At 72.5% G+C, this 54,665-nt stretch carries 55 protein-coding genes, 1 tRNA gene and 1 pseudogene (1 of these 57 only partly in view); 25 read left to right on the top strand and 32 right to left on the bottom strand.

Going from position 1 to position 54,665, the window contains the following annotated elements; translation table 11 throughout:
- From mmsA to ACGF3H_RS02995, 5 genes are all read right to left on the bottom strand, one after another.
- Window positions 1–463, bottom strand: partial view of a multiple monosaccharide ABC transporter ATP-binding protein gene (mmsA, locus tag ACGF3H_RS03015; protein ID WP_362488538.1) — the 5' portion only. It extends 1,088 nt beyond the left edge of the window; the window shows 463 of its 1,551 coding nt (coding positions 1–463); its start codon is at window positions 461–463; its stop codon lies beyond the left edge, outside the window.
- Window positions 464–495: 32 nt separating this feature from the next.
- Window positions 496–1,602, bottom strand: coding sequence for a multiple monosaccharide ABC transporter substrate-binding protein (gene chvE, locus ACGF3H_RS03010; RefSeq protein ID WP_362488536.1), 1,107 nt, complete (start codon window positions 1,600–1,602; stop codon window positions 496–498).
- Window positions 1,603–1,733: 131 nt separating this feature from the next.
- Complete coding sequence (locus ACGF3H_RS03005; protein WP_362488534.1) at window positions 1,734–2,705, bottom strand: hypothetical protein; 972 nt, start codon at window positions 2,703–2,705, stop codon at window positions 1,734–1,736.
- Between the two features lie 148 nt (window positions 2,706–2,853).
- Window positions 2,854–3,858 carry an alcohol dehydrogenase catalytic domain-containing protein gene (locus ACGF3H_RS03000; RefSeq protein ID WP_362488532.1) on the bottom strand — a complete coding sequence of 335 codons (1,005 nt, stop codon included), beginning with the start codon at window positions 3,856–3,858 and terminating at the stop codon, window positions 2,854–2,856.
- On the bottom strand, window positions 3,855–5,021 hold the full coding sequence (locus ACGF3H_RS02995; protein ID WP_362488530.1) for a mandelate racemase/muconate lactonizing enzyme family protein: 1,167 nt from the start codon (window positions 5,019–5,021) through the stop codon (window positions 3,855–3,857). Before ACGF3H_RS02995 ends, ACGF3H_RS03000 begins: the two co-directional genes overlap by 4 nt.
- A 215-nt stretch (window positions 5,022–5,236) precedes the next feature.
- On the opposite strand from ACGF3H_RS02995, the gene ACGF3H_RS02990 reads away from it, so the two are divergent.
- A complete protein-coding gene (locus ACGF3H_RS02990) occupies window positions 5,237–5,941 on the top strand; it encodes a hypothetical protein (RefSeq protein ID WP_362488528.1) in 705 nt (234 codons plus the stop codon).
- 278 nt (window positions 5,942–6,219) lie between these two features.
- On the opposite strand, the gene ACGF3H_RS02985 is transcribed toward ACGF3H_RS02990, so the two are convergent.
- Window positions 6,220–6,660, bottom strand: a complete 441-nt coding sequence (locus ACGF3H_RS02985) for a MarR family transcriptional regulator (RefSeq protein ID WP_362488526.1) — start codon at window positions 6,658–6,660, stop codon at window positions 6,220–6,222.
- Window positions 6,661–6,762: 102 nt separating this feature from the next.
- Between ACGF3H_RS02985 and ACGF3H_RS02980 the strand changes: the two genes are divergently transcribed.
- From ACGF3H_RS02980 to ACGF3H_RS02970, 3 genes are all read left to right on the top strand, one after another.
- Window positions 6,763–7,785, top strand: a complete 1,023-nt coding sequence (locus ACGF3H_RS02980; RefSeq protein ID WP_362488524.1) for an NADP-dependent oxidoreductase — start codon at window positions 6,763–6,765, stop codon at window positions 7,783–7,785.
- A 107-nt stretch (window positions 7,786–7,892) separates the two neighbouring features.
- Window positions 7,893–8,312, top strand: coding sequence for an organic hydroperoxide resistance protein (locus tag ACGF3H_RS02975; protein ID WP_189227980.1), 420 nt, complete (start codon window positions 7,893–7,895; stop codon window positions 8,310–8,312).
- A 79-nt stretch (window positions 8,313–8,391) separates the two neighbouring features.
- Entirely contained in the window at window positions 8,392–9,237 is an 846-nt protein-coding gene (locus tag ACGF3H_RS02970; RefSeq protein ID WP_362488522.1) for an EI24 domain-containing protein, read from the top strand.
- Window positions 9,238–9,431: 194 nt separating this feature from the next.
- Here the strand turns inward: ACGF3H_RS02970 and ACGF3H_RS02965 are convergent, their stop codons facing one another.
- Window positions 9,432–10,403, bottom strand: coding sequence for an aldose epimerase family protein (locus ACGF3H_RS02965; RefSeq protein ID WP_362488520.1), 972 nt, complete (start codon window positions 10,401–10,403; stop codon window positions 9,432–9,434).
- A gap of 58 nt (window positions 10,404–10,461) precedes the next feature.
- Window positions 10,462–11,376, bottom strand: coding sequence for an SGNH/GDSL hydrolase family protein (locus ACGF3H_RS02960; protein ID WP_362488518.1), 915 nt, complete (start codon window positions 11,374–11,376; stop codon window positions 10,462–10,464).
- A 256-nt stretch (window positions 11,377–11,632) separates the two neighbouring features.
- On the opposite strand from ACGF3H_RS02960, the gene ACGF3H_RS02955 reads away from it, so the two are divergent.
- Window positions 11,633–12,127, top strand: a complete 495-nt coding sequence (locus tag ACGF3H_RS02955; RefSeq protein WP_225638308.1) for a DUF3145 domain-containing protein — start codon at window positions 11,633–11,635, stop codon at window positions 12,125–12,127.
- Window positions 12,128–12,286: 159 nt separating this feature from the next.
- Here ACGF3H_RS02955 and ACGF3H_RS02950 read toward each other — a convergent pair whose 3' ends face one another.
- The 5 genes from ACGF3H_RS02950 to fasR all read right to left on the bottom strand — a co-directional run bounded on the left by ACGF3H_RS02950 (window position 12,287) and on the right by fasR (window position 17,252).
- Entirely contained in the window at window positions 12,287–13,558 is a 1,272-nt protein-coding gene (locus ACGF3H_RS02950) for a beta-ketoacyl-[acyl-carrier-protein] synthase II (protein WP_362488516.1), read from the bottom strand.
- Window positions 13,559–13,645: 87 nt separating this feature from the next.
- A complete protein-coding gene (locus tag ACGF3H_RS02945; protein ID WP_077795951.1) occupies window positions 13,646–13,894 on the bottom strand; it encodes an acyl carrier protein in 249 nt (82 codons plus the stop codon).
- A 79-nt stretch (window positions 13,895–13,973) separates the two neighbouring features.
- On the bottom strand, window positions 13,974–15,005 hold the full coding sequence (locus tag ACGF3H_RS02940; RefSeq protein ID WP_362488514.1) for a ketoacyl-ACP synthase III: 1,032 nt from the start codon (window positions 15,003–15,005) through the stop codon (window positions 13,974–13,976).
- Between the two features lie 16 nt (window positions 15,006–15,021).
- The gene (locus ACGF3H_RS02935) at window positions 15,022–15,957 is read right to left on the bottom strand and encodes an ACP S-malonyltransferase (RefSeq protein WP_362488512.1); all 936 of its coding nucleotides are present in this window, start codon (window positions 15,955–15,957) and stop codon (window positions 15,022–15,024) included.
- A gap of 89 nt (window positions 15,958–16,046) precedes the next feature.
- Window positions 16,047–17,252, bottom strand: coding sequence for a fatty acid biosynthesis transcriptional regulator FasR (gene fasR, locus ACGF3H_RS02930; RefSeq protein ID WP_362488510.1), 1,206 nt, complete (start codon window positions 17,250–17,252; stop codon window positions 16,047–16,049).
- 62 nt (window positions 17,253–17,314) lie between these two features.
- Between fasR and ACGF3H_RS02925 the strand changes: the two genes are divergently transcribed.
- The gene (locus ACGF3H_RS02925; protein WP_362488878.1) at window positions 17,315–17,965 is read left to right on the top strand and encodes a pirin family protein; all 651 of its coding nucleotides are present in this window, start codon (window positions 17,315–17,317) and stop codon (window positions 17,963–17,965) included.
- Here the strand turns inward: ACGF3H_RS02925 and ACGF3H_RS02920 are convergent.
- The gene (locus ACGF3H_RS02920; RefSeq protein ID WP_362488508.1) at window positions 17,962–18,777 is read right to left on the bottom strand and encodes a serine hydrolase domain-containing protein; all 816 of its coding nucleotides are present in this window, start codon (window positions 18,775–18,777) and stop codon (window positions 17,962–17,964) included. The two genes, ACGF3H_RS02925 and ACGF3H_RS02920, sit on opposite strands and share 4 nt — an antisense overlap.
- A 19-nt stretch (window positions 18,778–18,796) precedes the next feature.
- Window positions 18,797–19,267: a GNAT family N-acetyltransferase gene (locus tag ACGF3H_RS02915; protein ID WP_362488507.1), complete on the bottom strand. Its 471-nt coding sequence runs from the start codon at window positions 19,265–19,267 to the stop codon at window positions 18,797–18,799.
- A gap of 97 nt (window positions 19,268–19,364) precedes the next feature.
- Here ACGF3H_RS02915 and ACGF3H_RS02910 point away from each other — a divergent pair, with 97 nt between their 5' ends.
- Window positions 19,365–19,844 carry a MerR family transcriptional regulator gene (locus ACGF3H_RS02910; protein ID WP_362488505.1) on the top strand — a complete coding sequence of 160 codons (480 nt, stop codon included), beginning with the start codon at window positions 19,365–19,367 and terminating at the stop codon, window positions 19,842–19,844.
- Window positions 19,845–19,927: 83 nt separating this feature from the next.
- Here the strand turns inward: ACGF3H_RS02910 and ACGF3H_RS02905 are convergent, their stop codons facing one another.
- Both ACGF3H_RS02905 and ACGF3H_RS02900 read right to left on the bottom strand, forming a co-directional pair.
- Entirely contained in the window at window positions 19,928–20,776 is an 849-nt protein-coding gene (locus ACGF3H_RS02905) for a DUF4429 domain-containing protein (RefSeq protein WP_362488503.1), read from the bottom strand.
- Between the two features lie 66 nt (window positions 20,777–20,842).
- Window positions 20,843–22,060: an alpha/beta hydrolase gene (locus tag ACGF3H_RS02900; RefSeq protein ID WP_362488501.1), complete on the bottom strand. Its 1,218-nt coding sequence runs from the start codon at window positions 22,058–22,060 to the stop codon at window positions 20,843–20,845.
- Window positions 22,061–22,454: 394 nt separating this feature from the next.
- Between ACGF3H_RS02900 and ACGF3H_RS02895 the strand changes: the two genes are divergently transcribed.
- Complete coding sequence (locus tag ACGF3H_RS02895) at window positions 22,455–22,763, top strand: small hydrophobic protein (protein ID WP_362488499.1); 309 nt, start codon at window positions 22,455–22,457, stop codon at window positions 22,761–22,763.
- A gap of 275 nt (window positions 22,764–23,038) precedes the next feature.
- On the opposite strand, the gene aceE is transcribed toward ACGF3H_RS02895, so the two are convergent.
- Window positions 23,039–25,786, bottom strand: a complete 2,748-nt coding sequence (aceE, locus tag ACGF3H_RS02890) for a pyruvate dehydrogenase (acetyl-transferring), homodimeric type (RefSeq protein WP_362499916.1) — start codon at window positions 25,784–25,786, stop codon at window positions 23,039–23,041.
- Window positions 25,787–26,163: 377 nt separating this feature from the next.
- Between aceE and ACGF3H_RS02885 the strand changes: the two genes are divergently transcribed.
- The 6 genes from ACGF3H_RS02885 (at window position 26,164) to ACGF3H_RS02860 (ending at window position 30,662) form a co-directional block, all read left to right on the top strand.
- The gene (locus tag ACGF3H_RS02885) at window positions 26,164–26,601 is read left to right on the top strand and encodes a DUF3052 domain-containing protein (protein ID WP_161165332.1); all 438 of its coding nucleotides are present in this window, start codon (window positions 26,164–26,166) and stop codon (window positions 26,599–26,601) included.
- A gap of 119 nt (window positions 26,602–26,720) precedes the next feature.
- Window positions 26,721–27,179: a peroxiredoxin gene (locus tag ACGF3H_RS02880; protein ID WP_362499917.1), complete on the top strand. Its 459-nt coding sequence runs from the start codon at window positions 26,721–26,723 to the stop codon at window positions 27,177–27,179.
- A 141-nt stretch (window positions 27,180–27,320) separates the two neighbouring features.
- Window positions 27,321–27,896, top strand: a complete 576-nt coding sequence (locus ACGF3H_RS02875; protein ID WP_362499918.1) for a calcium homeostasis/redox stress adaptation protein — start codon at window positions 27,321–27,323, stop codon at window positions 27,894–27,896.
- Between the two features lie 112 nt (window positions 27,897–28,008).
- Window positions 28,009–28,584: a TerD family protein gene (locus ACGF3H_RS02870; RefSeq protein ID WP_318218394.1), complete on the top strand. Its 576-nt coding sequence runs from the start codon at window positions 28,009–28,011 to the stop codon at window positions 28,582–28,584.
- A gap of 49 nt (window positions 28,585–28,633) precedes the next feature.
- Window positions 28,634–29,773 carry a DUF475 domain-containing protein gene (locus tag ACGF3H_RS02865; RefSeq protein WP_362499919.1) on the top strand — a complete coding sequence of 380 codons (1,140 nt, stop codon included), beginning with the start codon at window positions 28,634–28,636 and terminating at the stop codon, window positions 29,771–29,773.
- Between the two features lie 151 nt (window positions 29,774–29,924).
- Complete coding sequence (locus ACGF3H_RS02860; RefSeq protein WP_362499920.1) at window positions 29,925–30,662, top strand: Tellurium resistance; 738 nt, start codon at window positions 29,925–29,927, stop codon at window positions 30,660–30,662.
- A gap of 7 nt (window positions 30,663–30,669) precedes the next feature.
- On the opposite strand, the gene ACGF3H_RS02855 is transcribed toward ACGF3H_RS02860, so the two are convergent.
- On the bottom strand, window positions 30,670–31,605 hold the full coding sequence (locus tag ACGF3H_RS02855; RefSeq protein ID WP_362499921.1) for a TerD family protein: 936 nt from the start codon (window positions 31,603–31,605) through the stop codon (window positions 30,670–30,672).
- Between the two features lie 207 nt (window positions 31,606–31,812).
- Here ACGF3H_RS02855 and ACGF3H_RS02850 point away from each other — a divergent pair, with 207 nt between their 5' ends.
- The 3 genes from ACGF3H_RS02850 (at window position 31,813) to ACGF3H_RS02840 (ending at window position 36,448) form a co-directional block, all read left to right on the top strand.
- Window positions 31,813–32,979, top strand: coding sequence for an HpcH/HpaI aldolase/citrate lyase family protein (locus ACGF3H_RS02850; protein ID WP_362499922.1), 1,167 nt, complete (start codon window positions 31,813–31,815; stop codon window positions 32,977–32,979).
- A gap of 77 nt (window positions 32,980–33,056) precedes the next feature.
- Window positions 33,057–35,639 (top strand): phosphoribosyltransferase, encoded by a 2,583-nt coding sequence (locus ACGF3H_RS02845; RefSeq protein WP_362499964.1) that lies wholly within the window; start codon window positions 33,057–33,059, stop codon window positions 35,637–35,639.
- Entirely contained in the window at window positions 35,639–36,448 is an 810-nt protein-coding gene (locus ACGF3H_RS02840) for an HAD family hydrolase (protein ID WP_362499923.1), read from the top strand. Before ACGF3H_RS02845 ends, ACGF3H_RS02840 begins: the two co-directional genes overlap by 1 nt.
- Window positions 36,449–36,472: 24 nt before the next feature.
- Here the strand turns inward: ACGF3H_RS02840 and ACGF3H_RS02835 are convergent.
- The 4 genes and pseudogenes from ACGF3H_RS02835 to ACGF3H_RS02820 form a co-directional block, all read right to left on the bottom strand.
- Window positions 36,473–37,123, bottom strand: a pseudogene (locus tag ACGF3H_RS02835) (DedA family protein); the annotation flags it as partial.
- 76 nt (window positions 37,124–37,199) lie between these two features.
- Entirely contained in the window at window positions 37,200–37,418 is a 219-nt protein-coding gene (locus tag ACGF3H_RS02830; protein WP_161163936.1) for a zinc ribbon domain-containing protein, read from the bottom strand.
- A 55-nt stretch (window positions 37,419–37,473) separates the two neighbouring features.
- Window positions 37,474–38,880 (bottom strand): hypothetical protein, encoded by a 1,407-nt coding sequence (locus tag ACGF3H_RS02825; protein ID WP_362499925.1) that lies wholly within the window; start codon window positions 38,878–38,880, stop codon window positions 37,474–37,476.
- 71 nt (window positions 38,881–38,951) lie between these two features.
- Complete coding sequence (locus tag ACGF3H_RS02820) at window positions 38,952–39,722, bottom strand: DUF4097 family beta strand repeat-containing protein (RefSeq protein WP_362499926.1); 771 nt, start codon at window positions 39,720–39,722, stop codon at window positions 38,952–38,954.
- Window positions 39,723–39,939: 217 nt separating this feature from the next.
- On the opposite strand from ACGF3H_RS02820, the gene ACGF3H_RS02815 reads away from it, so the two are divergent.
- Window positions 39,940–40,014 (top strand) — tRNA-Val (locus ACGF3H_RS02815).
- Between the two features lie 69 nt (window positions 40,015–40,083).
- On the opposite strand, the gene ACGF3H_RS02810 is transcribed toward ACGF3H_RS02815, so the two are convergent.
- Window positions 40,084–40,428 carry a hypothetical protein gene (locus ACGF3H_RS02810; RefSeq protein WP_362499927.1) on the bottom strand — a complete coding sequence of 115 codons (345 nt, stop codon included), beginning with the start codon at window positions 40,426–40,428 and terminating at the stop codon, window positions 40,084–40,086.
- A 115-nt stretch (window positions 40,429–40,543) separates the two neighbouring features.
- Between ACGF3H_RS02810 and ACGF3H_RS02805 the strand changes: the two genes are divergently transcribed.
- Entirely contained in the window at window positions 40,544–40,777 is a 234-nt protein-coding gene (locus tag ACGF3H_RS02805) for a DUF2277 domain-containing protein (RefSeq protein ID WP_239768340.1), read from the top strand.
- Between the two features lie 33 nt (window positions 40,778–40,810).
- Here ACGF3H_RS02805 and ACGF3H_RS02800 read toward each other — a convergent pair whose 3' ends face one another.
- From ACGF3H_RS02800 to ACGF3H_RS02785, 4 genes are all read right to left on the bottom strand, one after another.
- The gene (locus tag ACGF3H_RS02800; protein ID WP_393816447.1) at window positions 40,811–41,437 is read right to left on the bottom strand and encodes a DedA family protein; all 627 of its coding nucleotides are present in this window, start codon (window positions 41,435–41,437) and stop codon (window positions 40,811–40,813) included.
- A gap of 231 nt (window positions 41,438–41,668) precedes the next feature.
- Entirely contained in the window at window positions 41,669–42,121 is a 453-nt protein-coding gene (locus tag ACGF3H_RS02795) for a DoxX family protein (protein ID WP_362499929.1), read from the bottom strand.
- A 233-nt stretch (window positions 42,122–42,354) separates the two neighbouring features.
- Window positions 42,355–44,004 carry an alkaline phosphatase D family protein gene (locus tag ACGF3H_RS02790; protein WP_362499930.1) on the bottom strand — a complete coding sequence of 550 codons (1,650 nt, stop codon included), beginning with the start codon at window positions 44,002–44,004 and terminating at the stop codon, window positions 42,355–42,357.
- An 82-nt stretch (window positions 44,005–44,086) separates the two neighbouring features.
- Window positions 44,087–44,731 carry an HNH endonuclease family protein gene (locus ACGF3H_RS02785; RefSeq protein ID WP_362499931.1) on the bottom strand — a complete coding sequence of 215 codons (645 nt, stop codon included), beginning with the start codon at window positions 44,729–44,731 and terminating at the stop codon, window positions 44,087–44,089.
- 395 nt (window positions 44,732–45,126) lie between these two features.
- Between ACGF3H_RS02785 and ACGF3H_RS02780 the strand changes: the two genes are divergently transcribed.
- Together ACGF3H_RS02780 and ACGF3H_RS02775 are read left to right on the top strand one after the other, a co-directional pair.
- Complete coding sequence (locus ACGF3H_RS02780; RefSeq protein ID WP_362499932.1) at window positions 45,127–45,708, top strand: TMEM165/GDT1 family protein; 582 nt, start codon at window positions 45,127–45,129, stop codon at window positions 45,706–45,708.
- Between the two features lie 274 nt (window positions 45,709–45,982).
- Entirely contained in the window at window positions 45,983–46,645 is a 663-nt protein-coding gene (locus ACGF3H_RS02775; RefSeq protein WP_362499933.1) for an HAD-IA family hydrolase, read from the top strand.
- Between the two features lie 532 nt (window positions 46,646–47,177).
- Here ACGF3H_RS02775 and ACGF3H_RS02770 read toward each other — a convergent pair.
- Window positions 47,178–48,236: a peptidoglycan-binding domain-containing protein gene (locus ACGF3H_RS02770; RefSeq protein ID WP_362499934.1), complete on the bottom strand. Its 1,059-nt coding sequence runs from the start codon at window positions 48,234–48,236 to the stop codon at window positions 47,178–47,180.
- Window positions 48,237–48,418: 182 nt separating this feature from the next.
- Between ACGF3H_RS02770 and ACGF3H_RS02765 the strand changes: the two genes are divergently transcribed.
- Complete coding sequence (locus tag ACGF3H_RS02765; protein WP_362499935.1) at window positions 48,419–50,467, top strand: MFS transporter; 2,049 nt, start codon at window positions 48,419–48,421, stop codon at window positions 50,465–50,467.
- Window positions 50,468–50,470: 3 nt separating this feature from the next.
- Here the strand turns inward: ACGF3H_RS02765 and ACGF3H_RS02760 are convergent, their stop codons facing one another.
- Window positions 50,471–50,974, bottom strand: a complete 504-nt coding sequence (locus ACGF3H_RS02760) for a GNAT family N-acetyltransferase (protein WP_362499936.1) — start codon at window positions 50,972–50,974, stop codon at window positions 50,471–50,473.
- Between the two features lie 162 nt (window positions 50,975–51,136).
- Here ACGF3H_RS02760 and ACGF3H_RS02755 point away from each other — a divergent pair, with 162 nt between their 5' ends.
- Together ACGF3H_RS02755 and ACGF3H_RS02750 are read left to right on the top strand one after the other, a co-directional pair.
- Window positions 51,137–51,799, top strand: coding sequence for a hypothetical protein (locus tag ACGF3H_RS02755; protein ID WP_362499937.1), 663 nt, complete (start codon window positions 51,137–51,139; stop codon window positions 51,797–51,799).
- Window positions 51,800–51,803: 4 nt separating this feature from the next.
- A complete protein-coding gene (locus ACGF3H_RS02750) occupies window positions 51,804–52,505 on the top strand; it encodes a hypothetical protein (protein WP_362499938.1) in 702 nt (233 codons plus the stop codon).
- A 10-nt stretch (window positions 52,506–52,515) separates the two neighbouring features.
- Here the strand turns inward: ACGF3H_RS02750 and ACGF3H_RS02745 are convergent, their stop codons facing one another.
- Entirely contained in the window at window positions 52,516–52,923 is a 408-nt protein-coding gene (locus ACGF3H_RS02745) for a DUF1992 domain-containing protein (protein ID WP_362499939.1), read from the bottom strand.
- 91 nt (window positions 52,924–53,014) lie between these two features.
- On the opposite strand from ACGF3H_RS02745, the gene ACGF3H_RS02740 reads away from it, so the two are divergent.
- Entirely contained in the window at window positions 53,015–53,407 is a 393-nt protein-coding gene (locus ACGF3H_RS02740; RefSeq protein WP_362499940.1) for a hypothetical protein, read from the top strand.
- Between the two features lie 18 nt (window positions 53,408–53,425).
- Here the strand turns inward: ACGF3H_RS02740 and ACGF3H_RS02735 are convergent, their stop codons facing one another.
- Window positions 53,426–54,097: an O-methyltransferase gene (locus ACGF3H_RS02735; RefSeq protein ID WP_362499941.1), complete on the bottom strand. Its 672-nt coding sequence runs from the start codon at window positions 54,095–54,097 to the stop codon at window positions 53,426–53,428.
- Window positions 54,098–54,665: the final 568 nt, after the last annotated feature.

Genomic DNA, 54,665 nt, shown 5'->3' with positions numbered 1-54,665 from the left:
CGATCTCCACCAGTTGCTGCTTGCCCACGCCGATGTCGGCGACCCGGGTCTCCGGGTGCTCGTCCAGGCCGACCCGGCGCAGCAGCTCGGTGGCGTGCCTCAGCGTGTCGTTCCAGTTGATCAGCCCGCGCTTGGCGTGCTCGTTGCCGAGGAAGATGTTCTCCGCGATGGAGAGGTACGGCACCAGTGCCAGCTCCTGGTGGATGATCACGATGCCGTGCTGTTCGCTCGCCCGGATGTCCTTGAACCGGCAGGTCTCCCCCTCGAAGAGGATGTCCCCCTCGTAGCTGCCGTGCGGATGGACGCCGGAGAGCACCTTCATCAAGGTCGACTTCCCGGCGCCGTTCTCGCCGCAGATGGCGTGGACCTCGCCCTGGTGGACGGTCAGCGTGACGTCCGACAGCGCTTTGACACCGGGGAAGGTCTTGACGATCGAGCGCATTTCCAGGACGGGTCCCGCCATGGTCGTGCCTTCCAATCCTTGGGTGGGCCCGGTTACTTGAGGTCGTTCTCGGTGTAGTAGCCGTCGTCGACGAGCGCCTCCTTGTAGTTGGTCTTGTCGACGCTGACCGGCTGGAGCAGGTAGGCGGGGACGACCTTGGCACCGTTGTCATAGGACTTGGTGTCGTTGACCTCCGGCTTCTTGTCGTTCAGGGAGGCATCGACCATGTTCGCGGCGACCTTGGCGAGCTTGCGCAGGTCCTTGTAGACGGTCTGGGTCTGCTCACCCGCGATGATCGACTTCACGGAGGCGAGCTCGGCGTCCTGGCCCGTGACGACCGGCATGGGCTTGCCGGCGGAGCCGTAGCCGTCGGACTTCAGGGCGGAGAGGATGCCGATGGAGATGCCGTCGTAGGGCGAGAGCACCGCGTCGACGCGGGCGCTGCGGTAGCTGGAGGTCAGCAGGTCGTCCATGCGCTTCTGCGCGGTGCCGCCGTCCCAGCGCAGGGTGGTGACCTGGTTGAGGGCGGTCTGCTTGGACCGGACGACCAGCTGGCCCTTGTCCATGTACGGCTTCAGGACGTTCATCGCGCCCTGGAAGAAGTACCTGGTGTTGTTGTCGTCGTTCGAGCCGGCGAACAGCTCGATGTTGAACGGGCCCTTCTTGCCCGCCTTCAGACCGAGCTTGTCGGCGATGTAGCCGCCCTGCAGCTCGCCGACCTTCTCGTTGTCGAACGAGGCGTAGTAGTCGACGTTCTCGGTGCCGAGGATCAGCCGGTCGTAGGAGATCACCGGGATGTCGGAGTCCTTGGCCTGCTGGAGCACGTTGCCCAGGGACTTGTTGTCGATCGCGGCGATGACCAGGGCGTCCACGCCCTGCGTGATCATGTTTTCGATCTGGGAGACCTGCTGGTCGGGGTCGTCCTCGCCGTAGACGAGCTTGGTCTCGTACCCCTTGGCCTTCAGCTCCTTCACGACGTTGGCGCCGTCGGCGATCCAGCGTTCGGAGGACTTGGTCGGCATCGCGATGCCGATGGTGGCGCCTTCGGTGCTGCCCTTGTCCTCGCTGCCGCCCTCGCTGTCCTGGCCGCACGCGGTCAGGGTGAGGGCGAGGGTGGCGGCGGAGGCGACGGCGGCGAGTGCGGCTCTGCGGTTGCGCATGGTCATCATCCTTGATGTGGGTGCAGGGCTCGGTCTGGTGGAGCCGGAACGCTGAGGGTGGAACGACCGAGAGCAGGTGTGTGGGATTGTGCGCGGTCGTGTCGTCTTTTGTGAAGGGGGTTTCCGGAACGTTATGACGAGATCTCGAACCGGTTGAGCGACCCCGGAAGGCGCGAGCCGAGCGGGGCCATGTCCCCGCCCACCCCGTGCCGTTGGAGGAGATCCAGGGCCAGCCGGCCGCGCCGCACCCGCTCCTTGGCGGTCGCCAGCGTCAGTTCCCGCAGGTGGTGCCCGTAGGGGTAGATCCCCGGCGCCTTCGACAGGCCGAACTTCAGGTACAGGGGGGCGCCGCGCCGGATCAGCTCGGCGACCTCGTACATGCGCACATAGCCACCGAGGTCGTCGGGAGCCTCGATGTACATGTCCATCGGCGCGGCCGAAACCCGCCGGATTTCGGTCAGGTGGTCCAGCGTCAGATCACTGGGCACGTTGATCGAGTCGGCACCGAGCCGCTCGTACACCTCGTACGAAGCCGGGTTGACGGGGCCCACGAGCGCGGAGAGCTTGAGCGTCGTGTCGGCGGGGAGGACACCGGCCGACCGCGCCCGGTGCAGCGTCCACAGCACGCCCTCGTCGGCGACGAGCAGGCACGTGACGCCCAGCTCCGTGGCGCGCACGGCGTCCTCGACGCATCCGGCGACCGCGTCGTGGCCGCGTGCCCGCAGCCCCGCGCCGCCGGAGTCGGTCCGGGTGGAACCGCCGATGTCCCAGGTGCCGCGCGGGCCCGTGAACAGGCAGAGCTCGATGTCGCGTTCGGCGGTGGACTCGACCATCTCGGTGATCTCGGCGTCGGTCAGCATCCACACGCCGCTGCCCTGGCTGATCCGGTGGATCGGCACGTCCAGCCGCGAGGACTCCTTGAGGACGACCGCCAGCGCCTCGGGGCCCTCGCAGGAGGGGATCTCGGTGCGCCAGCGGCCACCGCCCGGGAAGGAGTGCGGCGAGGCGTCGGCGGGGTCGAGGGCGGGCGCGGCCAGGCCGAGTGCGGTGAGCGCCTGCTCGCCGGGCCTGCGGGCCGCCGCCTGGGCGGAAGAGTCGGTCACGGGCTGTCCTTCGTGTTCGATGGGCCGCCCCGATGTGCCGGTTCGACATACCGGACAAGGTTCGCGGCGAAGGGTACGGAAAGCTCGGTTCGGATGGGTGTACGCCGGTACGGAGGCCGTCAGGTCGCCCCCGTACCGGCGTACGGCTTCAGGGGTGCAGCAGCACCTTGCCGACCTTCGGGTCGCCCGCGCCCACCAGCTCGATGGCCTGCGCGAACTCGGTGAGCGGCAGCTCGTGCGTGACCAGCGGCAGCGGGTCGAGCAGACCGGCGGCGAAGACCCGCACGGTGTGCGCCCAGGCGTCCGGGGGCGCCCCGAAGACGGTGTGCACCTCCAGCTGGCGCACCACCAGGTCGGTCGGGTCCAGCCCGTCGGCGCCCGCCGCCGGGATACCGGTGAGGACCAGCCGCCCGCCCCGGCGCAGCAGCGCGGCGGAGGTGCGCGCCGCGTCCGCGGAACCGGCGGTCTCGATCACGACGTCGAAGTCGTCCGGCAGGGGCCCGCCCTTGGTGCGGAAGTCGGTGGCACCGTACTGCCGGGACAGCGCCTCCCGGTCCCCGCGCGTGCCGACCACCAGCAGCTCGGCGGGCGAGGCGGCGCGCAGGAACTGCACGGCGAACATGCCGAGCGTCCCGGTGCCGACGACGGCGACCCGCTCGCCGGGGCGGGCGTTCGCCTTGAGCGCGGCGGCCGCGATGCAGGCGGCCGGCTCCAGCAGGGCGGCCGCCGTGAGGTCGGCGTCGTCGGGCAGGACGTGCAGGAGACGGGCGGGCAGGGTCAGCGTGGGTGCCATGGCGCCCGGCTGGGTGAAGCCCGTCTCCTCGTACCCGGCGCCGCACAGGGTGGTCTCGCCCGCGTGACAGCGGTCGCACACCTGGCAGTTGCGGAAGCCCTCACCGACCACCTTGCGGCCCACGAGGGACGCGGGCACCCCGGCACCGACCGCGCCGACGGTCCCGGACCACTCGTGACCGGGGACGAGCGGATACCGCACGTACCCCTCGGGCCGGTTGCCCTGGTAGACCTCGCGGTCGCTGCCGCAGATCCCGGCGGCGTGCACCTGCACCAGCGCCTCACCCGGGCCGGGATCGCGCGGCTCGTGCGCCACGAGCCGGTGCTCGCCCGGCGCCTCGACGACGACCGCGCTGCTCATGCCTGCGTCCCCTTGGGCTTGCGCTGCTCCCAGCCCTCGGCCCACAGGTCGAACCGCGCCTGCTGCTGCGGGAACTCGGCCGCCGCGTCGGTGTCCAGCTCCACGCCGAGACCGGGGGCGTCGGAGAGGTGGAAGCACCCGTCCTCCGGGTCCACCACCGGCGCTCCCTTGACCACCTTCTTGATCTCCGCGTCGGCGAAGTCGTTGAAGTGCTCCAGGATCTTGAAGTTCGGCGAGGTGAAGCCGACCTGGAGGCTGGCGGCGGTGAGCACGGGACCGCCGACGTTGTGCGGGGCGACGAGCGTGTAGTGGGTCTCGGCGGTGGCGGCGAGCTTGCGGGTCTCCCAGATGCCGCCGATGTGACCGACGTCCGGCTGGATGATGTCCACCGACTGGTCCTCGAACAGCTCGCGGAACTCGATCCGGTCGTGGATGCGCTCACCCGTGGCGACGGGGATGTCCACCTTCTCGGCGACCTTCTTCAGCGCCCTGAGGTTCTCCGGCGGCACCGGCTCCTCCAGCCAGGCCGGCTTGAACGGCGCCATCTCCTTGGCGAGCCGCACGGCGGTGGCGGGGGAGAAGCGGCCGTGCATCTCCAGCATCAGCTCGGCGTCGGGGCCGATGGCGTCGCGCACGGCCTCGATCAGCGACACGGCGTACAGGGTCTGCTCGTGGTCGAGTTCGAAGTGCCCGGTGCCGAACGGGTCGATCTTCAGCGCCCGGTACCCGCGCTCCATCACGCCCTGCGCGGCCTTGTGGTACGCCTCCGGGGTCCGCTCGGTGGTGTACCAGCCGTTGGCGTACGCCTTGACCTTGTCGGTCACCTTGCCGCCCAGCAGCTGCCAGACCGGGACGCCGAGGGCCTTGCCCTTGATGTCCCAGCACGCCATCTCGACGACGGCGATCCCGGACATCACGATCTCGCCGGCGCGGCCGTAGTCGCCGTACTTCATGCGGCGGACCAGGTCCTCGACAGCGAACGGGTCGGAACCCAGAATGTGGTTGACCTCGGCCTCCTTCAGGTAGCCGAGGAGGGCGTCGGTGTGGCCGAGCATCCGGGTCTCACCGACTCCGGTGACGCCCTCGTCGGTGTGCACCTGGACGTACGTCAGATTGCGCCACGGCGTCCCGACCACGTGTGTGCTGATTCCGGTGATGCGCACGGCGGTTGCCCCTCGCTCTGTTCGATATTTCGTCAGTCGTTCGAAATGCTGGCGTGACAGTAAGGACGGGGCGGTGGGGGTGTCAATGGGTCGGACAGGTAACGGTTTCGCCAGTTTCGCAGGCACGGGACGCGACGGCACCGGCCGCTTTCCCACACAACTTTCACAGCGGCGCCTAGGAACGCGCCCCTCGCGGAACTTAATCTTCCCGCGTCATGGACTACTGCCACCCGTGCCGACGGCACCTCAACGGCGCCCTCGCCTGCCCTGGGTGCGGCGCTCCCGCCGAGCAACCCCCGCAGTCCGAGGCGCACTTGACGCCCGGTGAGGGGCAACCGCCGCGGGTCGCCGACGAGCCGGTCGACACCCCCGGCGCCACGAACCCGGGCGGTGGCGGCAGGGGGAGCCGCCGGGACCGCAAGGCCGCCGCGCACCGCCGCCGACGCCGGCGGACGCTGCTCGTCGCCGCGGGTTTCGTCCTCGCGGCCGGCGGGCTGAGCCTCGCCGAACTCGGCATGGACGCCCAGGACTCCCCGGCGCAGCCGGCGGCCGCCGGGGGCGAGACGACGGACGGCTCGTCCACGCGGGAGGTGGGGGACGTGCCGGCGGTCCCGGTCGACGCCACATCGGGAACGACCCCGTCCTCGACCGCCCCGTCCCCGGGAGCCTCCACCTCGGCATCGCCGTCGGCGTCGGCGTCCGCCTCGGCGTCGACGTCCGCCTCGGCGTCCCCGGACGCGGACGAGTCGCAGTCGCCGTCCGGCCCGGACTCCGCGTCGGCGCCCCCGCCACCGGAATCGCCAGATCCCTCGGACGCCCCGGCCACCCCGTCGGACCCGCCGCCCTCGACCACCCCGACCCCGCCCCCGGCCCCGACCCCCACAGAAACCTGCGACCGCTTCCTGTGGTGGTGCACGTAGCCAACCCGCCAGTGCCGGCCTGGAAGAGCCGCGGGCAGTCGTGCCTCCTCCAGTGCCTGAACGGCCTGGGAGGTACCCCCAGGGCGGCCCGGGTGGGCGAGTCCCAGCCCCGAGTAGCCGCGGGCAGTCGTGCCTCCCCCAGTGCCTGAACGGCCTGGGAGGTACCCCCAGGGCGGCACGGGTGGGCGCGGCGGCACCCCGTCAGCGCCGGGCCGCGCCACCCACCCCCTGACGGCGACGCCGGGTCACCGGCAACCCCGGCCCGCCGAATCGCCCGCTCAACCCCCCAGCATCCGACGCAACGCATCCCGCAGAGCGACCCGCTCCCCCTCCGACAACCCTGCCAACGGCTCCCGCGCGAACCGCAGCGACTCCCGCAGCCCCCGCGCCACCCGCCGCCCCTCCTCCGTCGCCGCCGCCACCTTCACCCGCCGGTCCGCCGGGTCCGGCCGCCGCTCGACCAGCCCCCGCGCCTCCAGCCGGTCCACGATGCCGGTCACGTTCGACGGCTCGCACTTCAGCTTCTGCGCCAGCTTCCGCATCGGCAGCGGCTCCAGCGACAGCAGGCTGAGCAGCTTGGCCTGCGCCCCCGTGAGCGCCCGCTCAGCCGCCGCCTCCTCGTAGTCCGCGTGGAAGCGGGCCACGACCTCGCCGATGAGCTCGACGACTTCGAGGGTGAGCGCGTCGGGTCGGCGGGGAGTGTCGCGTGGTGTGGCCATGGAATCCAGGGTACCCAGTTGTTTGACAACGTGAAATGTTCAGTCGCATGGTTGTTTCAGACCCTGAAACATCCACCCCCGCACGTCCAGGAAGGCGCCCTCATGGCCGACTCCCCCGCTCTCCCCGCCGTCAACCGCGAATGGCACCTGCTCAGCCGCCCGGTCGGCTGGCCCAAGCCGGAGGACTTCGCCCTCGTCGAGGCGGAGCTCCCCACCCCGGGCGAGGGCCAGGTGCTGGTGCGCAACCTGTACGTCTCCGTCGACCCGTACATGCGCGGCCGCATGAGCGCCGCCAAGTCCTACGTCGCCCCCTTCGAGCTCGGCAAGGTCATGCAGGGCGGCGCCGTCGGCGAGGTCGTCGCCTCCAACGCCGAGGGCATCGCCGTCGGCGACCACGTCCTGCACTTCTTCGGCTGGCGCGAGTACGCCGCCGTGGACGCCAAGAACGCCGTCAAGGTCGACCCGGACGCCGCGCCCCTGTCGACGTACCTGGGCGTGCTCGGCATGACGGGCCTCACCGCCTACGCCGGCCTGCTGCGCACCGCCGCCTTCAAGGAGGGCGACGCGGTCTTCGTCTCCGGTGCCGCCGGCGCCGTCGGCAGCCAGGTCGGCCAGATCGCGAAGCTCAAGGGCGCCTCGCGGGTCATCGGCTCGGCGGGTTCCGACGAGAAGGTCAAGCTGCTCGTCGACGAGTACGGCTTCGACGCCGCCTTCAACTACAAGGAGGGCCCGGTGAGCGAGCAGCTGCGCGCCGCCGCCCCGGACGGCGTCGACGTCTACTTCGACAACGTGGGCGGCGACCACCTGGAGGCCGCCATCGGCTCCCTCAACCGGGACGGCCGCATCGCCGTCTGCGGCATGATCTCGGTCTACAACAACACCGAGCCCGCCCCCGGCCCGAAGAACCTCGCCCGCCTCATCCAGACGCGCGGCCGCATCGAGGGCTTCCTGGTCGGCGACCACTACGACCTCCAGCCGCAGTTCGTCCAGGAGGTCGGCCCCTGGGTCCGCTCCGGCGAGCTGAAGTACCGCGAGACGGTCGTCGAGGGCATCGAGAACAACCTCGAGGCGTTCCTCGGCGTCCTGCGCGGAGACAACACCGGCAAGATGATCGTCAAGCTCTGAGCCGGAAGGCGGACCTTCACGGAGTTTCCGGCATGCGGTAGCGTCATTCCGAAATCCGTCGTGATCGTGGGCGCGAGTCACGGCGGACCGAGGAGGAAGACACCCGCATGCCCATCCAGCAGTCCGAGGTCCTGTACACCGCCGTCGCCACCGCCGAGAACGGGCGCGACGGGCGCGTCGCCACCGATGACGGCAAGCTCGACGTGGTCGTGAACCCGCCCAAGGAGATGGGCGGCAGCGGCGCCGGCACCAACCCCGAGCAGCTGTTCGCCGCCGGCTACAGCGCCTGCTTCCAGGGCGCGCTCGCCGTCGTCGCCCGCCAGGAGGGCGCCGACGTCTCCGGTTCGACCGTCACCGCGAAGGTCGGCATCGGCAAGAACGACGACGGCTTCGGCATCATCGTCGAGATCTCCGCCGAGATCCCGGCCGTGGACGCCGCCACCGCGCGTTCCCTGGTGGAGAAGGCCCACCAGGTCTGCCCGTACTCCAAGGCGACCCGCGGCAACATCACCGTGACGCTCGTCTGACGGGCCCCTCGCGCACGGCCGAGGCCGCACCCCCGCAAGGCCGGGGGTGCGGCCTCGGCCGCCCGGTAGAGTGCCGTCCATGCGTGATCTTGGGGCGGGATTCGGTCATCTGCTGAAGGGCCAGCGCTGGGTGGCCCGGCACGGCAGGAGCTACGGCTTCGGGCTCGTCCCCGGCCTGATCACCCTCGTCCTGTACGTGGGGGTGCTGGTCGCCCTGGCGCTGTGGGGCGACGACGTCGTCGCCTGGGCGACCCCGTTCGCCGACGACTGGCCGAGCCCCTGGGCCGGCCTCTTCCGCGGCTTCCTCACCGCCGTGCTGTTCGCCCTCGCCCTGCTCCTGGCCGTCCTGACGTTCACCGCGGTCACCCTGCTGGTCGGACAGCCCTTCTACGAGAGCCTCTCCGAGCGGGTCGACCGGGACGTCTCCCCGGACGGCACCGCGCCCGAGTCGCACCTGCCGCTCTGGCGCGAGCTGTGGATCTCCGGCCGCGACAGCCTGCGCATCGTGCTGCGCGCCGCCGTCTGGGGCGTGCTGCTCTTCGCCGCCGGCTTCGTCCCGGTCGTCGGCCAGACCGTCGTACCGGTGATCGGCTTCTTCGTGACCGGCTTCTTCCTCACCGAGGAGCTGGCCTCCGTCGCCCTCCAGCGCCGCGGGGTCCAGCTGCGCGAGCGCCTCGCCCTGCTCCGCTCCCGCAAGACGCTGGTCTGGGGCTTCGGCACGCCGCTGGGCCTGGCTTTCCTGGTGCCGTTCGTCGCGGTGTTCCTGATGCCGGGCGCGGTCGCGGGCGCCACGCTCCTCGCCCGCGAGCTGCTGGGCGAGGAGACCCGCGAGGCCGGCACCGAGCCCGCCGGCGACCCCGCCGGCCCCGACCCGGCGCCCGGCGACGCGTTCACCGACCCCGCAGAGCCGGGCGGGCGTTTGTGAAAGATTCGTACGAACCGCGCGCCGAAGGCCCCCGGGCCGGCTGTCGGACCACGTCGGCGATTACCGTCGAACCGGGACGGTTCCGTACGTCCCCCGTGGGACAGCCCCGGTCCGGGACCTGACGGCCGGGCCGGGGCTCACGCGGCCGCACCGACCGCCCGCCACGCGCCGCCCGCCACAGGGTGGCCGCCCGGCTACCGTGCCGAGAACCCGTACACCGTCTCCGAACGGAACACCTCGCCCGGCCGCAGCACCGTGCTCGGGAAGTCCGGCCGGTTCGGGGAGTCCGGGAAGTGCTGCGTCTCCAGCGCGATGCCGTCGCCGGGCGCGAACGGCTCGCCCAGGTGGTCCGCGGTGTACAGCTGGAGACCGGGCTCCGTGGTCGCCACCGACAGCACGCGCCCGGACGCGGGGTCGTACAGCTCGGCGACCGGCACCGCGGTGTCCGTCACGCCCTTGTCGAGGACGAAGTTGTGGTCGTAGCCCGCACCGACCTTGCGGGCCCGGCGGAAGTCGAAGCGCGTGCCCGCCACCTCGGCGGGCGCGCCCGCCGGGATCAGGTCCGCGTCGACCGGCGTGATCCGGGACGCCGCGATCCGCAGCTCGTGTCCGCCCGTGTGGCCGGAGCCGCTCAGGTTGAAGTAGCTGTGATTCGTCGGGTTCACCACGGTCGGCGCGTCGGTGACCGCCTCGTACGCGATCCGCAGTGCCCCGGATCCGTCCAGCGTGTACGTCACCGAGACCTCCAGGCGGCCCGGGAAGCCCTCCTCGCCGTGCGGGCTGACCCGGCTGAGGCGGACGCCGTGAGCGGCGGGCTCAGCCTCCCACACGCGTTTGTCGAAGCCCCGCTCGCCGCCGTGCAGCGAGTTCGGCCCGTTGTTGAGCGCCAGCGCGTACGTCCGCCCGTCCAGCGGGAGACGGCCGCCCGCGATCCGGTTGGCGTACCGGCCGACGAGCGCGCCGAAGTACGGCTCCGGGTGCGTCACGTAGCCGTCCAGGCCGGCGAACCCCAGCACCACGTCCGCGGTGTGCCCGTCCCGGTCCGGCACCTCGGCCGACTGCACGATCCCGCCGTACGTCAGGACCCGCACCCGCACGCCCGCCCGCTCCAGGGTCCAGCGGTGGACCGGGGTGCCGTCGGAAAGTGTGCCGAAGAGTTCGTTCATGTGCGGAACTCTAGGACACGCCCGGCTCACCCCGGGAACACGCTGGGGCGGGGTCCCATCAGGGCTTCTTCGCGGTGACGGCGCGGTAGGCGATCTCCGCCAGGCGGGCCTGCCCGTTCACACTCGGGTGGAACCAGTCCCACTGGCTCAACTGGTCGGTGCCGAACCGGAAGGCGTGCACCGCGCCGCCGTCGGTGCGGCACTTGCGGTCCTTGGCGCAGACCTCCCGCAGGACCTCGTTGTAGTCGTCCACCCGCTGCTGCACCGTGTCGCGCCGCAGCGTCGCCGCCGGGTCCACGGCGTCCGCGTCGGCCAGCATCGACGGGCAGATGCCCAGCTTCCACACCTGCTTGCCCAGCGGGTTGGCACGCCCCTCGGACCACAGCCGCTTCAGGTCGGGGATGCTCGCCACGAACACCTGGGCCTTGGGCAGTTCCCTGCGCAGCGTGCGCATCGCGTCCTCGAACTGGGCCCGGAAGTCGGTCACCGGGGTCATCGCGTCGGTCGTGGTCCGGCAGGCGTCGTTCGCCCCGGCCATTACCGTCACCAGTTCCGGCCCGTGTGCCGCCGCCCGCGTCACCTGCCCGGTCAGATCCGCCATCCGGGCCCCGGTCACCGCGTGGTTCCAGCTCCGCCCGGCCGCCTTCGCGCCCAGCAGCCGTACCGCCAGACTGTCGACCTCGGCACGGCTGCCGGTCGCCCACGACACCTCGGGGCAGTCCGACAGGATCGTGCAGGCGTCGAAGCCGCGCGTGATGGAGTCGCCCACCGCGGCGATCGAATCCGGGCTCGTGTCCCAGGCCGGGGTGGGCCTCGGGGACGGCCGTGCGGACCCGGTGCCGGGCGCGCCGGGCGCGTCGCCGCCGACGGCGTCACAGCCGGCCACGCCCAGGACGGCGGCGGTCAGAGCGGCGAGCACGACACGCGAACGGCGCAATCGGTTCCGCGTCCCGCGATCCGTCCCCTGCCCCATGCCCGTACCGTCCCTCGCCTCGTGCCTCCGACGTCCTCAACCCATGACACCGCGCCAGGGTTCCCGGCGTCGGCGATGCGACGGCTCACATCCGCACAAGCGTCCTGCCGGGTGAATGCCGGAAGTTTCCCGGCCCCGGGACCGACGGTACGTCACACTCCTTGCGCCGTCGCACGGTAGCCTCGCCCTCAGGTGACCCTCCCGGTCACGGCCGTTCCACCCGTTCCGAGATGTCCCGCTCAGCCCGGAGGTTCCGGTGACGACACGTGGAGTTCTGTACGTGCACTCCGCGCCGCGCGCGCTCTGCCCGCACGTCGAGTGGGCCGTCGCCGGGGTGCTCGGCACCCGCGTCGCCCTGGACTGGATCCGGCAGCCCGCCTCGCCCGGCACCTGGCGCTCGGAGTTCTCCTGGCAGGGCCAGGCCGGCACCGCCTCCAAGCTCGCCTCCGCGCTGCGCGGCTGGCAGATGCTGCGCTTCGAGGTCACCGCGGAGCCGTCCGCCGGAGCGGAGGGCGAGCGCTACAGCTGCACCCCCGACCTCGGCATCTTCCACGCCGTCACCGGCATCCACGGCGACATCCTGATCCCCGAGGACCGGCTGCGCGCCGCACTGGCCCGCTCCCAGGGCGGCGAGACCGACCTGGAGAAGGAGATCGCCAAGCTCCTCGGCAAGCCCTGGGACGACGAACTGGAGCCGTTCCGCTACGCCGGCGAGGGCGCCCCGGTCCGCTGGCTCCACCAGGTGGTCTGAGCGCCCTGGAGGGGCGCGGGGCTGTGCCGACATGCGGCTCCGCCGCTTGGGCGCGACCAGCCACGAAGGACCCGCACCCGGCGGCGAAGGAGGACGAAGAACGGCGATGGCCCGAACCCCGACCGGGGCTCAGGCCATCAGAACGTTCAGCGAGGCCGCTCAGACCGTCCGGAACGCGAGGACGACGTTGTGCCCGCCGAAGCCGAACGAGTCGTTCAGCGCGGCGATACGGCCCTCCACCGGCAGCTTGCGGGCCTCGCCGCGGACGATGTCCGCGGTGGCCTCGGCCTCCGGGTCGAGGTTCTCGATGTTGATGGTCGGCGGCGCCACCCGGTGGTAGAGGGCGAGCACCGTCGCGACGGACTCCACGCCGCCCGCGCCACCGAGGAGGTGACCGGTCATCGACTTGGTGCCGGAGACCGCCATGTGGTCCACGTCGTCGCCGAGGACCTTGCGCAGTGCCTTCAGCTCGGCGAGGTCACCGGCCGGCGTCGAGGTGGCGTGCGCGTTGACGTGCACGATCTCCGCCGGGTTCAGGTCGGTGCGGTCCAGCAGGTGCTGCAGGGCGGCGGAGATGCCGCGGCCCTCGGGCTCCGGCTGCACGATGTCGTGGCTGTCGGCGGAGATGCCCTGCCCGACCGCCTCCGCGTAGACGCGGGCACCGCGCTCGGCGGCGTGCTCGGCGGACTCCAGCACGAGGACGCCGGCGCCCTCGCCGAGGACGAAGCCGTCCCGGGCGGTGTCCCAGGGACGCGACGCGCCCTGCGGGTCGTCGTTGTTCTTGGACATCGCCATCATGTTGCCGAACGCGGCGATGGGCAGCGGGTGGATCGCCGCCTCCGTGCCACCCGCGACGACGACGTCGGCACGGCCGGTGCGGATCATCTCGATGGCGTAGCCGATGGCCTCGGCGCCGGACGCGCAGGCGGAGACCGGGGTGTGCACGCCCGCCCGGGCGCCCACGGCCAGACCCACGTTGGCGGAGGGGCCGTTCGGCATCAGCATCGGCACGGTGTGCGGGGAGACGCGGCGGACGCCCTTCTCCTTGAGCACGTCGTACTGGTCCAGCAGGGTCGTCACGCCGCCGATGCCGGAGGCGATGACCGCGCCGAGCCGGTCGGGGTCGACGGAACCGTCCTCACCGGCCTTGCCGGTGTAGCCCGCGTCCTTCCACGCCTCCTGGGCCGCGATCAGCGCGAACTGCGCCGAGCGGTCCAGCCGGCGGGCCTGGGGCCGCGGAATGACCTCGGAGGGGTCCACTGCGGCCTGGGCCGCGATACGGACCGCCTGGTCGGCGGCCCACTCCTGCTCGAGGGGCTTGGCGCCGGAACGGCCGGCCACCAGGCCCTCCCAGGTAGAGGCTGCGTCGCCACCCAGCGGTGTGGTTGCGCCGATACCGGTGACGACCACGGTGCGATTGGTCGAGCTCACGGGAATTCTTTCTCCAACGGGATACGGATTCGTACGGCGCCACCGCCGGGTGGCGGGGCAGTCAGCCCAGAGGCCGTGATCGGTCGATCAGCTCTGGTGCTTGAGGATGTAGTCGGTCGCGTCGCCGACAGTCTTGAGGTTCTTGACGTCGTCGTCCGGGATCTTGACGTCGAAACGCTCTTCGGCGGCGACGACGACCTCGACCATGGACAGCGAGTCGACGTCCAGGTCGTCGGTGAAGGACTTGTCCAGCTGGACGTCCTCAACCGGGATACCGGCGATCTCGTTCACGATCTCGGCGAGACCGTCGACGATCTCCTTCTGAGTGGCGGCCATGGCGGCGCTCCTTCGTAGATGTTCCAGAGGGTGTGGCTCTTGTGCTCCGCCCCGGACCGCGTGGTCCGGCACGGAGTGCCTAGGGGAGAGTAACGACCGTAGCGGCGTAGACGAGACCCGCCCCGAAGCCGATGACGAGCGCGGTGTCGCCGCTCTTCGCTTCGCCGGTCGCCAGGAGCCGCTCCATAGCGAGCGGGATCGAGGCGGCCGAGGTGTTGCCGGTGGTGCGGATGTCACGGGCGACCGTGACGTGCTCCGGCAGCTTCAGCGTCTTCACCATCGAGTCGATGATCCGCACGTTGGCCTGGTGCGGAATGAAGACATCCAGGTCGTCCGAGCTGATCCCGGCCGCGTCCAGCGCCTGCTGGGCGACCTTCGCCATCTCGAACACGGCCCAGCGGAACACCGCCTGGCCCTCCTGCGTGATCGCAGGAAACTTCACGTTGCCCTCGTCGTCGACCGGGAGTTCGGAGACGTCGCCGATCCGGAAACGGTCCCACGACACCGTCTGCTTGATCGTCTCGGACTTGTCGCCCTCCGAGCCCCAGACGGTCGGGCCGATCGCCGGCTCCTGGGACGGGCCCACCACGACCGCGCCGGCGCCGTCGCCGAACAGGAAGGCCGTCGCCCGGTCCGTCAGGTCGGTCAGGTCGGACAGCCGCTCCACGCCGATGACGAGGACGTACTCGGCGGAACCCTCGACGACCATGCCCTTGGCCAGGGTCAGACCGTAGCCGAAGCCCGCGCAGCCCGCCGAGATGTCGAACGCCGCGGCCTTGTCCGTGCCCAGCCTGTCGGCGATCAGCGTGGCGATGGCCGGGGTCTGGCTGAAGTGCGACACGGTCGAGACGACCACCGCGCCGATCTGCGAGGCGTCGATGCCGGCGTCCGCGATGGCCTTGCCGGACGCCTCGATCGACATCGCCGCGACGGTCTCCTCGGGCGAGGCCCAGTGCCGCGTCTCGATGCCGGAGCGCGAGCGGATCCACTCGTCGGACGAGTCGATCGTCTCGAGGATCACCTCGTTGGGCACGACCCGCGTCGGGCGGTAGCCGCCCACGCCGAGGATGCGCGCGTACGGGGCGCCCTTGCTGGGCTTGATCTTCGGCATGCTCTCGGGCTCCTTGTCAGGCCTGCTCGGCGACGAGCGCGCGGGCCGCGTCGAGATCGGCGGGGGTCTTCAGGGCCAGCGTCTTCACGCCCGGCAGCGCGCGCTTGGCCAGGCCGGTCAGCGTGCCACCGGGGCACACCTCGATCAGGGCGGTGACGCCGAGCTCCTTGAAGGTCTCCATGCACAGGTCCCAGCGGACCGGGTTGGCGACCTGGCCGACCAGCCGCTCCAGCACCTCGGCGCCGGTGGCGACGGCCCGCCCGTCCTTGTTGGAGACGTACGTCACCTTCGGGTCGGCCGGCGTGAGCGCCTTCGCGGCCTCGGCCAGCTTGTCCACCGCGGGGGCCATGTGGTGCGTGTGGAACGCGCCCGCGACCTTGAGGGGCACGACCTTGCGGACGCCCTCGGGCTTGTCCTCGCTCAGCGCCGCCAGCTGCTCCAGGGTGCCGGCCGCCACGATCTGACCCGCGCCGTTCACGTTGGCCGGGGTGAGGCCGAGCTTCTCCAGGTGCGCCACGCTCACCTCGGGGTCGCCGCCGAGCAGCGCCGACATGCCGGTCTCGGTCACCGCGGCGGCCTCGGCCATGGCCAGGCCACGGCGGCGTACGAGGGTCAGCGCGGCGGTGTCGTCGAGGACGCCCGCGAAGGCGGCGGCGGTGATCTCGCCGACGCTGTGACCCGCGACCGCGCCCGGCTTCCCCGTCGCGTCAGCGGCAGACGAGTGCGTACCGAGCGCCGCGGCGGACAGGAGCCCGGCGGCGACCAGCAGCGGCTGCGCCACGGAGGTGTCGCGGATCTCGTCCGCGTCGGCCTTCGTGCCGTAGTGGGCGAGGTCGAGTCCGATGGCGTCGGACCACGCGGCGACGCGGTCGGCGGCGCCGGGGAGGTCGAGCCATTCAGTCAGGAAGCCGGGCGTCTGGGCGCCCTGGCCGGGAGCGACGAGTACGAGCACTCTCACACTCTCTCTTGAGGACGGCCACGACCGCCCGTGGGGACAAGGACGAAGAACACGAGGGGGTTTTGTGGGCCCCCGACAAAATCCTAGAGTTGCGGATCTCCATCGGCCAGACGCCCCAGGATGAGCGCGATCCGCAGGGTGAACGCAGACCGTACATCAGAGGGCGACCAGCCGGTGACGTCAGTCACACGTCGGAGCCGGTAGCGCACGGTGTTCGGGTGAACGAAGAGCATCCGCGCGGCGCCTTCGAGACTGCTCGCCTGCTCCAGATAGACACTGAGCGTCTCCAGCAGCGCGGCCCCGGCATCCTCCAGCGGTCTGTAGATCTCCTCCACCAGCTGCTCGCGGGCCGAAGGGTCGGAGGCGATCGCGCGCTCCGGCAGCAGATCGTCCGCCAGCACCGGGCGCGGGGCGTCCTGCCAGGCGGTGCAGGCCTTGAGCCCGGCCGCGGCGGCCTGCGCGGACCGGGTCGCGGCCAGCAGGTCCGGCACCACCGGACCGGCCACCACGGGCCCCTGCGCGAACGGCCCGATCAGCGACTTCGCGACGGCCAGCGGATTGTCGCTGCCGCCCGCGATCACCACCAGCCGGTCCCCGAGCACCCCGGTCAGCACCTGGAGCTTGGCGTGCCGGGCCGCGCGCCGGATGGCCTCCACGGTCAGTTCGGAGTCCCCGTCGGGCGCGGTGCCCAGCACCACGCACACGTGCTCGGGCGAGTTCCAGCCCAGTGCCGCCGCCCGGGACACGGCCCCCTCGTCGGCCTCGCCGCTGAGCACGGCGTTCACCACGAGCGACTCCAGCCGGGCGTCCCAGGCACCGCGTGCCTCGGCGGCCTGCGCGTACACCTGGGCGGTCGCGAAGGCGATCTCCCGGGCGTACACCAGCAGCGCCTCGCGCAGCACGGACTCGTCGCCCGGGGCGGCGACCTCGTCGATCGCGGACTCCATGACCTCGATCGTGGTCCGCACCATCTCGACGGTCTGCCGCAGGGTGATCGCCCGGGTCAGCTCGCGCGGCGCGGTGCCGAAGACGTCGGTGGAGATGGCCTGCGGGGTGTCCGGGCGCCGGAACCACTCGGTGAAGGCGGCGATACCCGCCTGGGCGACCAGCCCGATCCAGGAACGGTTCTCCGGGGGCATCGCCCGGTACCACGGCAGCGTCTCGTCCATCCGCGCGATCGCCTGAGCGGCGAGCGATCCGGAGGACTGCTCCAGCCGCTTCAGGGTCGCGGTGTGCGGGTGGACGGCGCGCGCCGCGGGGTCGGGCTTGCTGGTTTCGGGTTCGGGCACGGGGACAAGACTGCCTTATCCGGACGGGCGGCCATGCCGCCGGGTCTACGGTGGACGGCGTGATGGACGTACGGCGCGCCGACGAGCGCTACCCAGGCGGCGACCGGTCGGCCGGCATCGAGTCGCGGCACGCCTTTTCCTTCGGCCCCCACTACGACCCCGACAACCTCCGCTTCGGCACGCTGATCGCCTGCAACGAGGAGCGCCTCGCGCCCGGCGCGGGCTTCGACGAGCATCCGCACAGCCACACCGAGATCGTCACGTGGGTGGTGGAGGGCGAGCTCACCCACCGGGACACCGCGGGCCACGAGACGCTCGTGCGCGCCGGGGACGTGCAGCGCCTCAGCTCGGCGGGCGGCGTCCGCCACGTCGAACGCAACGACGGCCCGGCGCCCCTGACCTTCGTCCAGATGTGGCTGGCCCCCCGCGAGCCCGGCGGCGACCCGTCCTACGAGATCGTCCGCGGCATCGCCGACTCCACCCCGTACGCCGTCCCGGAGGCGGCCGCGATGCTCCACGTGCGGCGCCTGGCCGCGGACGAGCGCACGGCGGTACCGGACGCGGCGCACGTCTACGTCCACGTCGTGCGCGGCACCGTACGCCTGGACGGCGAGGAGCTGGACGCGGGGGACGCTGCGCGGCTCACGGACACGAGGGGGATGGCCGTGGTGGCGACGACCGCGGCCGAGCTCCTCGTGTGGGAGATGTCCTAGACCTCCGCCAGCACCGCGTCGGTGAACGGGGGCCACGCCTCGACCGCCCACGGCCCGAAGGCGCGGTCGGTCAGCGCCACGCACGCCAGACCGGCGTCCGGGTCGATCCACAGGAACGTGCCCGACTGGCCGAAGTGCCCGAAGGTGCGGGGCGAGGACGAGGCACCCGTCCAGTGCGGGGCCTTGGAGTCGCGGATCTCGAAGCCGAGACCCCAGTCGTTCGGGTTCTGGTGGCCGTAGCCCGGCAGCACGCCCTTGGTGCCCGGGTACTGCACCGTCATCGCCTCGGCGACCGTGCGCGGGTCCAGCAGCCGCGGCGCCTGCACCTCGGCGGCGAACCGCAGCAGGTCCTCGACCGTGGAGACGCCGTCCTTCGCCGGGGAGCCGTCCAGGCTCGTGGCGGTCATGCCGAGCGGGTCCAGCACCGCCTGCCGCGCGTACTCGGCGAAGGGGATGTCCGTGGCCTTCGCGATGTGGTCGCCGAGCTGCTCGAAACCGGCGTTGGAGTACAGCCGGCGCTCCCCGGGCGCAGCGGTCGTCCGGTGCTCGTCGAAGGCGAGTCCCGAGGTGTGCGCGAGGAGGTGACGGACCGTCGAACCGGCCGGACCGGCGGGCTCGTCCAGCTCGACGGCGCCCTCCTCGTACGCGACGAGCGCCGCGTACGCCGCCAGCGGCTTGGTGACCGAGGCGAGGGGGAAGCGCTGCCCGACGGGCCCGTGCGACCCCAGCACCGTGCCGTCGGCGCGCACGACACCCGCCGCTGCGGTGGGAACCGGCCAGTTCTCGATCAACGCGAGGCTCTTCAAGGACATGCCACCGAGCCTAAGCGGCTCACAGGTACAGCCGCATCGAGGGGTCCGTGTCCCGGGTGAAGCCGAGGGCGGCGTACAGGGGCTCGGCGTCGGCGGACGCGGTCAGCATGACGTGCCCGGCGCCCCGCTCGCGGAACCAGGCCAGCAGCTCGTCCATGCAGGCGCGCGCGTACCCGCGGCGCCGGGCGCCCGGATCGGTCGCGACGCTGAAGACGTACCCGATCAGTCCGCTCGCCGGCCTGTCCGGCCCGCCGATCCGGTACTCCAGCGTTCCCACCACCAGCGCCGCCAACGCGCCCGCCCGGTCCGGGTGGTCGACGACGAACGCCGCGAAGTCCCCGTCCGGACCGGCCAGCCGCTCGCGCAGCGCGGGCAGGGAGCCGTCCTGCCAGCCGGTGGACGAGCCGGGGGACATCGCGTCGATCATCACCTGGCGCAGGCGCAGCACTTCCCGCGCGTCCTCGGCCACGGCACGGCGTACGAGACTCATGCCGTGCACGCTAGTGACCGGCCCCGCCGGCTGTCCCGCCCATTTCTCACCTGCCGTGCTTGCCTGGAGTGCACTCCAAGGTCATAGCGTGTGGGCCATGACGGTGATGCAGACCACGGCCGGGCCCGCCCGGCCGAACGCCACCAGAACAGACATCTGCGCCGCCCCGCCCCGGCGCCACCCGCGCCCCGACGGCCAGGACCGCTACACCATCAGCGAGGTCGTCGCCTTCACCGGGCTGACGGCCCACACCCTGCGCTGGTACGAGCGGATCGGCCTGATGTCCACCATCGACCGGTCGCACACCGGGCAGCGGCGCTACAGCAACCGCGACCTCGACTGGCTCGACTTCGTCGGCAAGCTGCGCATGACCGGCATGCCGGTCGCCGACATGGTCCGGTACGCGGAGCTGGTCCGCGAGGGCGAGAGCACGTACCCCGACCGGCGCGAACTCCTGGAGTCCACCCGCCGCGACGTCCTGACCCGCATCGCGGAACTCCAGGACACCCTCGCCGTGCTCGACCGCAAGATCGGCTTCTACGGGGACGCGGGCCGCGGCTGCGAGGGCCGGGAGTAGCAGCGCCCCGAAGGGACGCGGGGAACTGCGCGACCGGCCGCCCACCACCCGCACCCGGCGACGAGACCGCATCCGGCGGACGCTCAGAGCTCCGCGAGCAACTCCGCCTTCTTGGAGGAGAACTCCTCGTCCGTCACCAGCCCCTGCTGGTGCAGCTCCCCGAGGTGCCGGATCCGCTCGGCGATGTCCGCGGGGTCCCGGCGGGGCGCCGGCACCGGCACCGGGGTCCCGGCGCCCTGCTCCCGCACCGCCGCCAGCACGGCCGCGGCGAACGGCAGCGACTCGTGCACCGGCCCGTACCCGAGCCCGAAGACGACCGACGCCGGGTCCTGGTCGGCCTGCGGAGCGACCGCCGCGGCGTCCCGGGGCAGCAGTCGCAGATGTCCCTCGAACACCTCGGGGGACCGCCACTCCACCCCGCCCAGCGCGGCGACCGGGAAGCTCTGGTCGCCGGCCTTCCACTTCGCCGACGACGCGCCCGTCCAGGACCAGCGGAACGTCACCGCCGCACCGTCGAAGGACGCCTTGCCGTCGTACGCCTTGAACTGCAGCGGTGCCCCGGGCGCCGCCACCAGGTACCGCTCGGTCCTGCCGGCCCCGCCCAGCAACCCGCGCAGCTCGTCGGCGTAGTACTCCGCGAGGGTCTCCCGCTCGGCGGGCAGGACCAGCCGGTACGGGTCGCAGCCCTCCTTGAGCTGACCGGCCGCCGCCTCCATCAGCGGATCGGCGCCGGGGCGCGGTTCGGCGCGCAGCACGACGGTGCCGCGTCTCCCGGGCGTCAGCGTCACCCCGGCGAGCGCCTCCAGCGGGACGCGGCGTTCTCCCAGGGCCTGGAACAGCTTGGGTGTTCGAATCCCCCGTTCGTAGCGGATGAGCACGGAGTCGGACTCGAACTCCCAGGCGGCATGAAATCCGGCCAGTACGTCACCCATGCGGCTCATCGTATGCGGCACGCGCTTCTTCGTCCCCTCCCCGCGCAAACCGGAGTTTCTGCTCCTCTACGCGCGTCCGGCCGTCGCCGCTGCGGACAAACCCACCCGGCAGGCGTCGTCCTCACGGGCGCAGGCCAGCGTGCGGTACGCGCCAACGCCGATCCCGGCGAAGTTCTCCAGGCTCGCCGTGCCCGGTACGAAGTACCCGGCGTGGCCCTGGGCGCCCCGCGCCGACAGCACCCGCGCCCCGAACGCCGTGGACACCGGGTCGGCGCCGTGCCCCAGCCCGCCGAGCTCCAGGTACGGCACGTCCTGGATCCAGTCGTCGGCGTCCCGCATCGACCACACGTGGGCGGAGGTGTGCAGGTGGGAGGCCTTCTCGACCCTCATGCCGGGGCTGCCGGCCACGGCGATGTCGCTGACCCTGGCGGGCAGCGCGTCGGCGGCGACGCCGCACACGACCGAGCCGTAGCTGTGGCAGAACAGCGAGACCGGCGCGCGGCCGGGCAGCGCCCGCAGCAGCGCGTTCAGCCGGACGGCACCCTGCTCGGCGCGCGTCGCGGTGGCCGCCTCCATGCCGAGGCCGCTGGGGGACGTGTAGTCGGCCCAGGCGATCACCGCCGTGCGCGTGCCCGGGCTCGCCGCGCGTTCGGCCGAGTAGAGCGACTCGGCCATGCCGGCGGGCGCCGAGTACTTGCGGTCGGTGCGCTGGAAGGTGAGCAGCTCGGTGTCCACACCGGGGACGACGACGGACACGCGTTCGGCGCGGTCCAGGTCCCCGAAGACCTCGGCGATCCGGCCCGAGCCCGCCGGGTCGAAGGCGAGGATGTGGCGGCCGGGGGTGAGCAGCGAGGCGTAGCGGTCCATGCGCCGGCCCGCCTCCCGCTGCCCGGAGGGGGAGAGGCGCTTGTCGTGCACGCGCTGCCGCTCCACCGTGCGCGCCTCGCGGAGCGCCGCGCGGTTGGCCTGGTAGCGCAGCTCGACGGGCGCGCCGTTCATGTTGCCGACGGCCAGGGGGTAGCGGCGGGCCAGGCTCGCGCGCTGGGCCGCGGTGAGGGAGGCGAAGAAGCGGGACAGCCGGGCGGGGGCCGCCTGCGCGTCGGGCAGCCGTCGGCCGTCCAGGCGGCCGTGCTCCCAGGCGGTGACCGACGCTTCGAGCGCCGTGGGCCCCCGCTGGTTGCGCAGGGCGGTCCAGCCGGTGGTCGCCAGCATCACGAACACCACGGCCAGGGCGAGCAGCGCGCGCCAGACGTTCAATTGCGGGGAGGTGTCGAAGGAAGTCACTGGGAGGACACACTAGGAGAACGGCGGGGTCTCGCGTGAACCAAGTGACGCGGATCACGTTTCGGTCATGTGTTATGGGGTTCTCCGCCGGCTCCCGATGCGCGCCGGTCCCGCCCGGCCAGGTGAGAGCGCGTCAGGCCGCGGATCGTGCCCGTGGCGTCCGCCCGGTTCCTCCATCAGGGTGACAGGGCCGGCGAACCCTCCCCGCCGGGGGGTCGCGCAGGTCACAGTGGGTCAAGCCCTCCGCAGTGCATGGGGGGCGAGAGGCTGCGGCGCGCTGCCGGAGGGGGGGCAGCGCGCAGGCAGCACACCGCGGAGGGATTGTCCACCCGGACGCGGGTACTCGCACATCAACCCGAGATGAACCGAACTCGACGAATGAGTCAGGGAGTTGATGATGGCGAGCTTCGGACACGGAACGCGCAGGAACCCCCGCTCACCTGGCCGGGCGTGGTCAGGGGCCGGGCCGGACCGCGCGACGCTCGGCATCGTCGGAGTCGTCTGCGCCGTCGCGGGATTCTTCACGCTGGGGATCATCCTCGGCCCCGCCGCGATGGTCTGCGGATGGCTCGCCATGGGGCGCAGCTGGGCGGGATCCCGCCCGGTGCCGGCGGTGGTCGCCCTCGCCCTGGGCGCCATCGACACGCTCCTGGCGATCATCTGGCTCGCCGGATCGGCCGGCATGGGCAACGGCATGCTCTGACCGGTCCGCGGGCGCGGAACCGAGCGCGAACGAGGAGGGCCCCCGGCACTGCCGGGGGCCCTCCTCGTGCCGTGCGGTCCGGCCGCCGCTAGGGCCTGTCGGTTTGGATCAGCCCGCAGACGCGGGGCCTGGCACGCGCATCTGCCGCGTTGTCGTCGGTTGTCGACGCTCCGCGTCGACGCCCTCCTCCGCCTTGCAGCTGCACGCACCAGGCCCCGCTCACCGGCGCTGACAAGAACCGCCGCTGTCCTGCGACCTGATCCGAACGACAGGCCCTAGGCGTCGCCGCCCGCGACCCCGGGGTCTGCCGCCGTCACGTCCAGCAGCCGGTACCGGTCGACCGCCTGCTTAAGCGCCGACCGGTCGATCTTGCCCTCCCGGGCCAGCTCGGTCAGCACGCCCACCACGATCGACTCGGCGTCGATGTGGAAGAAGCGCCGCGCCGCGCCGCGCGTGTCGGCGAAGCCCCAGCCGTCGGCGCCCAGCGACTGGTACGTCCCCGGCACCCACCGCGCGATCTGGTCCGGCACCGACCGCATCCAGTCGGACACCGCGACGAACGGCCCCTGGGCGCCGGCCAGCTTCCGCGTCACGTACGGCACCCGCTGCTCCTCCTCGGGATGCAGCAGGTTGTGCTCCTCGCACGCCACGGCCTCGCGGCGCAGCTCGTTCCAGGAGGTCGCCGACCACACGTCGGCCCGCACGTTCCACTCGTCGGCGAGGATGCGCTGCGCCTGGAGGGCCCACGGCACCGCGACGCCGGACGCCATGATCTGCGCCGGGATCGCGCCGCCCGTGCCCGCGCTGAAGCGGTGGATGCCCTTGAGGATGCCCTCGACGTCCACGTTCTCGGGTTCGGCCGGATGCCGGATGGGCTCGTTGTAGACGGTGAGGTAGTAGAAGACGTCCTCGCCGTGCGGGTGCTGCTCGTCCGCGCCGTACATCCGGCGCAGGCCGTCCTTGACGATGTGCGCGATCTCGAAGCCGAAGGCCGGGTCGTACGCCACGCACGCCGGGTTGGTGGAGGCCAGCAGCTGGGAGTGGCCGTCCGCGTGCTGCAGGCCCTCGCCGGTCAGGGTCGTACGGCCCGCGGTCGCGCCCAGCACGAAGCCGCGCGCCAGCTGGTCGCCCATCTGCCAGAACTGGTCGCCGGTGCGCTGGAAACCGAACATCGAGTAGAAGACGTAGACCGGGATGAGCGGTTCGCCGTGGGTGGCGTACGCCGAGCCCGCCGCGATCAGCGAGGCCGTGCAGCCCGCCTCCGAGATGCCGTCGTGCAGCATCTGCCCGTTCGGCGCCTCCTTGTAGGCGAGCAGCAGCTCCCGGTCCACGGACTCGTACTGCTGGCCGAGCGGGTTGTAGATCTTCGCACTCGGGAAGAAGGAGTCCATGCCGAACGTGCGGTACTCGTCCGGCGCGATCAGCACGAACCGCTTGCCGAGCTCCTTGTCCCGCATGAGGTCCTTCAGCAGTCGCACGAAGGCCATCGTCGTCGCGATGGACTGCTGACCCGACCCCTTCTTCACCGTCGCGTACGTCTTGTCGTCCGGCAGCGCCAGCGGTTTCGAGCGCACCACACGGGTCGGCACGTAGCCGCCGCAGCCCTGGCGGCGGTCGTGCATGTACTGGATCTCCTCCGTGTCCCGGCCCGGGTGGTAGTACGGCGGCGGGCCGGACTCCAGCTCCTTGTCGGAGATCGGCAGGTGCAGCCGGTCGCGGAAGCGCTTGAGGTCGTCGACCGTCAGCTTCTTCATCTGGTGCGTGGCGTTGCGGCCCTCGAAGTTCGGGCCCAGCGTCCAGCCCTTGATCGTCTTGGCCAGGATCACCGTCGGCTGGCCCTTGTGCGCCTTGGCCGCCGAGAAGGCCGCGTAGATCTTCCGGTGGTCGTGACCGCCGCGGCCCAGGTGCAGGATCTGGTCGTCGGTCATGTTCTCGACCATCGCGCGCAGCCGGTGGTCGTCGCCGAAGAAGTGCTCGCGGATGTAGGCGCCGGACTCGGTGGCGTAGGTCTGGAACTGGCCGTCCGGGGTCGTGTTCATCCGGTTGACCAGCACGCCGTCGCGGTCCTGGGCCAGCAGCGGGTCCCAGGTGCGGTCCCACACCAGCTTGATCACGTTCCAGCCGGCGCCCCGGAAGATCGATTCCAGCTCCTGGATGATCTTGCCGTTGCCGCGCACCGGGCCGTCCAGGCGCTGCAGGTTGCAGTTGACCACGAAGGTCAGGTTGTCCAGGCCCTCGCGGGCGGCGATGGACAGCTGGCCCAGCGACTCCGGCTCGTCCATCTCCCCGTCGCCGAGGAAGGCCCACACGTGCGACTTCGAGGTGTCCGCGATGCCGCGCGCGTGCATGTAGCGGTTCATCCGCGCCTGGTAGATCGCGCCGATCGGGCCGAGGCCCATCGAGACGGTCGGGAACTCCCAGAAGTCCGGCATCGACCGCGGGTGCGGGTAGGACGACAGCATGTACGGCGCCTTGGACTTCTCCTGCCGGAAGCCGTCCAGGTGCTGCTCGGTCAGCCGGTCCAGCAGGTAGGCGCGGGCGTAGATGCCCGGCGAGGCGTGCCCCTGGAAGAAGACCTGGTCGCCGCCGTCGCCCTCGTCCTTGCCGCGGAAGAAGTGGTTGAAGCCCACGTCGTACAGCGAGGCGGAGGAGGCGAAGGTGGCGATGTGGCCGCCGACGCCGATGCCGGGCCGCTGCGCGCGCGAGACCATCACGGCGGCGTTCCAGCGGGTGGCGTTGAGGATCTTGCGCTCGATCTCCTCGTTGCCGGGGAAGAACGGCTCGTCCTTGGTGGCGATCGTGTTGACGTAGTCCGTGCTGCGCATCTCGGGCACGGCCACGCGCTTCTCGCGGGCCCTCTCGATCAGCCGCAGCATCAGATAGCGGGCCCGCTCCCGGCCTCGCTCGTCGACGGCGGCGTCCAGGGAGTCGAGCCACTCCCGGGTTTCCTCGGGGTCGAAGTCAGGAACCTGACTCGGCAGGCCGCCAATGATGATCGGATTGCGATCGGATGCGGAAGCCACACTGTTCCTTCGCTGTCAGAGGGCCATGGGTGCCGGGTGTCTGCGCCGATTCCCCATCGTGTACCTCGCGGGGGCAAACGTCATCTGTACCGTGGGGTAACCGGTTCTCCCGTGAGAGCCGGGGGGCACGTTCATTCGAGTCTCGTACCCACACATGGTTCCCAAATACGCAAACGGGGCACAAGGGTGTGGTGTACGTCACCTTTGGCTCGGACGGCATGGCTGGAGTTGCGGCGACACGGCCGGGATCGTCACCGTTTCGGCGGTCCCAGTCGCCGGGTACTTGCGCGATCCGTCCCGCCCGTGTGGACTACGGCCAATGCTTCGCGCACGCGCGTGGCTGAGATATTCACCAAGACATGATCAGGAGGCAACCCGTGAGCGCGACCGCGGACCACGCGGAGGAGCGGACGAACCCTGCCGCCAGGCTGGGTTTCCAGCCCGGGCAGGTGGTCCAGGAGATCGGCTACGACGACGACGTCGACCAGGAGCTCCGCGAGGCCATCGAGGGCGCCGTCGAGGGCGAGCTGGTGGACGAGGACTACGAGGACGTGGCCGATGCCGTCGTGCTGTGGTTCCGTGACGACGACGGCGACCTGACGGATGCGCTGGTGGATGCCACCACGTACATCGAGGAGGGCGGGGCGATCCTGCTCCTCACGCCGAAGACCGGCCGTCCTGGATACGTCGAGGCCAGCGACATCTCCGAAGCCGCGACGACGGCCGGCCTGACGGCGGCCAAGAGCGTCAGCGTCGGCAAGGACTGGAGCGGCAGCCGGCTGGCGACCCCCAAGGCGGCCAAGTCGAAGCGGTAGCCGATCCGGCTCCGCCCCGCCCCGGACGGGCCGACCGCCGTCGGCCCGTCCACCGGTCCGTGATGATCCCTGCGTAGGGTGTTTCCAGCGAATCACCCCTCGAAGGGACGAACAGGACCATGGCGATCCAGGTCGGCGACAAGGCCCCCGACTTCGAACTCAAGGACAACCACGGCGCGACCGTGAAGCTGTCCGACTTCCACGGCCAGAAGAACGTCGTACTGCTCTTCTACCCGTTCGCCTTCACCGGCGTGTGCACGGGCGAGCTCTGCGAGGTGCGGGACAACCTGCCGCAGTTCTCCGACCGCGACACCCAGGTGCTCGCCGTCTCCAACGACTCCATCCACACCCTGCGCGTCTTCGCCGAGCAGGAGGGCCTGGAGTACCCGCTGCTCTCCGACTTCTGGCCGCACGGCAACGTCTCGCGCGCCTACGGCGTCTTCGACGAGGACAAGGGCTGCGCCGTCCGAGGCACCTTCATCATCGACCGGGAGGGTGTCGTCCGCTGGACCGTCGTCAACGGCCTGCCGGACGCCCGTGACCTGACCGAGTACGTGAAGGCGCTCGACACGCTCTGACCGGCACCCCGCGATTCGTCGGTCCCAGAGCCTGCGGCGGGCGGGAACCCGTCACTAGGATCGACTCGTTGATCCGACAGTCACAGCACGTCATCCAACGCACTACGGGGCTTCCCGCCCCTGGACACCAAGGGAGGACTCGTGGGAGTCAGCCTCAGCAAGGGCGGCAACGTATCGCTGACCAAGGAGGCCCCGGGACTGACCGCGGTCATCGTCGGTCTGGGCTGGGACGTCCGTACCACGACCGGCACCGACTTCGACCTCGACGCCAGCGCGCTGCTGCTGAACAGCTCCGGCAAGGTCGGCAGCGATGCCAACTTCGTCTTCTTCAACAACCTGAAGAGCCCCGACGGCTCGGTCGAGCACACCGGTGACAACATCACGGGTGAGGGCGAGGGCGACGACGAGCAGATCAAGGTCAACCTCGCGGCGGTCCCGGCCGACATCGAGAAGATCGTCTTCCCGGTGTCGATCTACGACGCCGAGAACCGCCAGCAGTCGTTCGGCCAGGTGCGCAACGCGTTCATCCGCGTGGTGAACCAGGCCGGCGAGACGGAGATCGCCCGCTACGACCTCTCGGAGGACGCCTCCACCGAGACCGCGATGGTCTTCGGCGAGCTCTACCGGCACGGGGCGGAGTGGAAGTTCCGCGCCATCGGCCAGGGCTACGCCTCCGGTCTGCGGGGCATCGCCCAGGACTTCGGCGTGAACGTCTGAGCCACCGCTCCGTCCGAGGCGACGGCCTCGATCGTCCGGCGCCGCACGGTTTACGTGCGGCGCCGGACGCGCAGGAAACCCAAGAACCATCACCCGGGGAGGGACCATCACCATGGGCGTCACTCTTGCCAAGGGGGGCAATGTCTCCCTGTCCAAGGCCGCACCGAACCTCACGCAGGTCCTGGTCGGTCTCGGCTGGGACGCGCGTTCCACCACCGGAGCACCCTTCGACCTCGATGCGAGCGCACTGGTGTGCAGCGGGGGCCGGGTGCTCGGAGACGAGTGGTTCGTCTTCTACAACCAGCTCAAGAGCCCGGACGGCTCCATCGAGCACACCGGCGACAACCTGACCGGCGAGGGCGAGGGGGACGACGAGTCGCTGCTCGTCGACCTCCCGAAGGTGCCCGCCCACTGCGACAAGATCGTCTTCCCGGTCTCGATCCACATGGCGGACGAGCGCGGCCAGACCTTCGGTCAGGTCAGCAACGCCTTCATCCGGGTGGTCAACCAGGCCGACGGCCAGGAACTCGCCCGCTACGACCTCAGTGAGGACGCCTCCACGGAGACCGCGATGATCTTCGGCGAGCTCTACCGCTACCAGGGCGAGTGGAAGTTCCGTGCAGTGGGGCAGGGGTACGCGTCGGGGCTCCGCGGCATCGCTCTAGACTTCGGAGTCAACGTTTCGTAAAGCCGAGTACGGCGCGGGGGAGCCCCGTACATACACGATTGGGTAGCCAGTGCTTCTGAAAACCTTCGGCTGGTCGTTCGCGGTCACCGCGCTCGGCCTGGTCGCGGCGGTCTTCTACGGGGGGTGGACCGCTTTCGGGATCGTGGCGATCCTCTCTGTCCTGGAGATCTCGCTGTCGTTCGACAACGCGGTGGTCAACGCCGGAATCCTGAAGAAGATGAATGCCTTCTGGCAGAAGATCTTCCTCACCGTCGGCGTCCTGATCGCCGTCTTCGGCATGCGCCTGGTCTTCCCGGTCGTCATCGTGGCCATCAGCGCCCAGCTCGGGCCGATCGAGGCCGTCGACCTCGCGCTCACCGACAAGGACCGCTATCAGCAGCTGGTCACCGACGCCCACCCGTCGATCGCCGCCTTCGGTGGCATGTTCCTGCTGATGATCTTCCTCGACTTCATCTTCGAGGACCGGGACATCAAGTGGCTCCAGTGGCTGGAGCGGCCGCTGGCCAAGCTCGGCAAGGTCGACATGCTGTCGGTCTGCATCGCCCTGATCGTGCTGCTCATCACCTCGATGACCTTCGCGACCCAGGCCCACCTGCACGCCGGTCACGCCGACAAGGCGGAGACGGTGCTGATCTCCGGCATCGCCGGTCTGATCACCTACATGATCGTCGGCGGTCTCTCCGGCTACTTCGAGGACAAGCTCGAAGAGGAGGAGGAGCGCGAGCACGAGGAGGAGGAGCAGGCCGCCCGCACCGGCAAGCCCAAGTCCGCGATCGCGCTGGCCGGCAAGGCCGCGTTCTTCATGTTCCTCTACCTGGAGGTCCTGGACGCGTCGTTCTCCTTCGACGGCGTCATCGGCGCCTTCGCCATCACCAACGACATCGTCCTGATGGCCCTCGGCCTCGGCATCGGCGCCATGTACGTCCGGTCCCTGACCGTCTACCTGGTCCGCCAGGGCACCCTCGACGACTACGTCTACCTCGAGCACGGCGCCCACTACGCCATCGGCGCCCTCGCCGTCATCCTCCTCGTCACCATCCAGTACGAGATCAACGAGATCATCACCGGCCTCGTCGGCGTCGTCCTGATCGGCTGGTCCTTCTGGTCCTCCGTGCGCCGCAACAAGCGGCTCGCGGCGGCCGGGGGAGACGGCGACCCGGAGAAGGCGGAGGTCTCCTCCGGGGTGTGAAACCCGGACGGTCCCGGGCCGGTGCGCCCCCGGTGCGCCTGAGCCACCGGTGTGAACCCGGCCCGGACGAGGAACGCTCTGTGCGGGGCGGCCGACGAGGACGACTCCTCGGGGCCGCCCCGTCGGCGGTGAAGGGAACGTGGGGGCGGCAATGGGCTTCTTGGACGGGCTGTGGCGCGGCCGCGAGAGCGAGTTCGACTCGGGCAGCGCGGCCACCAACTCCATCGAGCTGACCAAACGGCACAGCCAGGTGTCCCTGACCAGACAGGGCGCGGCCACCGGGCACCTGCGCATCAACCTCACCTGGCGGATGCGGACGTCGGACATCATGGGCAACCAGCGGGAGAGCCTGCTGCGCCACCCCTTCAAGGCCCTCAAGCCCCCCGAGGTCGTCGGCCACAGCCAGAGCATGGTCAACGTCGACCTCGACCTGGGCTGCCTCTACGAACTCCAGGACGGCACCCGGGGCGTCGTCCAGCCGCTCGGCGGCTACCTGGGCGACGTCAACGCCCCGCCGTACGTCAAGCTCAGCGGCGACGACCGGTTCGGCTCGGCGTCCGGCGAGACGATCTACGTCAATCTCGACCACCGGGACGCCATCAAACGGCTGCTGCTCTTCGCCTACATCTACGACCAGACGCCGGCCTTCGACCGTACGCACGCCATCGTCACGCTGTACCCGAGCAACGGGCCGCGCATCGAGATAGGCCTCGACGAACGCCATCCGCAGGCCCGCTCCTGCGCCGTGGTGATGATCGAGAACGTCAAGGGCGAGATCGTGGTCCGCCGCGAGGTGAAGTTCGTCTACGGCTTCCAAGGAGAGCTGGACCGGCTCTACGGGTGGGGGCTGCAGTGGGGGCGGGGCTACAAGACCAAGGTCGAGCGCTGAGCGCGGCTCACCGGCCGATGAACTGCGGCCCCTGCGGCGGCAGCCGGAAGTCCGGGTCGGGCGCCGCGGTCACCGGAAGCGGATAGCCGTAGCCGGACTGCGCCCCGGCGGCCCCCGCGGTGGCGGGCGCGGGCGGGTAGCCGTAGGCGGGCCGCGCGGCCGGCTGCGGGTAGCCGTAGGCCGGCTGCGTCGCCGGCGGCTGCTGCGGATAGCCGTACGCGGGCTGGGCCGGCACCCCCGTCGGCTGCTCGGGCGGCAGCGGGTAGGAGACCTCCGGAGAGGACGGCACGGGCAGCGGCTGCACGGTCGTGGGCTCGTCGGGGCCGACCGCCGGCCGGTTCGGCGCGGACGGCGTCGGGGCGGGCGCCGAGGGGGCCGCCGCCGGCTCCTGCGCCGCCTCGGACTCGTCCACGGAGATGCCGAAGTCGGTCGCCAGGCCCTTCAGCCCGTTGGAATAGCCCTCGCCGAGCGCCCGGAACTTCCAGCCCTCCCCGCGCCGGTACAGCTCCCCGCAGATCAGCGCCGTCTCCTGGCCCGTCTCCGGCCTGACGTCGAAGTACGCCAGCGGCTCCCCGTCCGCGTCCGCGGCGTCGTGCAGCAGGATGCGCAGCTCCCGCACCCGGTCGAAGGTCACGCCGTCCGCCGAGGCGACCAGCAGGATCCGGCCCACCGAGGGCTCGACGCCGGAGAGGTCTGTCTGGATCGTGTCGGTCAGGCCCTCGGGGACCCGCTTCTTGCCGAGCCGCCACACCTGCCCGGACGGATGCCGCGGCTGGTTGTAGAAGACGAAGTCCTCGTCGGAACGCACACGGTCCTCGGGGCCGAGGAGCAACGCGGAGGCGTCGACGTCCGGGACCCCCTGCCCGGGTGACCAGCGCAGCACGGCGCGTACCGTGGTGGCTTGCAGCGGGACGTTCGACCCCTTCAGCATCGCGTGCGTCATGCCGTCATCCTGCCCTCTCGGTCCTGCTCACGACAACGCGGGGGCGGGTACGCGGGCCGTGTCGGCGCGCCCGGGTCGCCCGCCGCCGACATGGCGGGGTTACCTGGAATTCATGCCCGGTGGGAACCACCGACATGGATACCTACGTACTATTACCGGCCACCTTGGACAGCAGGCCGATCGCCCAGATACCGCGGGGGAGTATTCATGCGTCATTTCGGGCACATCGCCCCTGAGGTGCGGGAGCGCCTCTTCCACCGGGAGCCCTGCGAGTTCACCGCGGACTCCCCGGCCCGGCTGCTGTCCGCGGCCCTGGGCGCCACGCTCTACAGCCCGGCCACCCGCCCGAAGCTCGCCGACGACGTGCTCAAGCAGGGTGCGCGCGGTGTGGTGTCGATGGTGCTGTGCCTGGAGGACTCGATCGACGACGCCGACGTGGCGGCCGGCGAGGAGAACCTCGTCCGGCAGTTCACGCACCTGGCGAACCTGCCCGACGCGGACGTGCCGCTGCTGTTCGTCCGGGTCCGCACCCCCGGGCAGATCCCCGACCTCGTGCGGCGCTTCGGTCCGGCGGTGCGGCTGCTGTCCGGGTTCGTCCTGCCCAAGTTCACCGAGGAACGCGGCGTGCCCTTCCTGGAGGCGCTCACCGCGGCCGAGGGGGCGAGCGGCCGGCGCCTGTTCGCCATGCCGGTCCTGGAGTCGCCGGACCTGCTGTACCGCGAGTCGCGCGTGCAGACGCTGGAGGGCATCTTCCGCGCGGTCGACAAGTACCGCGACCGGGTGCTCGCCCTGCGCCTCGGCGTGACCGACTTCTGCTCCTCCTACGGGCTGCGCCGGGCCCCCGACATGACGGCGTACGACGTCCAGGTCGTCGCCTCCGTGATCGCCGACGTCGTGAACATGCTCGGCCGGGCCGACGGCACCGGGTTCACCGTGACCGGGCCGGTGTGGGAGTACTTCCGGGTCCAGGAGAGGATGTTCAAACCGCAACTGCGGCAGAGCCCGTTCCTGGAGGTGCAGGCCGTGGAACTGCGCCAGAGGCTGATCGAGCACTCCATGGACGGCCTGCTGCGGGAGATCTCCCTGGACCAGGCCAACGGCCTGCTCGGCAAGACCTGCATCCACCCCTCCCACGTGCTGCCGGTGCACGCCCTGTCCGTCGTCAGCCGCGAGGAGTACAGCGACGCCCAGGACATCCTGCGGCCCGAGCGCGGCGGCGGGGGCGTGCTGAGGTCGGCGTACACGAACAAGATGAACGAGGTGAAGCCGCACCGCGCCTGGGCCGAGCGGACCCTGCTGCGCGCCGAGGTCTTCGGCGTGGCCGACGAGGACATCGGCTTCGTGGAACTGCTCACCGCCGGCCTGTCCGACTGAACCCGCCCGACCGCATCCGCACCACCGAACGCCAGGAACCGATGAACGAAGCAGTGGACCACGGGAGGCACGAGCAGATGGGCGAGGGGGCGCGTGCCGGGGAGCACGCGGGCATCTGGTCCGGCAGCTGGGTCGCGGAGCGGCTCGGCGTCGAACTCACGGGCGACGACGCCCTCACCGGCATGATGGGACTCGCCCTGCGCCGCAACCCCAAGCGTGCCCACCTGCTCGTGTCCAACGTGCTCGGCAAGCACGTCCCGCAGTCCCCGTCCGTCGTGCACGGCCACGGTGTCGCCCTGGGCCGGCGCGTCCGCGACCTGCTGGGCGCCGAGGAGGCCGGCCGGGCCGTCGTCCTCGGCTACGCGGAGACCGCCACGGGCCTCGGCCACTCGGTCGCCGACGGACTGGGCTCCGCCCCCTACCTGCACTCCACCCGCCGTCCGGTCGCCGGCGTCGCCCGTGCGGGCGGCTTCGAGGAGTCCCACTCGCACGCCACCTCCCACCTGCTGCTCCCCGAGGACCCGGCGCTGCTGGCCGGCGACGGGCCGCTGGTCCTGGTCGACGACGAGTTCTCCACGGGGAACACGGTGCTGAACACCGTGCGCGACCTGCACGAGCGGTATCCGCGGCCGTGGTACGTGGTGGTCGCCCTGGTGGACATGCGGTCGGCGGCGGACGTCGGGCGGCTCGAGGCGTTCGCGCGGGAGATCGGCGCCCGGGTGGATCTCGTCACGGCGGCCTCGGGGACGGTGCGGCTGCCGACGGGCGTGCTGGAGAAGGGGCAGGCACTGGTGGCGCGGTACGAGGCGGAAGGCGCCGGGGCCGGTGGTCCGTCGTCCGAGACGCCGTCGCGGCCGGTCGCGCGGTTCCCCGCGCCCCTGGAGGGCGTCGCCGGCCCCGTGAGCCGCGAAGCCGACGCCCGGGCCGCGCGCCCAGGGGTTCCCGGACACCCGCACACCACCCTCGTGGACCTGCGCTGGCCATCCGGTCTCCCCGACGGCGGCCGGCACGGCTTCACCCCCCGCCACCGCGCCCGCCTCGAATCCGCCCTCCCCGGCATGGCCGCCCGGATCGCGGACGCCCTCCCCGCCGGCGCCCGCCGCGTCCTCGTCCTCGGCTTCGAGGAGCTGATGTACGCCCCGCTGCGCCTGGCCTGCGAGCTGGAGCGGACCACCGGGGCCGAGGTGCGTTACTCCACCACCACCCGCTCGCCCGTCCTCGCGGTCGACGACCCCGGGTACGCGATACGCACCCGCCTGGTCTTCCCCGCGCACGACGACCCCGCCGACGGCCCCGGCGAGCGCTACGCCTACAACGTCGCCGGCGGCGGCTTCGACGCCGTCGTCGCCGTCGTCGACTCGGCCGCCGACACCCCCGCGCTGCACGCCCCCGGCGGACTGACGGACCGGCTCGCCGAGCACGTCCCGCACGTCCTGCTCGCGGTCGTCCCGTCGTACGTGCCCGGACCGCCCGGGTCCCCGCACGCCTCCGAAAGGCCCCCGATGCTGCCCGAGCCCCTGCGCGGCCCCGCCTTCTCCTCGTACGCCCCCGACGAGGTCGGCTGGCTGCTCCAGGACCTCTCGGAGGTGACGCTGGAGGCGCCGACCGAGGAGCGCGAGGAGGCGATCCAGCGGGGCGGCGCCCACTACGCGGAGTCGCTGCCGGTGGAGTACCAGCCCAGCGAGCAGTACCAGGAACTGTTCCACGCCGCGCTGGAGGCGTCCGCGGCCCGCCTCGCGCGCGCCGTCGGCGCCGTCACCGAGGTCGTGCTCACCGAGCGGTCGCCGCGCCCCGTCCTGGTCTCCCTCGCCCGCGCGGGCACCCCCGTCGGCATCCTGATGCGCCGCTGGGCGCAGTACCGGCACGGCCTCGACCTGCCGCACTACGCCGTGTCGATCGTCCGGGGCCGCGGCATCGACGCCAACGCGCTGCGCCGGCTGGCCGCCGACCACGACCCCGCCGACGTCGTCTTCGTCGACGGCTGGACCGGCAAGGGCGCCATCACCCGCGAACTCGCCGCCGCCCTGCACGACTTCGCGGTGTCCGACGGCATCACCGGCTTCGACCCGGAGATCGCCGTCCTCGCCGACCCGGGCTCCTGCGTCCGCACCTACGGCACCCGCGACGACTTCCTCATCCCGTCCGCCTGCCTCAACTCCACGGTCTCCGGCCTGATATCGCGCACCGTGCTCCGCGCCGACCTGGTCGGCCCGCGCGACTACCACGGCGCGAAGTTCTACCGCGAACTCGCCGGCGCCGACCTGTCGGTGGCCTTCCTGGACGCCGTCTCCGCCCGCTTCCCGGACGTCGCGGACACCGTCGACGCCCAGGTCAAGGAACTCCTCACCGCGGACCGCACCCCCACCTGGGAGGGCTGGGCCGCCGTCGAGCGCATCAGCGAGGAGTACGGCATCCACGACGTCAACCTCGTCAAGCCCGGCGTCGGCGAGACCACCCGCGTGATGCTGCGCCGGGTGCCGTGGAAGGTCCTGGCCCGTCCGGGTGCGGGAGCCGACCTGGACCACGTGCGGCTGCTGGCCGAGCAGCGCGGCGTCCCCGTGGAGGAGGTCGACGGCCTGCCCTACACCTGCGTCGGGCTGATCCACCCGAAGTACACGCGCGGCGCGACCGGCGCCGACGGCCGGGCGGTGACGCGCTGATGCCGGTGCTCGTCGCGAGCGACCTCGACCGCACGCTGATCTACTCCGCCGCCGCCCTGGGGCTGACCATGCCCGACCCGCGGGCGCCCCGGCTGCTGTGCGTGGAGGTCTACCAGAGCAAGCCCCTGTCCTACCTGACCGAGACGGCCGCCGCGCTGCTGACCGAGCTCGGCGACACGGCCGTCTTCGTGCCGTCCACCACCCGCACCCGCGAGCAGTACGGGCGCATCAGCCTCCCCGGCCCCCCGCCCCGGTACGCGATCTGCGCCAACGGCGGCCACCTGCTGGTCGACGGCGTCTCCGACCCCGACTGGCACGCACGGGTGACCGCGCGGCTGGCCGACGAGTGCGCCTCGCTGGACGAGATCAGCGACCACCTGGTGCGCGCCGCCGACCCGGTGTGGGTGCGCAAGCAGCGGGTCGCCGAGGACCTGTTCGCCTACCTCGTCGTCGAGCGCGAGCTGCTGCCCGAGGACTGGGTGAAGGAGCTCGCCGTCTGGGCCGAGAACCGCGGCTGGACCGTGTCCCTCCAGGGCCGCAAGATCTACACCGTGCCCAAGCCGCTGACCAAGAGCGCCGCCGTGCGCGAGGTCGCCCGCCGCACCGGCGCCGAGCTCACCCTGGCCGCCGGCGACTCCCTCCTCGACGCCGACCTGCTGCTGGCCGCGGACCGGGGCTGGCGTCCCGGCCACGGCGAGCTGGCCGACTCCGGCTGGGCGGCACCGGCGATCGAGGCGCTGCCCGAGCGCGGGGTGCTGGCGGGGGAGCGGATCCTGCGGGAGTTCCTCGCGGCGGCGCGCAGCCGCTGAGAACACGCCCCGCGCCGCTCACCGCCGGTCGGCCCTGCGGCGGCCGCCCCGGCCCGGACGCAGCAGCCGCAGCGCCACGAAGGCCACCACGGCCAGTGCGGCGGCGGCGAGCACGACCTTGGAGTACGCGGAGACGACGGTGCTGACCCGGTGCCAGTTGTCGCCGAGGAAGTAGCCCGCCAGCACGAAGGCGGTGTTCCAGATGGCACTGCCCGCGCAGGTCAGCGCCGTGAACAGCGGCAGGGGCATGCGCTCCACGCCCGCCGGGACGGAGATCAGGCTGCGGAAGACGGGGAGCATTCGGCCGAAGAACACGGCCTTGGTGCCGTGCCGGCGGAACCACTCCTCCGTGCGCTCGATGTCCGAGACCTTCACCAGCGGCAGCCGGGCCGCCACCGCGACCGTCCGCTCCCGGCCGAGGAGCGCCCCGATGCCGTACAGCGCGAGGGCGCCCACGACCGAACCGGCGACGGTCCACACGAGCGCGGCGACCAGGTTCATGCTTCCGGTGCTGGCCGCGAAGCCCGCCAGCGGCAGGATGACCTCGCTCGGGATCGGCGGGAAGAGGTTCTCCAGGGCGACGGCCAGCCCGGCCCCGGGCGCGCCGAGGGTGTCCATCAGGTCGCTGATCCACTGGGGCGCGCCGCCCGTCGCCTCCGCCGCGATGACTGCCATGCCCCCACGCTAGGCGGACGAACCTGAAGGGATCCTGAGCAGCCGGGACGGCCCTCGGGCGCCCCGGCGTCACCGGTCAGCCGCAGCAGCCTCCGCCGCAGCAGCCGCCTCCGCCGCCCGCGCGGGGCGCCGGGGCCGGTGCGGAGGCCGAGCCGCCGACGGCGACCGTCGACAGCAGCTTCACCGTGTCGTCGTGGCCCGCGGGGCAGGGCGCGGGGGCCGAGGACTCGGCCATGGGACGGCTCAGTTCGAAGGTGTCGCCGCAGCTGCGGCAACGGTACTCGTAGCGAGGCATGCGCACAGGTTAACCGCCGGCCCCGGGCGCCCGGCCCCGGCGGCGGAAGCCGGTCTCAGTGCCCGCTTCCCCGCTCCTCGCGGATGTGCGCCACCACGTCGGCGACGGTCCGGCGGACGGCGTCCGTCTCCGTCAGGAAGTGCCAGTAGTCGGGGTGCCGGCCCTCGAGCGTGGTGATCGCCCGCTCCAGCCGGGCCACGGCGTCGTCCAGGGGGCGCGCGTGCCGCGGGTCGGGGGTGTTGCGGCCCGCCATGGCGAGCCGCTGGGCGTCGCGGATCGCGAACCGGGTGCGTTCGATCTCCTGCTGCGGGTCCTTCTGCACGGCGTTCAGCTGCCGCAGCCGGTCACCGGCGGCGGAGACGGCCTCGTCGGTGCTGTTCAGCAGGGCCCGGACCGTCGCCAGCAGGGCGGTGGCGTCGGGCCAGCGCTGCTCGTCGCGGGCGCGCTGCGCCTCGGCGAGCTTGCCCTCGGCCTGCCGGACCGTTTCGGCGGCGTGGTCGGGCACGTGCTGGAGGTCCTGCCAGCAGGCGGCCGTGAACCGCCGCCGCAGCTCGCTCAGCACCGGTTCGACCTGCCCGGCGCGGGTGGTCAGGGCCTGGGCCCGGGTGCGCAGGGAGACCAGCCGGTGGTCGGTCTCGGCGGCCCGTTCGGGCAGCCGTTCCGCCTCGGCGCGGACCGCCTCGGCCTCCCGGGTGACCCGCTCGGCGCGCTCCAGGGTCTCCGGCACGCCGTGCTGCCCGGCGCCCTGGTTCAGCCGGGTCAGCTCCGGGCCCAGGGTGGCGAGGCGGGCGGCGAGGTCGTCCGCCGTCAGGCCGGTGCCCCGTACGGCGTCCAGGGCGTCGGAGGCGGCCAGCAGGGCCTGCCGGGCACGCTCGACGGCGGGGGCGAGCCGGGCCAGCTGGGTCTCGGCCTTGCCGAGCAGCGGGCCGAGCCCCTCGGCGAAGCGGTCCAGTTCCTGCTTGACCCGGCCCAGCTCGTCCTTGGCGGCGGTCAGTTCGGTACGGGCGCGGGAGGCGGCCGACGCCTCCAGGTCGTCCCGGTCGAGGTCGTGGGCGTCGACGGCGCTGATGTACCGGCCGCTGACCTCGTCGATGCGGCCGCCCAGCGCCGCGAAACCGTCGACGGCACGCCGGGCGGCGGGGGAGGAGTCGACGGCGGCGATCGTCTCTATGGAGATCCGCAGGTCCCGCTGGGCGGTGTCCAGCTCGTAGAAGGCCGCGGCGGCGGCGTCCTTCGCGGCCTGCGCCTCGGCCCGCTGGCTCTCGGCGCGCCCGCCGAACCAGCGCCGGGTGCCGCCCCCGGCGAACGCGGCGGGCAGGACGAGCGCGGCGAGCAGCGGCAGACCCGTCAGGGTGAGCGCGTCGCGCAGCGGGCCGGGCCGGCGGCGCCTCGGGGACGGGTGCGGCAGGCGCGGCGCGCGCGGCACCATCGGCGAGTACGGCTGCGATGGTGTCGCCGTCACATCCCTCTCCCGTGTCGTCCGTCCTGCCCGGGTTCATTCTCCCACCCGTAAGAGACGAACACACGGGCCGGTCAGTTCGCGGTTCGGACCGTGACTTTGCCGTCCTTGGTCCGCGCGGTCACCAGGTGGGAGCTCGCGTCGTCCCGGGGCACGGACACGTCGACCGACCCGTCGTCGCTGTCGGCGGACACCTTGTACGTGGCCCGGGGCAGGTCGACGGTGACGGAGCCGTCGTCGCTGCGGGTCTCCACCGAGTCCGGAACGGTCCCGAGTTCGAGGCGGACGGAACCGTCCTCGGTGGTCGCCTCCACCCGGCGCGAGGCGACCTCCGCGCGCAGGGATCCGTCGTCGCTGTGCAGCGTCAGCGGGCCGGTGGAGTCGCTGACGCGCACCGACCCGTCCGCCGTGCGGATCTCCAGGGCGTCCCGGAACCCCTGTGCCCGGACGCTGCCGTCGTCGCTCTTCACCGTGACCGTGATGCCGCGGGGGACTTCCACGCGGTGCTTGGTGGCGCAGTCGGCGACGAGGCCGTCGCAGTGCGTCCGCAGCTTCAGCCGGTCGCCGTCCATGCTCCAGGTCACCTCGGGGTCCGAGCCGACGACGACCGAGCCCTTGAACCACCGGGTGACCTCGACCTTGCCCGGGGCGTGCCCGTCCGCGGCGACGATCTCCAGCGCGGAGTCGTCGGCGTCGACGGTGAGGGTGCGGCCCGGCAGGGCGAAGGACCGGTGGTCGGGGTCCTTGTCCTCCTCGGCGGAGGAGCAGGCGCTGAGCCCCGCGACGAGGACGGCGACGACGCCGGCGGCGGCGACGGCGCGAGCGGTGACGGTACGGGCGGCCATGACGATCTCCCCCTGGGACGGACGACGAGGCACCGCACCCGTGAGGCCCGGCCGGCGGGCCCGGTGCGGTGGTACTTGTCGACCGTAGGGATCCGGGTCCCGCGCGGGGATCCGGGCCGCTCCCGGATCCGGGGTGGGGTTAACCCCCGGCCGGGGCCCGGCCCGCAACGCGTTTGCCGGGCAGTGCCCGGGGCCATGTAGGCTGTCGACTCGTCCTGGGTGCGTAGCTCAGGGGTAGAGCGCCTGCCTTACAAGCAGGATGTCGGCGGTTCGAAACCGTCCGCGCCCACCAGGACCGGCCACGAGCGCCGGCCGAGAGGCCCCCGGAGATCGTCCGGGGGCCTCTCGCGTGCGCCTGCTCTCAGGTGTCCTCTCCGGCTTCGTCCTCGTGGGCGTGCTTCAGTCCGGTGCGGGCGTCGACGCGGTCGGGGCCGGTGATCTCCGACCAGTAGCGATGGGTGCTGACGAAGACGGCGAGCTCGCGCTCGCGCTGCCGGAGCTTCTCCACCTCGGCCTGCTCGTCCTCCGACCAGCCCGGTGAGGCGGGGCGCTCGACCTTGCGCCAGCCGTTGTCGTCGCTGAAGCCGTCCAGCGGCTCGACGGACCAGGGGAGTCTCTTCAACAGGGCCGACAGCTCGGCCCGGACCTGGTGCAGTTCCTCCTGACCGGCGAGGAGGTCACTGGGGAAGTCATAGGTCGTAGCCACCCCTCAATGATACGCCTGTTCGATTTTGGGGTGCGCGTTCCCTTCGGTGGTTCACGCGAACGAGTGGCCGGGCGTACGCGCCCCGCGGACCGGTGTCCGGGTGGAGACTGGAGCCATGTGCCGCAGCATCAAGACGCTTCGCCCGCCCGCGCTGGCCGAGGAGGCCACCGGGGACGAGATCAGGGCCGCCGCCCTGCAGTACGTGCGCAAGGTGTCCGGGTTCCGGGCGCCGGCCGCGCACAACCGGGAGGTTTTCGAACAGGCGGTGGACGCCGTCACCGCGGCCACGGCCGAACTGCTGGCCGGCCTGGAGGTGCGCGGAGGCGCCGGCGCGCGGCGGGCGGGCTGACGCCGCCGCCGTGACCGGCCCCGGAGGCGCCCGCTACGAGGCCTCGCCGGCCCGCGGCTGGCGCCGCATCAGGTACGCCGCGCCCGCCCCCGCGCCGAACAGCGCGACCAGGGACACCCCCGTCGCCAGCCAGCTCGCGCCGAGCCACTGGCCGCCGAAGTAGCCGAGCGCGACGCTGTACGCGGCCCAGGACAGCCCCGCGAGGGCGGACCAGGGCAGGAACTCGCGGACCCGGCGGTGAGCGGCTCCGGCGACGAGGGAGACCACCGAGCGGCCGGCCGGGGCGAAACGGGCCAGCACGACGAGGGCGCCCCGGGCGCCGCCGCTGCGGGCGAGCGCACCGCCGAGGCGTTCCTGCGCGGTGGTCAGCCGGCGGGACCGGGCGATCGCGCGGTCCAGGCGGGCCCCGCCGCGCCAGGCCAGGCGGAACACCACCAGGTCGCCGAGGACGGAGGCGGTCGTGGCGCACAGCAGGAGGACCAGGATGTCGGGGACGTCGTCCGGCACCCGCCCGGCCGCCGCCGCACCCGAGCCCGCGGCCGCCGCCGTGGCCGCCGTGATCACGAGCACGCCGCTCGGCAGCACCGGCAGGAAGACGTCGAGCAGCACCGAGAGGACCACCAGCACGTAGATCCACGGACTGCCGACCAGTGCCGCCACATTTCCGAAACCCTCGACCACCACAACTCCCGTGGATCCCCCGTGGACCGGACCGTGCCGCGGTACGCGGGGAAACGGCAGGAGCGGTCGATGACAGCCATACAGCGTACGCCCGGAGTGTGACACCAGGTTCACAGGGGGCTCGCGCCACCGGCACCGGGTGTTCACCGGGCCGCCGCGAACGCGGCGCGGCGCCCGCCCCCGTGGGAGGCGGGCGCCGCACCGGCCGGCTCAGGCCGCGACGGGCGACTGCTCCGCAGCCTGCTTCTCCGGCTCGGACGTGCGCCGGGCCAGGGCCCGGTCCAGTCCGAAGGCACCGGAGCCGGTGAAGGCCAGCAGCAGGAAGGCCCAGCAGAACATCGCGGAGGCCTCGCCGCCGTTCTCCATCGGCCACAGCGCTCCCGGCTGGTGCACCTTGAAGTAGGCGTACGCCATCGAGCCCGAGGCGACGACGGCGGCGGCGCGCGTGCCGAGGCCCAGCAGGACGAAGCCGCCGGCGACGAGCTGGATCACGGCCGCGTACCAGCCCGGCCAGGTGCCGGCCTCTATCGTGCCGCCGGTTCCCGAGGCGCCGCCGAGCACGCCGAAGAGGGAGGCGGCGCCGTGGCAGGCGAAGAGCAGGCCGACGACGATGCGGAACAGGCCGAGGGCGTAGGGCTGGGCGCTGTCGAGGCGTCCGGACATGTGGGGGGGTGCTCCTTCGGTCGGGCCGGCCCGGGGCGGACCGGTGGGGGACGGAACCGAGTGGGCTGCCCACGTTAGGTGTCCCTAAGAGTGCTTGCAAGTTCAACATTTGGCCATGGCCTAACCTGCGGTTGTTGAGACCTCGCCTTCGTCCCGGCAGGTGGGAGCGCTCCCATAGAAGGGGACGCTCCGCTCCCCGTGACCGGTTTCCTATGCGTGGACCGGCCTGTCGCCTACGACAGCTCCCTTTCCGTGACCGTCCGCAGCACCGCCGTCCCGTCGCCCTCCGACCGGGCCTGCTCCAGGCGCAGCCGGGCCGAGCGCCCGCGCAGGGTCAGCGTCATGAGCTGGTTGCCGAACCAGGGGCCGCCGGTCCTGCGCCAGGACACCGCCGGGGGCGAGCAGCGCCCGTGCCGGGCGATGCGCCGCCCGAGAGCACGCGCCGGGGCGCTCCAGCCGAAGCGGAAGCCGAGCCGCATCGACAGCGGGACGGAGTTGTGCACCGGGGAGCAGGTCAGCTGCACGACCCGGGCGTCGGGATTCCGGCCCGGCCAGGACGGTTCGGCCACGTAGGCGTGGTGGACGTCCCCCGACAGCACGCTCACCGTCGCGGGCGCCCCCGGTCCCGTCCCGGCGTCGGCGATCAGGCCGGCGAGCGCGTCGAAGGAGGACGGGAAGGCCGGCCAGTGCTCCAGGTCCGCACCGCGCCGGATCCGCTCGCCGAGCCGGGCCCAGCGCTCACCCCGTTCGCCGCCGCAGACCGAGGCGTTCCAGGCTTCGAGGTCGTGCACCAGGTGGGGCAGCAGCCAGGGCAGGGAGGTGCCGATGAGGAGGTGGTCGTAGGCGGCGCCCTCGCCGTCGCCCCGGCCCTCCAGCACCTGCTCGCGCAGCCAGGCGGCCTCGCCCGGGTCGAGCATCGCGCGCCGGTCCTCGGCCAGGACCCGGGCGGCGCGGGAGTCCACCATCACCAGCCGCACGCGGCCGAAGTCGCGCCGGTAGCTCCAGCGCACGGAGGCGGGGTCGGCGTCGGCCCGCGCGGCGAAGTCGCGCAGCGCGTCGGTACCGTCGGGGGCCGCGCGCACGGCCGCGTAGAGCGGGTCGGCGGCCAGTTCGGCCGGGGAGAGGTTCCCCAGCTGCTGGTACACCCAGTACGACATCAGGCCGCTCAGGATCCGCTCGCGCCACCAGCCGGTGGCCCGCATGTCGGCGACCCAGGAGGCCGAGGTGTTCCAGTCGTCGATCACGTCGTGGTCGTCGAAGACCATGCACGAGGGCACGGTGGACAGCAGCCACCGCACCTCCGGGTCGCCCCACGACTCGTCGTAGAGCCGGGTGTACTCCTCGTAGTCCGCGACCTGGTCGCCCGGGGGTTCCTCCAGGTCGCGGCGCCCGGCGATCCAGCGGCGGGTCGCGTCGGAGACCTCGTCGGCGTACACCTGGTCGCCGAGCAGCAGCAGCACGTCGGGCCGAGCACCCCCCGGATCGGCCGCGACGCGGGCCGAGAGGGTGTCCAGGGCGTCCGGGCCCACCGGGTCCTTCCCGCCGGCCGGCGGCGCCGCCCAGCGGCAGGAGCCGAAGGCGACGCGCAGGTCCTCGTCCGCGGCCGGCGAGGCGATCACCGACGGCGGGAAGCGGGAGTCCGGCGGCGGCCACACGCGGGTGCCGTCGAGCAGCACCTCGTACTCCGTCGCCGTCCCGGGCGTCAGGCCGGTCACCGGGACCAGCACGTAGTGGTGGCCCGCGACCTGGAAGGTGCGGGCCGTGCCTTCCGCGCCGTCGGCGCAGCGCACCTCGGCGGTGCAGGGACGGCTCGTCTCGGCCCAGATGGTCGCGGACGAGCCGTCGTTGTACCTCAGCAATGGTCCCAGGCGTAGTCCCGCCATGGCGATCCCCTCCTCCGTCGCCCCGTACGGTACGGAACGACGGAGGGTGGCGGGGAGTGTCCGCGCCGGATCCGGAACGGTCTCAGCAGCTCGCGAGCTGGTTGGTCAGCGCCGACTTCTCGGCGGAGTCCACGGAGAGGCCGTAGTAGTACTTCACCTGCACCCAGGCGCGCACGTACGTGCACCGGTAGGCGGTGCGGGAGGGCATCCACGTGGCCGGGTCCTGGTCGCCCTTGGCCTGGTTGACGTTGTCGGTGACGGCGAGGAGCTGCGGGCGGGTCAGGTCGTTGGCGAACGCCTGGCGGCGGGAGGTGGTCCAGCCGCTCGCGCCGGAGTCCCAGGCCTCGGCGAGCGGCACGAGGTGGTCGATGTCCAGGTCGGAGGCGGCGGTCCAGGTGGCGCCGTCGTAGGGGGAGTACCAGCTGCCCGAGGTGGCGGCGCAGGCCGAGTCGGTGACGACGCCCGAGCCGTCGCGCTTGAGGACGGTCTCGCGGGTGTTGCAGCTGCCCGACTGGGTGATCCAGTGCGGGAACAGGTCGCGGTCGTAGCCGGTGCGGTTCTCGGTGGCGACGGTGAGGGAGGCGAGGTAGGAGCGGGCGGTGGCGGCGCTCACCGGGGTGGGCAGGGCGGCGGAGGCGGCCGGGCCGTTGAACAGCCCGGCGGAGGCTATGAGTCCGGTGAGCGCGGCGAGGGACGCGAGACGTCGACGCGCGTAGAACTTCGGCATGCGAACTCCCTGGGGGTGTGGGGGTCTTGGGCGCGAGCGAGGGAATGCTCGCGACGCCGCATGGCGCACAGATGTGCGGCCGGTAAGAAGCTAGTGACGTGTGCATGGCACGTCTATAAGCGCGACGGGACTTTCGCCCCTGAGGGCCGCCCGGGGGCTCGCGTACTATGGACGGCGCAGAAGGGGAGTAGCTCTTCGCCGGACCGTCGACATACTGCTCAGCTCGTCTGAGCCGGCGCCCGGAGGCGGATCCCGGTCACGGGGCCGCCAGCGAGACCTTCGGCAAGCAGTGCACGCCCGTGCCGTACGGCGGGGGCGACCGTGTGCTGCCGTGCCGAGGTGTTCGCGCAGGACCAGCACTCTCGGCGGGGCGGCCCCGACCGATAGAGGATTCCTTGATCAGCCTGACCGTGACGGCGCTCGTCTTCGGCGTCGTCTTCCTCGCCGAACTGCCGGACAAGACCGCGCTCGCCGGTCTCGTCCTCGGCACCCGCTACCGCGCGTCGTACGTCTTCGTCGGTGTCGCCGCCGCCTTCCTGCTGCACGTCGTGCTCGCGGTCGCGGCCGGCAGCGTGCTGACCCTGCTGCCGCAGCAGATCGTGCACGCGCTGACGGGTGTGCTGTTCCTGGGCGGCGCCGCGGTGCTGCTGATGAAGAAGGACGACGAGGACGAGGAGATCCGCAAGCCCGAGGACCAGTCCTTCTGGAAGGTCGCCGGGGCGGGCTTCATGCTCATCCTGGTCGCCGAGTTCGGCGACCTCACGCAGATCATGACGGCGAACCTCGCCGCCCGCTACGACGACCCGGTCTCCGTGGGCCTGGGCGCGGTGCTCGCGCTGTGGGCGGTGGCCGGGCTCGGCATCGTCGGCGGGAAGGCCCTCATGAAGCGGGTGCCGCTGGCGCTGATCACCAAGATCGCGGCGCTGCTGATGATCGGCCTCGGTGTGTGGAGCCTGTGGGAGGCGGTCACCGGCTGAGCGGTGACGCGGCGGTGGCGGTTGCGGTGGCTGCGATTGCGGTTGCGGCTGCGGCTGCGGTTGCGGCCGTGGCTGTGGGTGTGGCCGTGGCTGTCGGGCCTGCGGGGTCGTGGTGTGCGGCTGTGTGGGCGAACGGGGGGTGAACGTTCGGCCGGGGCGGTGGCGCGATCCCCCGGCTGTTTTGTACCGTAGAGAAACAAAGTGGCTCCCGCCCGTTCTCCCTGACCGGCGGGCGGGGCCGCCTTGTCCCCTCCCCGCCCCTTGGAGTCTGCCGATGCCGGCCACCACCACTGTTCTTCCCGCCCGTGCCCTGCTGCTCGACATGGACGGCACCCTCGTCAACTCGGACGCCGCCGTCGAGCGCGTCTGGCGGCGCTGGGCCGACCGGCACGGGCTGGACGGCGACGAGGTCATGAAGGTCGTCCACGGGCGGCAGGGGTACGCGACGATGGCGCTGCTGCTGCCGGACCGGCCGATGGAGCAGAACCACGCGGACAACGCGCGGATGCTCGCCGAGGAGACCGCCGACACCGAGGGTGTCGTGGAGATCGCCGGGGCGCGGGAGTTCCTCGCCTCCCTGCGGGGGCTGCCGCACGCGCTGGTGACCTCCGCGGACGTCGCGCTGTCCACGGCGCGGATGGCCGCCGCGGGGCTGGCCCAGCCGGACGTGCGGGTGACCGCGGAGTCAGTCGGTGCGAGCAAGCCCGATCCGGAGGGGTTCCTCAAGGGCGCGGCCGAGCTGGGCGTCGACCCGGCGGACTGCGTCGTGTTCGAGGACTCCGGGGCGGGGATCGCGGCCGCGCGGGCGGCGGGGATGCGGGTCGTGGGGGTCGGGCCGCGGGCCGGTGTGCACGAGCCGGACGTGGTGGTGCGGGATCTGACGCAGGTGCGGGTGGAGGCCGACGGGCGTGGGGGGCTGCGGCTGCACGTGGGCTGACGGGCGGGCGGGGTCGGTGCCGGTGCCGGTGCCGGTGCCGGTGCCTGGGCCTGTGGGGTGCGTGGTGCCCGGCGTGAGTGCTGGGGGGCGGGTGGGTTACGGGGCCCGGCGTGGGCGGGGTGCCGCCGCGCCCACCCGTGCCGCCCTTGGCGGCACGATTGCCCGCGGTTCACGTGCCCGTGGTGCCCGGCGTGCGGGGTGCCCGGCGTGAGTGCTGGGGGGCGGGTGGGTTGCGGGGCCCGGCGTGGGCGGGGTGTGCCGCCGCGCCCACCCGTGCCGCCCTTGGCGGCACGATTGCCCGCGGATCATGTGCCCGTGGTGCCCGGTGTGTGGGGTTGCTCGCGGTTCACGTGCCCGTGGTGCCCGGCGTGTGGGGGTGCCCGCGGTTCGCGTGCGCGTGGTGCCCGGCGTGTGGGGGTGCCCGCGGTTCACGTGCGCGTGGTGCCCGGCGTGGGGGGGCTGCCCCCGGCTCACGTGCCCGTGCCGACCGCGGATCACGTGCCCGTGCCGACCGGGGTGCACTTGCTCGGTGTCAGGGTTGGTGGGTTTCCGATTCCAGCATGCGGCGGGTGGGTTCGTCGTAGACGCCCAGGTCGCCGGTGCGGATGCCGCGTGCCCACTGGTAGGTGCGGACCGACTCCTCCACCTGGTGGTCGTAGGTGCCGTCGACGTCGCCCGTGTACAGGTACAACTGGGCGAGGCGCTGCTGGAGCTCGGTGACCTCGGCGCCGCGGTCGCCGCGGTGCAGGGTGCCGCCGCCGTCGTAGCGGTCGTCGTCCTCCCCGTCGTCCCCGGGGGCCAGGGCGGGGGCGCTCGGCGTGGTCGCGGTCGGCTCGGGGGACCGCGACGGTGTCGGTGCGGCGCTCGACGACGCAGACGGGGACGGCGAGGGCGGGGCCGAGGGTGACGGGCTCTCGCTCTCCGACGCCGAGGCGGACGCGGACGCGGTGCTCGGCGCGGCCGACGGCGTGCTCGGCTCCGGTGCCGTGGAGGGCGGGGAGGCCGACGGTGCCGGCACGCTCGCCCGGACCTCGTCCGGCAGGGCGCCGTCCCGCGACGGCGACTCGTAGGAGAACAGCCCGCTCGCGTACCCGGCCGCCCCCACCACGACCACGAGCGCCCCGGCGACGCCGAGCAGCACGCCCCGCCGGCGCCCGCGCGGCCGGCGGCCACCGGTGCCGTCCGGCACGGGCTCCAGGGGCGCCGTCGCGTCGAACAGGCGCAGGTCGTGATCGCTGGGCACACCGGCCGGGGGCGCCAACGGCGTGGGCAGCACGGAGGTCGCCTCCGCGGCCGGGGTTGCGGCGGACGCCCCGGCGTCGACGGCGCGCAGCACCATGGTGGCGTCCGGCTTAGCGGTCGCCGGGGGCTCGTCGGAGCCGTCCAGCTCGACGTACGGCCTGATCCGCAGCGGGTCGAAGTCCTCCGCGGCCGCGGCCTGCTCCGCACGCGCGTCGCGCAGCGCGTCGGCCGCGCGGGACCCGCAGGCGCAGGACGGCGTGTTGTCCGCGTTCCTGGGCGCTCCGCACTCGGGGCACGGATGCCCCGAGGGCCGCCCCTGCGGCTCCTGCGACGGCTTCTGCTGCTCCACGCTCGTCCCTCCCCTCGCGACTCCCCTCGCGACCTCCAGAGATTATGCAGATCTTCTCCACAAGCGCGCGCACACGCCCCCGGAACATCGCCCTCCGCAGGACTGAACAGGCCATAACCGGACACACCGATCAGGATGGTGGGTGGGTGGCGGCACCCCTGACGAGCGCCGGGAGGTCTTCGATGGCAGCGGATGTGCGCGAAGTGACGGAGCCGGTACGGCCCGAGGACCGCGAACAGGTCACCGGCGGCGTCCTGGTCTCGATCGGGGCCCTGCTCCTCGGCATGCTGCTCGCCGCCCTCGACCAGACCATCGTGTCGACGGCGCTGCCCACCATCGTCAGCGACCTCGGCGGGCTGGAGCACCTGTCCTGGGTGGTCACCGCGTACATCCTGGCCGCGACCGCCGCGACCCCGCTGTGGGGCAAGCTCGGCGACCAGTACGGACGCAAGAAGCTGTTCCAGACGGCGATCGGGATCTTCCTGGTCGGCTCGGTGCTGTGCGGGGTCGCGCAGAGCATGTCCGAGCTGATCGCCTTCCGCGCGCTCCAGGGGCTGGGCGGCGGCGGGCTGATGGTGCTGTCGATGGCGATCGTCGGCGACCTGGTCTCCCCCCGCGAACGAGGCCGCTACCAGGGCCTGTTCGGAGCGGTGTTCGGCGCGACCAGCGTGCTGGGGCCGCTGCTCGGCGGGGTCTTCACCGAGCATCTGAACTGGCGCTGGGTGTTCTACGTCAACCTGCCCGTCGGCGTCGTCGCGCTCGCCGTGATCGCCGTGGTCCTGCACGTCCCGCACAGGTCGACCCGGCACGTCATCGACTACGTGGGCACCCTGCTCATCGCCTCCGTCGCCACCTGCCTGGTGCTGGTCGCCTCGCTCGGCGGCACGACCTGGGCGTGGGGATCGCCGCAGATCGTCGGCCTGGCGGTGCTGGGCGTCGTGCTGGCCGCCCTGTTCGTGGCGGTGGAGCGCAGGGCCGCCGAGCCCGTCCTGCCCCTGAAGCTCTTCCGCGTCCGCACCTTCACGCTGTCCGCCGTCATCAGCTTCGTCGTCGGCTTCGCGATGTTCGGCGCGATGACCTACCTGCCCACCTTCCTCCAGGTCGTGCAGGGCGTCAGCCCGACCCTGTCCGGTGTGCACATGCTGCCGATGGTGGTCGGCGTCCTGCTGGCCTCGACCGGGTCCGGGCAGATCATCAGCCGCACCGGCCGCTGGAAGGTGTTCCCCGTCGCGGGCACCGCCGTCACCACCTTCGGCCTGCTCCTGCTGCACCGGCTCGACGAGAACAGCTCGACCGCCGAGATGAGCGCCTACTTCTTCGTCTTCGGTCTGGGCCTCGGCCTGGTGATGCAGGTCCTCGTCCTCATCGTGCAGAACGCCGTCCCCTACGAGGACCTGGGCGTCGCCACGTCGGGTGCCACCTTCTTCCGCTCCATCGGCGCGGCCTTCGGCGTCGCCATCTTCGGCACGGTCTTCGCGAGCCGCCTCGGCTCCGAGCTCACCGACGCCTTCCGCGGCGCGCGGCTGCCGCCCGGCGTCTCCACGGACTCGCTCAAGGCCGACCCGCGCGGCATCGGCGCCCTGCCCGCCGCCCTGCGCCCGGAGGCCCTGCACGCCTACGCGACCGCCATCACGGACGTCTTCCTGTACGCCGCCCCCGTGGCCCTCCTCGGCTTTGCGCTGGCCTGGTTCCTGAAGGAGGACAGGCTGCGCGGCTCGGTCACGGCACCCGACGGCACGCAGACCTTCGCCAGCAACCCGGTCGAACGGTCCTCGCACGACGAGGTGTGCCGCGCCCTGTCCGTGCTCGGCACCCGCGAGGGCCGCCGGGAGATCTACCGGCGGATCACCGAACGGGCGGGCTACGACCTGCTGCCGGCGGCCAGCTGGATGCTGCTGCGGGTCAGGAGGTACGGCCGGGTGGAGCCGGCCGTGCTCGCCGAGCGCAGCCCCGTTCCGCTCGCCGCCGTCATGGCGGCCGCCCGCCAGGTGGAGGAGCGGCACCTCGCCGTCCGTGAGGGCCCCGACCTGGTTTTGACCGACCGGGGCCGCGAGTACGCCGAGCGGCTGGCGAAGGCCCGCGAGGACTCCCTGGCCGAGCTGCTGGGCGACTGGTGGGGGCCGGACCGCCCGACCGACCTGGTGCGGCTGGTGAAGGAGCTCAGCGGTGAGCTGTGCGGGTCGGAACGGGAGCGTCCGCACGACCAGCGCGACCTGACCCGGGCCGGCTGAGCGTCAGGCCGCGGTCCGGGCCAGCGGTTTGGTGAACCAGTGCTCGGCGTAGGGGTCGTCCTTGTACGCCTCGGTCTCCGTGTAGCCGAGCCGCGCGTACAGGGAGCGGGCCTCGACGAGGTCGCCGCGCGTGTCGAGGACGATCCGCGCGGCCCCGAGCTCCCGTGCGGCCTCCTCGGCGGCCCCGACGAGCAGCGCGGCGCCGCCGCGGCCGCGCAGGTCCGCCCGGAGGAACACCCGGGTCAGCTCGGCGGTCGTGCCGTCCAGCAGCCGGACGCCCGCGGTGCCGGCCGGCTCACCGGCGTACCGCGCCACCAGCAGCCGGCCCCCGGGCGGCGCGAGGTCGGCGCCGGACTGCGCGGCGATCTCCCGCTCCAGCTCGTCCGGGTCGGTGCGCCGGCCCTCGTGCAGCAGGTACCAGCGGTCGCTGACCTCCGTGTAGTACGCGCGCCACATGGCGGCGGCGACGGGGGAGTCGTACGGTTCCGGGGCGACGGTCCAGGTCATGACCGGCATTGTCGGGACGGCCGGTCCGGTGCGCGAGCGCATTTTCCCACGGGTGCGCCGTCGCCGCTCCCCGTGCGCCGTTTGAGGGGGGACTGTGCGGCAACACGAAGGGCGAACCGGCCGCTCGGAGAGCCGGTTGGGCCGAGAACCCGGAAGGCACACATGTCCACAGGCGTGATCATCGCTCTGATCGTGATCGTGGCGGCCGTGCTCGTCGTCGCGGCCGTCCTGGCCTCGCGCGCGCGGGGCTCCCACGGCGGAAACCTGAAGCGGCGCTTCGGGCCGGAGTACGAACGGGCCGTGGCCCGGCACGACGGCGACACCAAGGCCGCCGAACGTGAACTGGCCGAGCGCGTCGAGCGGCACGGATCGCTGCGCACGCGGCAGTTGGACCCGGCCGAGCGCGAGCGGTTCGAGGCGCGCTGGACGGCCGCGCAGGAGCGCTTCGTCGACTCCCCGCGCGAGGCGGTCGCCGAGGCGGACCGGCTGATCGCCGAGGTCGCCGGCGCCCGCGGCTTCCCGGACGGCGGCCAGTACGAGGAGCAGCTCGCCGCGCTGTCCGTGCACCACGCCCACCATGTCGACGGCTACCGGCGCGTGCACCGCGTGACGCACGCGCGCGTGGACGGCGCGCAGGACAGCGGCGCGGGCACGGAGGAGATGCGCGCGTCCCTCGTCGAGGCGCGTGCCCTGTTCGAGGACCTGGTGCGCCCGGCCCGTCACGACGGCGGCCGGTCCCGGGCCGAGGTGGAGGGCACGCGGACCGCACCGTCCCGGTCGCAGCACGCCTGGTCGTTCAGCAAGCGTCAGCCGAAGGAGAGTTGAGCACATGTCCGACGTGACCCGGCAGCCCGGCGGCAACCCCGCCGAACGAGACACGCAGACCCACGGCACCCTCGGTGAGGGCGGCCAGGGTGCCGGCATCCGTGCCGAGCACGCCGTCGGCGCCCGCGAGGACGTCACCCCCGGCCTGCGGACGCGCACCACCGGCACGGCGCCCGGCACCGACGGCACCCGCGCCGAGCCCGGCACCGACGGTTCGCACGGCGCGCACGCGGCGCCCGGGACCGAGGGTTCGCACGGCGTCCACGCAGAGCCTGGGACCGAGGGTTCGCACGGCGTCCACGCAGAGCCTGGGACCGAGGGTTCGCACGGTGTCCACGCGGCGCCCGGCACCGACGGTTCGCACGGCGCGCACGCCGCGGCCGGGACCGACGGCGGCTCGTACGGCGCCCCTGAGGAGGCCGGGGGGCTGCTGCCGCACGAGGAGTGCGACAGGCTCGGGCAGCGGCTGCACCACGCCGTGACGGAGTTCGTCGACGCCCCGCGGGCCTCCGTCGAGGAGGCCGACCGCGTGCTCGAGGAGCTCGCCGCCCGCTTCACGGACGCCGTCACGCACCGCCGCCGCACCCTGCGCACCTCCTGGCAGGACAGCGGCGAGGGGAGCCGCGCGACGAGCACCGACACCGAACAGCTCCGGCTGGCCCTGCGGGACTACCGCGAGCTGGCCGACCGCCTGATGCACGTGTGACGCGCAGGCGTCACCGTTCCGCCCGGCGCTCCCGCCACTGACGTACGACCTCGTCGACGTCGTAGGGCTTCTTGCCCAGCGGGGGCCCGGGCGGCGGCTTGAACATGACGTCGCGGATCTTGACGTTGATCTGCTCGACGATCCTGCGGGCGGCCCCCTCCGTCGGGGCGTCCAACGCCGCCGCCAGCGCGTCCTCCGCCTCCTTGCGCAGGGCCAGCGTCGGCGGCAGCACGGAGAGACCCTCGCGGGCCATCTTCCGCTTGACCCACCACAGTTCGTCGTACGTGCTCTCCACGTCGCTCGGGAGCGGTTTGCCCACCCCCGGCAGCCGGTCGAACTCGCCGCGCGCGTCCGCGTCGCGGATCTGCTTGTCGACCCAGGACTCGAAGTCGACGCCGGGTGGCTTTCGCTCGGTCATGACCCCATTGTGCCGGACACCGCACCACCGGCCGATCTATCATGCGGCGGCACAGGCCAACGCCCAGCCGGGACGTCTCGAAGGAGCGCACGTGCTCGAACTGACCATGGCCGCCGTCACCGCGGCGGACGCGGGCGCCACCGCGGGCATGCAGATGGCCGACGCGCCCAGCGAGCCCGGCGCGGTGCTGCGGGTGGGCCGGGACAGGTCCGTGTGCCGGCTGTCGACGCCGGACGACTGGCTGTTCGTCTCCCGCGTCCACCTGGAGTTCCGCTGCGGCCCCGACGGCACCTGGCAGCTGACCTGGCTGCGCGGCTCGCAGCCGGACCCGTCCTCGGAGGTCCGGCTCACCGTCGGCGCGCAGACGCAGGCCCTCGTCTACGGCGGCACCGTGCCGCTGCCCAGGGGCGGCAGCGGCGAGATCGTCGTCCAGGACCGCACCGAGCCGCGCAGCGTGAACGTCGGCTTCTACCACGAGGTGTGAGCCGGCACCCGGCCGCGCTCAGGCCAGCACGCGGGCCAGGGCGAAGCCGTCGTAGCCCTTGCTGCCGACCGTCTGGACGGCGGTGCCGCTGAGCCGCGGGTGGCTGCCGATCATCTCGATGGCGGCGCGGGTGCCGCGCACGTCCGCGGCCTCGCTGCCGGCGTCGGCCACGTGCCCGCCGCGGACCACGTTGTCGAGGACGATCAGGCTGCCGGTGCTGGTGAGCCGCAGCGCCCAATCCAGGTAGTGCGGGTTGTTGCCCTTGTCGGCGTCGATGAAGACCAGGTCGAAGGGGGGCGGGTTGTCGTCGGCGAGCTTCGGCAGCGACTCCAGCGCCGGGCCCACGCGCACGTCGACGACGGACTCCAGGCCGGCGCGGGCGATGTTGCGGACGGCGACCTCGGCGTGCCGGGCGCTGTACTCCAGGGTGACCAGGCGGCCGTCGGCGGGCAGGGCGCGGGCCAGCCAGATGGTGCTGTAGCCGCCGAGGGTGCCGATCTCCAGGACGGTGCGGGCGCCCTGGACCTGGGCGAGGAGGTGGAGGAGCTTGCCCTGGGTGGGGGTGACGGCCACCGGCGGCAGCCCGGCGGCGTCACTCTCCCGCAGGGCGGCCTCCAGGGCGTCGTCCCCCGGTGCGAGGTGGCTGGTGAAGTAGGCGTCGACGTCGTCCCAGAGCCGTGAGTCGCTCATGCCGGGGATGCCTCCCGTACGCGTGGTTAGCGCTTCTAAGTAGATGCCCTAACGAATATAGACGCGCGGCAGGCCCACGTCCCGAAGCCGACCAAGTCCCCCCACCCGTGTCCCGGCGGACCCCCGCCGGGGGCAGTGCGGGACTGCGGCGGGGCGGCTCCCGGCGGAGAGGCGCTCAGCCGGTACGGGTTCCCGCCGGGGCTGCGGTGGGGTGACTCTTCGCGCGGTGGCCGTCCGGCGCGGGTCTGGGCGCTGCGGCCTCGGGCGGAGGCGGCGCCTGGCCGGTATGGGTTCCCGCCGGGGGTGCGGTGGGGTGACTGTTCGCGCGGTGGCCGTCCGGCGCGGGTCTGGGCGCTGCGGCCTTGGGTGAAGGCGGCGCCTGGCCGGTATGGGTTCCCGCCGGGGGTGCGGTGGGGTGACTGTTCGCGCGGTGGCCGTCCGGCGCGGGTCCCGGGCGTGGCCCTCGGTGAGGGTCCGGGTGGGCCGGGGGGGGGGGGGGGGGGGGCCGCCCCCCCCCCCGGGGGGGGGGGGGGCCGCGGGGGGGGCGGGGGCCCGCCCCCGCTGCGCG

The sequence above is a fragment of the Streptomyces sp. NPDC048185 genome (assembly GCF_043202495.1).
GTDB lineage: Bacteria > Actinomycetota > Actinomycetes > Streptomycetales > Streptomycetaceae > Streptomyces.
Note: the sequence above shows the minus strand (reverse complement) of the source record. Positions and strands in the feature narration are given on the sequence as shown.

Bases quoted from the DNA above. Each gene is read 5' to 3' on its own strand.
- ACGF3H_RS02840 (WP_362499923.1), top strand. From the start codon at position 35,639: ATGCCGGTGCTCGTCGCGAGCGACCTCGACCGCACGCTGATCTACTCC.
- ACGF3H_RS02905 (WP_362488503.1), bottom strand. From the start codon at position 20,776: ATGGGTGACGTACTGGCCGGATTTCATGCCGCCTGGGAGTTCGAGTCC.
- ACGF3H_RS02750 (WP_362499938.1), top strand. From the start codon at position 51,804: ATGTCCGACGTGACCCGGCAGCCCGGCGGCAACCCCGCCGAACGAGAC.
- ACGF3H_RS03000 (WP_362488532.1), bottom strand. From the start codon at position 3,858: ATGAGCAGCGCGGTCGTCGTCGAGGCGCCGGGCGAGCACCGGCTCGTG.
- ACGF3H_RS02820 (WP_362499926.1), bottom strand. From the start codon at position 39,722: ATGGCCGCCCGTACCGTCACCGCTCGCGCCGTCGCCGCCGCCGGCGTC.
- ACGF3H_RS02785 (WP_362499931.1), bottom strand. From the start codon at position 44,731: ATGCCGAAGTTCTACGCGCGTCGACGTCTCGCGTCCCTCGCCGCGCTC.
- ACGF3H_RS02830 (WP_161163936.1), bottom strand. From the start codon at position 37,418: ATGCCTCGCTACGAGTACCGTTGCCGCAGCTGCGGCGACACCTTCGAA.
- ACGF3H_RS02910 (WP_362488505.1), top strand. From the start codon at position 19,365: ATGACGGTGATGCAGACCACGGCCGGGCCCGCCCGGCCGAACGCCACC.
- ACGF3H_RS02990 (WP_362488528.1), top strand. From the start codon at position 5,237: ATGGACTACTGCCACCCGTGCCGACGGCACCTCAACGGCGCCCTCGCC.
- ACGF3H_RS02915 (WP_362488507.1), bottom strand. From the start codon at position 19,267: ATGAGTCTCGTACGCCGTGCCGTGGCCGAGGACGCGCGGGAAGTGCTG.
- ACGF3H_RS02755 (WP_362499937.1), top strand. From the start codon at position 51,137: ATGTCCACAGGCGTGATCATCGCTCTGATCGTGATCGTGGCGGCCGTG.
- ACGF3H_RS02985 (WP_362488526.1), bottom strand. From the start codon at position 6,660: ATGGCCACACCACGCGACACTCCCCGCCGACCCGACGCGCTCACCCTC.
- ACGF3H_RS02960 (WP_362488518.1), bottom strand. From the start codon at position 11,376: ATGGGGCAGGGGACGGATCGCGGGACGCGGAACCGATTGCGCCGTTCG.
- ACGF3H_RS02805 (WP_239768340.1), top strand. From the start codon at position 40,544: ATGTGCCGCAGCATCAAGACGCTTCGCCCGCCCGCGCTGGCCGAGGAG.
- ACGF3H_RS02795 (WP_362499929.1), bottom strand. From the start codon at position 42,121: ATGTCCGGACGCCTCGACAGCGCCCAGCCCTACGCCCTCGGCCTGTTC.
- ACGF3H_RS02965 (WP_362488520.1), bottom strand. From the start codon at position 10,403: ATGAACGAACTCTTCGGCACACTTTCCGACGGCACCCCGGTCCACCGC.
- ACGF3H_RS02760 (WP_362499936.1), bottom strand. From the start codon at position 50,974: ATGACCTGGACCGTCGCCCCGGAACCGTACGACTCCCCCGTCGCCGCC.
- ACGF3H_RS02735 (WP_362499941.1), bottom strand. From the start codon at position 54,097: ATGAGCGACTCACGGCTCTGGGACGACGTCGACGCCTACTTCACCAGC.
- ACGF3H_RS02870 (WP_318218394.1), top strand. From the start codon at position 28,009: ATGGGCGTCACTCTTGCCAAGGGGGGCAATGTCTCCCTGTCCAAGGCC.
- chvE (WP_362488536.1), bottom strand. From the start codon at position 1,602: ATGCGCAACCGCAGAGCCGCACTCGCCGCCGTCGCCTCCGCCGCCACC.
- ACGF3H_RS02940 (WP_362488514.1), bottom strand. From the start codon at position 15,005: ATGCCGAAGATCAAGCCCAGCAAGGGCGCCCCGTACGCGCGCATCCTC.
- ACGF3H_RS02860 (WP_362499920.1), top strand. From the start codon at position 29,925: ATGGGCTTCTTGGACGGGCTGTGGCGCGGCCGCGAGAGCGAGTTCGAC.
- ACGF3H_RS02980 (WP_362488524.1), top strand. From the start codon at position 6,763: ATGGCCGACTCCCCCGCTCTCCCCGCCGTCAACCGCGAATGGCACCTG.
- ACGF3H_RS02845 (WP_362499964.1), top strand. From the start codon at position 33,057: ATGGGCGAGGGGGCGCGTGCCGGGGAGCACGCGGGCATCTGGTCCGGC.
- ACGF3H_RS02975 (WP_189227980.1), top strand. From the start codon at position 7,893: ATGCCCATCCAGCAGTCCGAGGTCCTGTACACCGCCGTCGCCACCGCC.
- ACGF3H_RS02970 (WP_362488522.1), top strand. From the start codon at position 8,392: ATGCGTGATCTTGGGGCGGGATTCGGTCATCTGCTGAAGGGCCAGCGC.
- ACGF3H_RS02895 (WP_362488499.1), top strand. From the start codon at position 22,455: ATGATGGCGAGCTTCGGACACGGAACGCGCAGGAACCCCCGCTCACCT.
- ACGF3H_RS02855 (WP_362499921.1), bottom strand. From the start codon at position 31,605: ATGACGCACGCGATGCTGAAGGGGTCGAACGTCCCGCTGCAAGCCACC.
- ACGF3H_RS02920 (WP_362488508.1), bottom strand. From the start codon at position 18,777: ATGTCCTTGAAGAGCCTCGCGTTGATCGAGAACTGGCCGGTTCCCACC.
- ACGF3H_RS02850 (WP_362499922.1), top strand. From the start codon at position 31,813: ATGCGTCATTTCGGGCACATCGCCCCTGAGGTGCGGGAGCGCCTCTTC.
- ACGF3H_RS02790 (WP_362499930.1), bottom strand. From the start codon at position 44,004: ATGGCGGGACTACGCCTGGGACCATTGCTGAGGTACAACGACGGCTCG.
- ACGF3H_RS02775 (WP_362499933.1), top strand. From the start codon at position 45,983: ATGCCGGCCACCACCACTGTTCTTCCCGCCCGTGCCCTGCTGCTCGAC.
- ACGF3H_RS02945 (WP_077795951.1), bottom strand. From the start codon at position 13,894: ATGGCCGCCACTCAGAAGGAGATCGTCGACGGTCTCGCCGAGATCGTG.
- ACGF3H_RS02745 (WP_362499939.1), bottom strand. From the start codon at position 52,923: ATGACCGAGCGAAAGCCACCCGGCGTCGACTTCGAGTCCTGGGTCGAC.
- ACGF3H_RS02925 (WP_362488878.1), top strand. From the start codon at position 17,315: ATGGACGTACGGCGCGCCGACGAGCGCTACCCAGGCGGCGACCGGTCG.
- ACGF3H_RS02880 (WP_362499917.1), top strand. From the start codon at position 26,721: ATGGCGATCCAGGTCGGCGACAAGGCCCCCGACTTCGAACTCAAGGAC.
- ACGF3H_RS02765 (WP_362499935.1), top strand. From the start codon at position 48,419: ATGGCAGCGGATGTGCGCGAAGTGACGGAGCCGGTACGGCCCGAGGAC.